Consider the following 53685-nt stretch of genomic DNA (forward strand, 5'->3'; position numbering starts at 1 on the left):
CACGCGAGATCGAGGTGCACCCGATCGAGTCGAACACCCCGGAGATAGGCGGTCGGCGACATCCCGACCACCTCACGGAAGCCCGCCTGCAGGGCGCGTTCGCTCACGCCGGCCATCGACGCGAGATCGGCCGTGGTGATGTCGTCTTCCGGATGCCGGTCGACATAGTCCACGATCTCGCGGATCTTGGACCGCCGGGTGTGAGGGGGCTTTCCGTGCAGTTCCGGGGTGAGCTGACTCGGCACCGTCATGAGCAGTTGAGTCATGAGGGCCGATTCGAGTTCGTGGCAGGCAGCGGGCATCGTGGAGATGCCGTCCGGCCGGGAGAGTTCTGCGTACAGGAACCCGGCGGTCGCGACGAGCGCCTGCGCGGCGCTGGACCTCAGATCGAACGTCAGATCGAAGCGGATCTCCTCCCCGATCGGGCGGCCCGTCAGTTTCGCCGCGTGCGCCTCGAGCGGGTCTTTCGGCAACTTGATGTGGTACTGCCACGAATCCGCACTCCACTGCACCAGCACGGGCGCCTGCGGCCCGAACGCCACACCCGCCTCCCCCGCGACGAAGCTTCGGCGCACACCGCCCTGCTCGACCGTGCTCGCACCGGTGACGGGCAGATTCACGTGGTAGCAGAGTCGCATCGGCGGCCCGTGCAGGGTCACCGCTGCCCCGTACGACATCCGGCCGATCGTCAAGCGCGGGGCCGGCGCGAGATCCAGCCGGAAGTCCACTTCTCGATCGTCCGGCACGTGCACGTCGTGACCCGCGAACGCCTTCGTGACCTGGGCGTGCGCGGCATCGAGATCCGCCGTGCGGAAGTTCAGCTGTCGGTCGCTCACGCGCCGCCACCTCCTGAGACCCGGCGTGGCCGGTTTCACCCACGCCGCCGTAGTGCCGGTGAGAATAATACATCATATTGGGACGAACCTGCAGGTAGCCGCGGATGAGCACCGCGTGCGGCGTTCGGAAAGTGGATGCCGGCCTTCGCCAGAAGGATTGTGACGCAGATCCCACCCCCATAGCGTCGTGACGACCAGCGCACCTGCGCTCCCGTCTCCGAGAGCACCTGGAGTTGTGCCCACCATGTCCGAAGAACACGACAGCCCACCCACCCCGGTTCTCGAACGAACCCCCGTCGACGGCCACTGCCCGCGATGCGGCGCTGAAGAACTCCGCCGCTACCCCGTGGTATCCGAAGGCGGCTGGTTCCAGGTCGTCAAATGCCAGCAGTGCCTGCTGTCCCTGGACCGCTCCCCGTGGTCCCGGCTCGGGCCCATCCAACTTCTCACCGACCTGCTCTGACGAAGGATTCCACGATGATTGCAGTCGATGTCGGCGGAACATTCACCGACGTAGTCGCCCTGCGCGACGGCAAGATCCAGACCGCGAAGGTCACCACCGACTACACCGAGGTGTTCGGACCCGTCCTCGAGGGCGCCGCGGCACTCGGCGTCGAGGACGCGAGCGTGTTCAACCACGCGAGCACGCACGGCCTGAACGCGGTGATCACCCGGCGGTTGCCCAAGATCGGTTTTCTCACGACCGAGGGTCATCGCGACATCCTCGACATGGGGCGGGTGTGGCGCCCGGCGCACGCCATCCTGGACTCGCGCTGGCGTCGCAGCTTCGGTGACGCCTCCCGGCCGCTCGTCCAGCGGTACCTGCGGCGCGGCATCCACGAGCGGATCACGGCCGACGGCGGCGTGCTCTTCGAACTGGACGAAGCGCAGGCCCGCGCCGAACTGGACGTGCTCCGGCGCTGCGGCGTCACCGGTGTCGCGATCTGTCTGATCAACGCGTACGTGAACCCGGCGCACGAGGTCCGGCTGCGCGAACTGGTCCGCGAGGTCCTCGGCGACGTGCCCTGCTCGATCTCCAGTGATGTCTCCCCGCTCGCCAAGGAGTACGCACGGGCCTCGACCACGGTGATCGACACGCTGATGAAGATCATCTACACCGACTACACCGCCAAATTGGAGAAGGGACTCGCGGACCTCGGCTTCAGCGGGGAACTCAACTTCGCCGACTGCGCCGCCACCCTCGTCCCGTCCGGACGTGCGATGGAACTGCCCTTCCGCATCGTCTTCTCCGGGCCCGCCGCCGGCACCGTCGGATGTGCACACTTCGGCGGGCTGATCGGCGAGAACAACCTGCTCTGCGCGGACGTCGGCGGCACGTCCATCGACATCAGCGTCGTCACGGCGGGCGAACCGTTCGTCAACACCAGCTTCGAACTCGAGCACGACCTCGTCGTCAACGCCCTGGCGAACGACATCTCCAGCATCGGCGCCGGCGGCGGCAGCATCGTCGCGATCGGCCCCGCAGGCGAGATCCAGGTGGGCCCGGACAGCGCGGGATCCTCCCCCGGACCGGCCTGCTACGGGCGCGGCGGCACCCAGCCGACCACCACCGACACGTGCCTGATGATCGGCATCATCGATCCCAGCCGGTTCGCCGGTGGCGCGGTGGACCTCGATCCGGCGCTGTCCCGGCAGGCGTTCGAGGACCTCGATTCGGAGTTCACGCTGGCGCAGAAGGTTCGCTACGCCTATGAAATGGCCGTCAACAACATGGCGGAGGGCGTGTTCAACGTCGCGATCAAGAACGGTGTGGACCCGCGCGACTACAGCCTCGTCGCGTTCGGCGCCGCCGGGCCGATGCTGTTGCCCGCGGTGCTCGACACGGTGCACTGCAAGCAGGTGATCGTGCCACCGTATCCCGGCCTGTTCTCCGCACTGGGTCTGCTGTCCGCGGACCAGGTGTTCACCGCCAACCGCAGCGCGTACATGATCCTCACCCCCGATGCGGCACCGACCATCGACGCGCTGTTCGGCGAGATGGAATCGCAACTGCGCGAGGGCCTCGACGAGGGCACCGGCGTGACGTTCCATCGCAGCATGGACGCCCACCTCGCCGGGCAGAGCTGGGAGACACCGTTCGTGCCGGTTCCCGACGGCACCATCGACGCCGACGCGATCACCACCATCGTCCAGTCGTTCCACGACACGTACGAGAACCGTTCGGGCAACCGATTCGAGGCGATGCCCGTCGAGGGCGTGACGTTCCGGGTGCGGGCGGTCCTGGACACCCCGAAGGTCGACTACCCCGAAGCTCCGCAGCGCGGCGACGAACCCCTTCAGCCGGTCCGGACGACGGTACTGCGCTACCTCGGCGACATCGACGCCGACGGCGAGGGCGCACAGCAGGCCGACGTCTACGACCGCGAAAACCTCTGCGCCGGAGATATTCTGGAAGGGCCCGCCATCGTCGACGAAGGACTCTCGACGACGCACATCGGAGCCGGGCAGCGCGCCACCGTCGGCCGCTACGGCGAACTGATCATCCGGAGGAAGTGAATCCCATGACCACTCTCGAAGCGACACCCGCCTCTGCGGGCGCCGAACCGACTCGACTGCGCGACATCTCCGACTCCACGTTCACCGACGCCTACGGCTGCGATCGCTTCACCGCGGCCGTGATCCTCAACCGGCTGCGGTACACCGTGGAGCACATGTCCACCGGTTTCATGCGCGAGGCGTTCTCGCCGATCATCCGCGACTGGTACGACTTCGCGTGCACCATCAGCGGTCCACCCGATCACAACTATCCGATGGCCGTGGTCAGCAACAGCCTCGTGGTCTTCCTCGGCACACTCGGCGACGCCGTACGGAACGTCGTCGAAGAGTTCGGGCCCGAAAACCTCTCCCCCGGTGACGTGCTCATCTGCAACGACCCGTACCGCGGCGGAACCCACGTCAACGACGTGTGCTTCATCCGCCCGGTCTTCGTCGACGGCAGGATCGTCTCGTTCGTGAACATGCGCGCCCACCAACTCGACATGGGCGGCACCGTGCCCGGCGGATTCTCGGCCACGAAGGCGAACGTGTACGAGAACGGTCTCGTCATTCCGCCGATGCTGTTGTGGTCCAAGGACGAACCGGTGCGCTCGACGTTCAGCCTGATCTTCGACAACACCCGGTGGGGCGGGATGCTGCTGCCCGACTTCAAGAGCATCTACCAGCAACTCGCACTCGGCGAGCGACTCGTGCTCGAGAACATCGAACGCTACGGTCTGGACGCCTATCTGGGGACGTTGACGTACGCCTGCGACACGTCCGCCGAGCGCATGCGCGACGCCATCGCACTCGTGCCGGACGGCGAGTACACCGGCTCTTCGCTGATCGACGCAGACGGCCTCGACGACAGCGTCGACTACACGGTGCAGGTGACGCTGCGCAAGCACGGCCAGGACATCGAGGTCGACCTGTCCGGCACCTCGCCGCAGGCTCGCACGTGCATCAACTGTGGGGTGCTCGACGCCAAAACCGCTGTCGGCGTGGCATTGACAATGCTGCTGGACCCCGAGGTGCCGTTCACCTCGGGCACCTGGCGCAACATCGACCTCGCCACCCCGCCGGGCACGCTGGTGTCGTCCCTGCCGCCCGACGGCGGGATCATGATGTTCTGGGAAGCGTCGGGCGCCGTCGTCTCCGCCGTCTTCGACGCGCTCAACCCGGCCCTCGGCGAGAAGGGTGTCGCGGGCGACTACGGTTCCACGAACACCCACAACGCGTCCGGCGTGACCGCCGACGGAACCCCGTGGACGAGCGCCACCCAGTGCGGCGGCGAGCACGGGCCGTGGGGGGCCACGAAGGAAGGCGACGGCGACAGCTACACCGTCCTGTTCTTCCTCAACAACCTCGACCCCGCCACCGAGACGATCGAGCACGACTCCCCGGTCGTCATGCTGCGCAAGGAACACGCGATCGACACCGGCGGTCCCGGCACGTTCCGCGGTGGTGCCGCGAACCTCAAGGACACGCTCTGGCTGAGCGAGGGCAGCCACTACCTGTCGCCGTTCCGCACCAAGGTCCCGAGTGGAGTCGGCGCGAACGGCGGTGAACCCGGACCCAACGGCGCCATCTGGATCTTCCCGCCGCGTGACGGCGCGGACAGCCCGGGCATGCTGGGCACCACACCCGACGTCTACGCGGACAGCGTCCCCGTCGCCGGAGTGCTCGACCCCGAGACGAAGACACTGGACCCGGTCGACGGCGAGTACCACTATTTCGCCAGTCGGCAAGTGTGGCAGACGAAGACCGGCTCTATCCTGCGGTGCCTGACCAACGGCGGCGGCGGCTGGGGCGACCCGTTCGCCCGCGACCCCGAACGCGTGCTCGCCGACGTGCGCAACGAATACGTCAGCGTCGCCGGTGCCGCCCGCGATTACGGCGTCGTCGTGATCGGCGACCCGAAGTCCGATCCCGAAGGGCTGCGCGTCGATGTGCAGGCCACCGCAGCGCTCCGCAACGAGGAAGAAGGTCGATGATGCAGGGAATCACTTTTCCGGGGGATGGCAGCGTCGTTCTCAAGGACTTCCCGGCACCGCAACCGGGGCCGGGAGAAGTGGTCGTCCGGATGCGGGCGTCCGGAATGTGCGGCAGCGACCTCCATTTCTACCGGAGCGCGGTGTCCTTCGGCGGGAGCGCCGACACCATCCAGGGTCACGAGCCCTGCGGTGACGTACACGCTGTCGGAGAAGGGGTGTCGCCCGACACGGCCTCCGTCGGCGACCGCGTCATGATCCACCACTACTGGGGTTGCGACGTGTGCGAGCAGTGTCGCTCCGGATGGCCGCAGATGTGCGACCGTGGGAACGCCCAGACGATGAGCATCACCACCCACGGCGGTCATGCACCGTATGCCGTCGTGCCTGCCCGGACTCTGCTGCCGCTCCCCGACGGCCTCAGCTACAAGGCGGGCGCCGCGATCGGCTGCGGCACCGGGACGGCGTGGGGAGGTCTCATGCGGCTCGGCGACGTCGGCGGGAAATCGCTGGTCGTGTTCGGGCAGGGCCCGGTCGGGCTGTCCGGGACCATGCTCGCCTCGGCGCTCGGCGCCCGGGTCATCGCGGTGGACGTCAACGATTCGCGGCTGGAACGCGCACGGAAGTTCGGCGCGAGCGCGGTCGTGAACTCGGCCGACGTCGACCTGTCCGCGACGATCGCCGATCTCGCGGGCCGCAAGGGCGTGGAGATGATCCTGGAAACATCCGGGGTGGCGGGCGCCGACGCGCTGAGCGTCCTCGGCAAGTGGGGACGGGCGTGCTTCATCGGACTCCCCGGCGAGGTGCACTTCCGGACGGAGGAGCAGTACAAGAAGCAGTGGACGATCATGACGTCCTGGACGATGTCCACGATCCAGCAGCGGCGCTGCGCCGAATTCATCGTCGAGCAAGGGCTTCCCATCGACGACCTGTACACCCACAGCTGGTCGCTGAACCAGGCCACCGAGGCGTACGAGTGGTTCGACAAGCAATCCGACGGCAAGGGAGTCTTCGAATTCTGACACCCGCACAGGTCACCGCATCGACGAAGCCCGCGGCCGGACCGGCCGACCACGACTGTTTCGGCCCGCCGCCGAGACGGGAGGAGGAGAACGAGTTGCTCACCCAAGACGAAACATCGCTCACCGTCCCCGCTTTCATCCAGGGATCGAAGAAGAATCTGATCGGCGGGAAGTGGGTCGACGCCACTTCCGGCCGGCAGATCGACACCGTCAATCCGGCGACGGGGCAGGTACTCTGCCGCATCGCCGGCGGCGACGCGACGGACATCGACCTCGCCGTCTCGGCCGCCCGCCGCGCCTTCGAGGGCGAATGGAGTCGGTGGACTCCGCATCAGCGCCGCAAGCTGATCCTGAAGATCCACGACGTCATCCTCGACAATTTCGACGAATTGGCGATGATTGAGACGCTGGACATGGGGGCGCCGCTGAAGCGGACCACCGGACTCGCCGAGTGGACCTCGCAGGTGCTGCAATTCTTCGCGTCCCAATGCGACGCCGCGACCGTCGCGACACCCCCGAATTCGCTGCCCGGGGATTTCCTCACCCTCAAGTCCCTCGCCCCCGTCGGAGTGGTCGGCGGCATCATCCCCTGGAACGGGCCCCTGATCGGCCTGTGGTGGATCTTCGGCCCGGCACTCGCCACCGGATGCACCGCCGTCCTCAAACCCGCCGAGGACGCCTCCCTGTCGGTGCTGCGGGTGGCCGAACTGATGATGGAAGCCGGCGTGCCCGAGGGCGTCATCAACGTCGTGACCGGGTACGGCGCCGACGCGGGCCAGGCCCTGGCCGAACACCGGGACGTCGACCGGATCGCGTTCACCGGATCGATCGGCACCGCGCAGACCATCGTCCGCGCATCGGCCGGCAACCTCAAACGCCTGCAACTGGAGTTGGGTGGCAAATCGCCCGACATCGTCTTCGCCGACGCCGATCTGGACAAGGCCGTGCCCGGCGCCGCGATGGGCGTGTTCACCAACAGCGGCCAGGTCTGCGTCGCCGGCACACGGATCTTCGTGCAGCGTTCGATCCACGACGAGTTCGTCGAACGGATGCAGGAGTTCACCAAGACCATCCGCGTGGGAGACGGTCTCGACCCGAATACCCAGTTGGGTCCGCTGATTTCGAAACGGCAGCTCGATCGGGTCATGCACTACATCGACGTCGGCGGCGGCGAAGGCGCGCACCTGGCGAGCGGCGGCAAACGCCTCGGCGGCGAACTGGCATCGGGCTTCTTCGTCGAGCCGACCGTGTTCTCCGGCGCGTCGAACGACATGACGATCGCCAGGGAAGAGATCTTCGGACCCGTCGCGTCGGTCATCCCGTTCGACGACATGGACGACGCACTGCGGCTCGCGAACGACACCCCGTTCGGCCTGGCAGGCGGTGTCTGGACCCGCAGCCTGTCCACGGCACACAAGGTCTCGCAGAACATCAAGGCCGGAACGATCTGGGTCAACTGCTACGGCGTCCTCGACCCGGCCATCGGATTCGGCGGCACCAAGATGAGCGGGTACGGCTGGAAGGGAGCGAAAGAACACGTGGAAGGCTATCTCTACCCGAAGGCCGTCTACATCAACCTCGACTAGCGCCCTGAGGCAGGTGCCATGGAGGAGGACCGATGCCCCCGCGGAATGAATCGATGATCGAGCGGGTCGTGCAGGTGCTCGAGTCGTTCAAGGGGGCAGGCGGTTCACTGACGGCGTCGGAGATCGCGCGGAGGACCGCGATCCCGATGCCGTCGGCGCATCGGATCGTGGCCGAACTCGTCGACGTGGGTTTCCTCGAACGCGACCCCGACCGCAGGCTGCGGATCGGCACACGCCTGTGGGAGGTGGTGGCCCGGTCGTCGAGTGCGCTCACGCTCCGGGAGGTCGCCCTGCCGTACATGGAGGACCTGCGGTCGGCGGTGCAGGCCCCCACCCTGCTGTCGGTACTCGACCGCAACGACGTCCTCAACCTGGAAACGCTGTCGACCCGGCAACCGAGTGTCACCAACGTGACTCAGCCGGGTGTGCGGCTTCCCGCACTGGCGTCGTCCCCGGGCATCGTTCTGGTCGCGTTCTCTCCGCCGGAGGTGCGGGAGCACATCCTGGCGACCGGCAAGATCACCCGATTCACCGAGCACACCGTCGTCGACCGGGCCGAACTGCTGCGGATCGTGAACGAGACCCTGCGCACCGGTTACGTCGTCGCCCGCCGCTGGATCTCCCCCGACTCGACGGCGGTCGCCGTGCCGATTCTCGCCGACGACGGCACCGCGATCGGCGCACTGTCGGTCACGACCGCGTTCGGCGCCGACGCGCCGTCGACCCTGCTGCCCGCGCTGCACGCCACCGCTCTCGGTATCTCCCGCGCGACGCGCACCGCCGACGGCCCACGGTTGACGCTGCTGAAGCAGCAGATCCGGCACGCGACGGAAGTGCCCTGACCGGACTCGTCTTCTCGGTAGGCGAGAATCCCCCTATCCCCGAGCCGGGACATGCGCGACCTTCTGACATGAACCGGGACGCCGACTTGCGTTGCCGGCAGCGACATCTCGACGCGGAAGAGGGACGACATGACGAAGTTCGCGATCCAGAACTCGGAAGATCCGATGAGCACCCTGTGCCGGATGGCGGTGCAGACCGACTACGACGATCTCCCCGCCGAGGTCGTCCGGCATGCCAAGCACACCCTGCTGGACTGCATGGCCGTGATGATCGGCGGCTCCGGGATGGACGGGATCCCGGCGATCGTGGATCTGGTCAAGGACAAGGGCGGCGCACCGCAGTCGGTGCTGCCGTTCTACGGTGGCCGCGTTCCCGCGGCCGAGGCGGCACTGGCGATCGGCCCGATGCCCCGGGCGATGGACTGCGGCGATCTTCACGAGGAAGCAGGGCACATCAGCGAATACATCGTGGCCAGTCTGCTGGCGGCCACCGGGCTGCGGCCGGACGTCACGGGGAAGGAATTCCTGACGGCGCTGGTCGTCGGCCAGGAGACGCTCATCCGCGTGGGCTCGGCCTACAAGGTCATCAGTACCGCCGTGAAGTCCCACGATTGCGGCGGCCACTACATCTTCGGCGCTGTCGCCGCCATCGGCAAACTCCTCGGCTTCTCCCAGGAACTACTGGAGAATGCCCAGGGCATCGCCCGCACGATGACCCAGCCTCACACGATGGCGATCTACGCACCGGCCACCCTGATGGTCCGGGTGCACCACGGCCTCGTCTGCCAATCGGCGATCACCGCCTGCCTCCTCGCGGAGAAGGGCATCACCGGCCCCCGCCGGGAGGTGCTGACGGGACCCAACGGATACCTGCGCACCGCTCGCTGGGAGACGGACGCGGAGCCACTCACCCGGGATCTGGGCGAACGCTGGGAGTCGACGAACATCACGACCAAGGGGTACAGCGCCTGCTACTTCTCGCACTCCTCCATCGACGGCATCCTGGATCAGATGCGCACGCACGGCTTCGGCCCCGACGACATCGCCACCGTCCACATCGACGTCTCCACCTCCGGCTGGCGCGCCGTGTGCGAGCCGACCAACGTGAAGTGGCACCCGCGGACCGTCCCCGAATGTCAGTTCAGCCTCCCGTACGCCGTCGCGACCGCCGCGATCGACAAGAGCGTCTTCGTGCAGTCCTACACCGACGAAGCACGGCAACGTCAGGACGTCCGAGAGCTGATGTCGAGGATCTCCGTCGCCGAGGACCCGTCCGTGTCGGACTGGGGCGCACGGCTCACGACCACGCTGCGCGACGGCCGCACGATCACCACCGAACACGTCTACGTCAAGGGGCACCCGAACAACCCGTTCAGCGAGCAGGACTTCGTCGACAAGTTCCGCAAGTGTGTGCCGTACTCGGTATATCCGCTGGACGAGCAGGTGGTCGACACGATGATTCACGACGTGCTGTACCTCGACAAGGTGGACGACGTCGTCGCCTCCCTGCTCCTGCCGCTGACGCCGGGTAACTGACCCTTCCCGGCGCCCGGTCCTGTTCCTACTGTGGATCCATGGACATCGCCCAGGACGTCAAAGAGTTCTTGATGACCCGGCGGGCGAAGATCACCCCGGAGCGAGTGGGCCTGCCACCCGGCCGGCGACGTCGGGTACCGGGCCTGCGGCGTGAAGAGGTCGCGCAGTTGGCCGGTGTCAGCATCGAGTACTACACCCAGATCGAACGCGGGAACGTCGCCGGAGTCTCCGACGACGTTCTCCACGCCGTCGCCCGGGCACTGCGGCTCACCGAGGAAGAAACGGCGCACCTGTTCGACCTCGTGCGGGCCGCCGGCACCACGACGGGTGCCGCGCGGGCCCCGCGGCGGGCCGACCGGAAGATCCCCGACGGCGTGTTCCCGGAGTGGAACACCGCGGCCGACGACGCCGTGGCCCTGCTGCGGGTGGAGGCCGCACACTCGCCCCACTCGACAGTCGTCACCGGACTCGTCGGCGAACTCGCCTCTCGGAGCGAAGAATTCCGCACCCGATGGGCCGCCCACAACGTGAAGGCTCATCGGCACGGTGTCAAACAGTTCCGGCATCCGGACGTCGGCGACCTGTCGCTGACCTACAACGTCTTCGACATCACCGGTGCGGACGGATTGTCCCTCGTCGGGTACACCGCAGAACCGCAGTCACCGTCCGAGCAGGCTCTGCAACTGCTTGCGATCATGACCGCAACCGATACACCCTCCACGGCAACCGAATAGGGCGCTATCGGTCCTGCCAGGTGACGACCTCGTCGAGCGACGCGCGTGCCGTCCGGTAGCTGTTCGCCGGGTGGTCCAGGTCGGCGTAGCCGAAGGAGATCCCCACCAGAATCTTGCGGTCGTCCGCGATACCGAAATGCTCACGGATGAAGGGAGACTGGCTCGCCAGGGCGGCCTGCGGGATCGTGGCGATCCCCAGGCTCCGCGCCGCGAGCAGGAGGGTGCCGAGGTAGAGCCCGGAATCCACCGCGCCGTACACGCCCTGCTCGGCATCGGTCGTGATGATCGCGACGTGCGGGGCGCCGAACAGGCGGAAGTTCTCGAACGACTGGCGTGCGGACGCGGCACGGTCACCGCGTTCGACTCCCACGGCCTGATACAGCTGCCACCCGCTCGCCCGGCGCCGGTCGCGGTAGACCCCGCGGTACTCCGCAGGCGGATCGAATTCGAAGGCGGCACCGTGCCCACTCGCGTACTCCGCGAGACCGTCCCGGAATCGCTCGGTTCCCGCACCGCTGGTCACGATGACCTGCCAGGGCTGCGTGTTGCACCACGACGCGGACCTCTGCGCCAGCGTGAACATGCGCTCGATGAGCGGGCGCGGAACCTCGCGCGGCTCGAACGCGCGGCAACTCCACCGTGTCGCCAGCAGGTTCTCCAGCACGGCGGACTCATCGTCGACGGGACCCACCGCGATGCCGTCGGTCGATACATCGGCAGTCATCGATCACTCACCCATCGTTGTTCGAATACGGAATATGCGCGTCCCGGGTCGGGGCACCGGTCAGGCTCAGGGTTCGACGAACAGAACGTCCGCCTGCACCAGGTCGTCGATCTGCTCGGCGGAGTACACCTCCGAGGCGACGTCGCGGCTGTCGGCGCCGACCCGCGGCGCGGTGCCCGCCCGATCGGGGCGTTCGCCCGCGAACCGCCACGGCGGCCGGATGAGCGCCAGCCCGTCCTGCTGCCGTTCGACCAGTTCGAGCCATTCCACCTGCTCGTGCTCGACGAATCCGGTCATCGACAACACTGGGGCGAACGGCACGTCCGCAGCGGAGAGGGCATCCTCCCAGTGCTGCAGCGACTGCTGCTCGAACTCGGCTTCGACGATCTTGGCCAGCTCGTGGTAGTTCGACTCCCGGGGGCGGTACTCGGCGAAGCGGGGATCCTCGGTGAGATCCATCCGGTTCATCGCCGTGCACAGCGAGCGCCAGAATTTCTGCGAGGACGACAGGTGGACCGCCAGATACTCGCCGGTGGCGGTCTTGACGCAGAAGTTCTGCGCCTGCGGATGCCTGCTCTGCCTGCTCGGATCGTATCCCAGTTCGAAGGACTGCGTGATCCCGTCGGTCGCCAGAACGCTGACGGCCTCCATGATCGACGTCTCCATGTGTTGCGGCGCGCCGGTGCGCAGCCGTCCGACGAGCGCCGCGAGGACGCCGGTGGCCGTACTCAGTCCGGTGATCAGGTCCGCACTGAGCCCGCCGGCCAGCTGGGGCCGGGCGTCGTCGCCGAACAGGGAGTAGAGACCGCCGAACGCATGCCCGATCGTGTCGTAGGCGGGGCGGCTCGCCAGCGGACCACCCGAGCCGAACCCGGTCACCGACCCGTAGACGAGGTCGGATCGCAGCGCGCGGCACTCGTCGGGTCCGAGGCCCAGCGCCGCCAACTTGCCCGGCCGCAGGTTCTCGAGGACCACGTCGAAGTGCGGCACGAGGGCCTTGACCAGCGCGATGCCTTCGGGATGCTTCAGGTCGATCGACAGGCTCCGCTTTCCGGTGTTGTACTGGCGGAAGTAGGGGCTGCCGTCGTTCTGGTGGCGACGGAAGTCCTCCCCGACGACGGGCTTCTCCACCTTCACGACCTCTGCGCCGAGAGCGCACAGGATCGACGTGGCGAACGGAAGGGCGATGTAACCCCCGATCTCCAGGATGCGGATCCCGTCGAGCGGCTTGTGCTGCATGGGTATGCCTCCGTGAGTTCAAGTGACAATATAATACATTATCTGTGGATCGGGTTCTGTCAAGGCCGGACCCACCTCACCCTGCCGGCCGCCGCAGTCTCGTGGGAGACCCTGGCTACAGGGGTACCCACAGCCTCTCCTTCCCGCGCCGCAACCGCCTTGACCTCTGATCACGGATCGCCGACATCAGGAGATGACGACATGGCATGGCACAGCGAGCAACTCGACGCGATCGGCCACACCGAGGAACTGCACATCAGCAGCTATCGGCGCGACGGCTCCCTGCGCCGCTGGATACCGATCTGTGTCGTGCGCGTCGCCGACGACCTCTACGTCCGGTCCGCGTTCGGCCCGGACGGCGGCTGGTACCGCAACGCGATGCGGAACAACACCGCGCCAAGTACCGCAGCCGGCCCGCCGCGCTGGAACCGATGGTCGCCGACACCGCCGCCGAAACGACCTTTCGCCTCGACGCCGCCGGATAGGATTCGGGCGCCGAGGAGGAATCCATGATGGCCAGGAACGCGCGCAGCACCCACCGTGAGGTCTCGCCGCTCGAGCTGTTCTTCGACCTGGTGTTCGTGTTGGCGATCGGTCAGCTCACGCACCATCTCGTCGACCACCTGACCTGGCACGGCGCCGCCGAAGCTCTCGTGGCACTCGTTGCGGTGTGCGGGGTCTGGGCGTTCACCACGTTCGAGGTCACGCTCCTCGACATCGAACGCACGGCCACCCGGGCCGTGACGGTCACGGTGATGGGACTCGGCCTGTTCATGAACGCGGGCATCGGGCACGCATTCGACGAAAGCCCTTGGCTCTTCGTCGTTCCCATGCTACTGGCGCTGATCGGCCCCACCATCTACGCGGCGGCCACCGCCCCGACGCCCAGCCTCCGCCTGCACTTCCTGCACGTGCTGATCTGGTTCGCGGTCTCGGCGCCGTTCTGGGTGGCCGGCGCCGCACTCGACCCGGAATGGCGCCTGTGGCTGTGGGCGGTGGCCGCGCTCGTCGATCTCGTCGGCACCTGGAGCGCTCACCCGCTGCCGGGCGGACGCACGCAGACGCAGCAACTTCCGTTCGACGCGGAGCACATGCTCGAGCGGATGCGACTGTTCCTCATCATCCTGCTGGGCGAGACGGTCCTGACCCTGGGACGTGTGATTGCCGCCCATCATTCCGACGCACTGACGCTTGCGCTGGCGGCGGGGTGCTTCGTCGCGCTCGTCTGCCTGTGGGCCGTCTACTTCGGGCGCGCCGAACAGCTCGTGGAAAGTCATATCGCCGCCACCGGGAACCCCATCCGATCCGTGCACATCGGGATCAACGTGATCTACGGCGTGGTCACCGGACTCGTCATGTTCGCCGCGGGCAGCGAGTTGGTGCTCGCCCATGCCGGCGACGACCGGGCGGGGGTCGGCGGCGTGCTGATGCTCGCGGGTCCGGCGATCTACCTGCTCTCGCACGCAATCTACTTCCGGCTCACCACCCACACCGGCTGGGTTCTGCGCGCCGTCGGCGCCGCCGTGCTCGGATCGGCCTCCGCCGCGGCGTACTGGCTGCCGTCCTACGCCGTCGTCCTCGCACTGGTCCTCATACTCCTCGCGGTGGCCGTGACCCTCACCAGGGACGCGTCGCCGAGCGAATCCTGAACTCGCCGTTGCCGTCCTTCACGAATGTCATGAATGCTGATGTGCCGAGCTTTCGGTGGCGATCCAACTGGACAGCAGGCGGAGAGCCTCCTCGGAGGAGGAACCCGGCGCCGCGGTGAATCCGTACAGGGTGAGGCCGGCCGCGCTGGCCACCTCAAGCGCCTCGAAACGCAGCGTCAGGTCGCCGACGACCGGATGATGGAACCGCTTCGTTCCGCGCCGGTGCGCCTTGATGTCGTGAACCGCCCAGCGAGTGCGGAACTCGTCGCTACGGGTGGCGAGCTCGCCGACGAGACCGGTGACCGCCGCCGAATACGGCGACCGCGCCGCCTCCACCCGCAGCATCGCGACGGCGTCGTCGGCCGCGTTGTTCCAGTCGGGGAACGTTTCGTCGGCGCGGCGGTCGAGGAAGATGAACCGGGCCAGATTGGGCGCGCCGTCCACGCGGTCGTACACGTCGGCGTACAGCGCGCGACCGAGCGCATTGGCGCCGACGATATCGAGGTGACCGTTCTGCACGACGGCGGGGGCGGTGATCATCGCATCGACGAGCGCCTGGACCGGCTCCGGCATCTCGACGCGCGCGCGGGCGGGCTTACGCTTGCGGGGCTTCGTGGCCGCGGCGCGGGCGAGGGTGAACAGGTGCTTCGTCTCCTCGTCGTCGAGTCGCAGCGCGGTCGCGATGGCGTCCAGCACCTCGTCGGACACGCCCGACACGCCGCCGCGTTCGATCTGTACGTAGTATTCCGCGCTCACTCCGGCGAGCAGTGCGACCTCTTCGCGACGTAGCCCGGCGACCCGACGCCGGCCACCGGCGGGCAGGCCCACCTGGTCGGGCGTGATGCGTGCGCGACGGGTCGTCAGGAAGTCCTTGATCTCCTTGGCGATCTCCATACCTGCAGCCTAGGGACCTCCGACGGCCCGTGGGAGAGGCTGCCGGTACCCCCGATAACCGGCCTCTGGTACGGCCCCGCGGATCGCAGCAGAGTGGTGATTGCGGGTCGAGGAAATCGTCCATGACGCAGTGACATTCAGGATGCAGTGAGATTCAGACCGTCGGGCTCCGGCGGACGACGAAGGGAAATCAGTTCATGACCACGGAGAGGATCGAGACCGTCAGCGTCACGACCCCGTACTGGGACATCGCGGCGGACATCTACTTCCCGCCAGGATTCGACAACACGAACAAATACCCGGCCATCATCAGCGCACACCCCATCGGCAGCTGCAAGGAGCAGACGTCCGGCAACGTGTACGGCACCGCCCTCGCCGACGCCGGCTACGTCGTCATCGCATTCGACGCCAGCTACCAGGGCGCCAGCGGCGGCGAACCCCGATTCATCGAAGACCCGGCGCAACGAGTCGAGGACTTCGGCTACGTCGTCGACCACCTCGTCACCCTCCCCTACGTCGACGCCGACCGCATCGGCGTACTCGGCATCTGCGGCGGCGGCGGATACTCCGTCAGCGCCGCGAAGACCGACCGCCGCATCAAGGTCGTCGGCAGCGTCGTCGGCGTCAACTTCGGCCACCTGCTGCACGAGGCCTTCAGTGCCTACGACCCGATCGCCACATTGGACGCGATCGCCGCGCAGCGCACCGCCGAGGCCCGCGGCGCCGAACCGAACGTCGAGAACCTGCTGCCGCCCACCGTGGACGCGGCGGCCGGGATGGGCCTCGACGTCGTCGAGGCCACCGAGTACTACAAGACGTCCCGCGGGGAGAAGCCGAACGGCGCCACCCGCAGCCTGATCTCGCGTCGGGCAGCGGGATACGGATGGGACGCCTTCACCCACGCGGAAGTGCTTCTCACCCAACCGCTGTGCGTCGTCGTCGGCGACAAGCCCGGCGCCTTCGGCTCCTACCGCCACGGCCTCGAGATCTACCGCCGCGCCCGCTCCGAGAAGAAGCAACTCGTCGTGGCCGAAGGCTTCTCGCACTACGACCTGTACGACCAGCCCGAGCCCGTCAAGATCGCCCTCGACGCCCTGATCCCGTTCTACGACACCAACCTCTGACCACGCGCGACAACACCCCATCCAGAAGGAGACACAGCAATGGACAGCATCACTTTCCCCAACGGCCCGATCGCCATGGCAGGCAACCTGTTTCTGCCCGACAACTTCGATCCGCAGAGCAGCTACGCGGCGGTCGTCACCGTGCACCCAGGTGGCGGTGTGAAGGAGCAGACCGCGGGTCTGTACGCCGCGAAGCTCGCCGAAGAAGGCTTCGTGGCACTCGCCTACGACGCCTCGTTCCAGGGTGAGAGCGGCGGCGAACCTCACCACCTCGAGGACCCGGCAGCGCGAGTGGAGGACGTGCGCGCGGCCGTCGACTTCCTGCAGAGCCTGGACTACGTGGACGCCGAGCAGATCGGTGTTCTCGGTGTCTGCGCCGGCGGTGGATACGCCGTGAACGCGGCCCTGACCGACTACCGGATCAAGGCCGTCACCACCGTCAGCGCCGTGAACATCGGCACCTCGTTCCGGCGCGGATGGTACGGAACCGACTCCGACGCGGCCGCGGTGCCGACACTGCAGGCAGTCGCGCAGCAGCGGACCGCCGAGGCCCAGGGCGCCGACCCGGCGTACATCCCGTACGTTCCGGAACAGCCGGACGAGAGCACTCCGCGCGACCTGGTCGAGGCGCACGACTACTATCTCACCCCGCGTGCGCAGCACCCGAACGCGAAGAACAAGCAGCTGTTCACCAAGAGCATCTCGCGGATCTTCACGTTCGACGCGTTCCACCTGGTCGAGGACCTGTTCACGGCACCGCTGCTGATCGTCGCCGGCAGTGAAACCGGTTCGCTGTGGATGTCCACCGAACTGCACAGCCGGGTCCGCAGCCCCAAGAAGCTGGTGGTCGTCGACGGCGGCGCCCACATGGACTTCTACGACGTGCCGAAGTACGTCGACCGGGCCGTGGCCGAGGCGACCCCGTTCTTCCGGGAGAACCTCGCAGCACGCCCAGTCGAGAACTGACACCACGACGAAAGCCCCGCATCCTGCCGGATGCGGGGCTCTTCGGTCGATCCGCTCAGGCGTGGGCCATGACGGCTTCGGCCTGCGCGATGATGCCCTCGGCGGTCTTCACGTGGGCGATGTCGATGTGCTGGCCCTCGAAGTCGACGGCCGCGCTACCGGCGGCCTCGGCGACCTTGAACGCCTCGATCATGCGGCGGTAGAAGTCGACCTGCTCGGGGGACGGCGTGAACACGTCGTTGGCGATGGCGATGTGCGACGGGTGGATGCACACCATGCCGCGGTAGCCGAGCTGCTTGTTGTCCAGGCAGAATTGGCGGGCACCGTCGAGGTCCTTGATGTCCTGCCACACGCCGGCGACGGGATGGTGCAGGCCCGCTGCGCGGGCGGCGAGGACGAGTCGACTCCGCAGGTACAGCGTTTCCAGGCCGGCCGGGGTGAATTCGAAGCCTAGTTCGCGGCCGACGTCCGCGCTCGGGCCGGTGGCGCCCAGCAGGCTGGAGATGCGCGGGGTGGCGGTGGCGATCTCTTCGCAATGCGCCATCGAGACCGCGGTCTCGTAGCTCACGATGAGTCCCACGCTGCCCGCCTCGAGCCCCTGCCGGGCCTCGATGTGCGACACCACGGCGTCGATCCGCACGAGTTCCTCGGCGTCGAAGACCTTGGGCAGGAACAGACCGGTCAGCCCCGGCCGGATCACCGCCTCGAGGTCACTGCCCTGGATCCCGGTCACGAACGCATTGGGCCGCACCCACACGTCGGCGCGAACACCCTCGGCGTCCAAACGGTCGATGGTGGCGGCGGTGACGCCACGCGCCTCGTCCTTGTCCGCGACGGGAACCGAGTCCTCCAGGTCGAGGATCAGGGCGTCGGCGCCGGAGGCCAGCCCCTTGTCGGCCCAGGAAGGCTTGTGACCGGGCACGAACAGCATGGAACGGTACGGATTCATGAACTCTCCTCAGTAGTGAGTACGGGAAGTAGCGGGTATGGGAAGTAGCGGGTCAGGACTCGTCGGCGTAGAGGACGCCGGACGCGAGCAGCTCGTCGATCTTCTCGGCGGGGAGCACCTCGCCCGCGACGGAACGGGTGTCGGCGCCGACCTTGGGAGCACGGTCACCGCGGTCCGGGCGCTCGCCGTCGAACGTCCACGGCGGCCGGATCAGGGCCAGGCCGTCGGGTTGCCACTCGACGAGGTCCAGGTGCTCGACCTGCTCGTGCTCGAGGTAACCGGTCATCGACAGGACCGGGGCGAACGGCACGTCGGCCTCGGTGAGGACCTTCTCCCAGTGGTCCTTCGACTTCGTGGCGAACTCCGCCTCGACGATCGGCACCAGCTCGAAGTAGTTCGACTCCCGCGGGCGGTATTCGGCGAACCGGGGGTCCTCGGCCAGGTCCATGCGGTCCATCGCGCGGCACAGCGACTGCCAGAACTTCTGCGAGGACGACAGGTGGACGGCCAGGTACTCGCCGGTCGACGTCGGGACGCAGAAGTTCTGCGCCTGCGGGTGGCGGCTCGTGCGGGCCGGGTTTTTGCCGAGTTCGAAGGACTGCGTGATGCCGTCGATGGTCAGTGCGCTGACGGCCTCCATGATCGACGTCTCCATCCGCTGCGGCTGACCCGTCTTCAGCCGCCCGACGAGGGCCGCGAGGACGCCGGTTGCGGTGCTCAGACCGGTGACGAGGTCCGCGCTCAGGCCACCGGCCAGCTGCGGGTGGTCGCCGTCGCTGAACAGCGAGTACAGACCGCCGAAGGCGTGGCCGATCGTGTCGTAGGCGGGACGGTTGGCCAGCGGACCACCGGCGCCGAATCCGGTGACGGACCCGTACACGATGTCGGGACGCAGGGCGCGGCAGTCGTCGGGGCCGAGCCCCATGGCGGCCACCTTGCCCGGGCGCAGGTTCTCGAGCACCACGTCGAAGTGCGGCACCAGCGCCTTGACCAGCGCGACGCCCTCCTCCGACTTCAGGTCGACCGACAGACTGCGCTTGCCGGTGTTGTACTGCCGGAAGTAGGGGCTGGCGTCGTTCTGATGGCGCCGGAAATCTTCTCCGACCACAGGGCGCTCGACTTTGACCACTTCGGCGCCGAGGGCGCACAGCATCGACGTCCCGAACGGGAGCGCGATGTATCCCCCGATCTCGAGGATCCGGATACCGTCGAGCGGCTTGTGCTGCATGTTGCCTCGCCTTCGTCTCAGCAAAATATTATATATCGTTTACAGTGGGGTCAAGCCCCGCCGGATCGGGGTACCCCACCGAGGCGACTCCCAGTCGGCTGGATCACGGCAAGGCACTTCCATGGAGCTATGCAACATTATATACTTTGCATGGTGCAGCTCACATATCGAGCAGAAGGCTCCGCCCACCAGGCCGGACACCTCGGTCCCGCCTGCGATCCGGACCACTTCCACCCCTTATCGACCAGCGAAGGAGCGGCACCATGAGTGTGCAGACAGAAATTTGGCAGGGGCAGTACGACAAGCTGTTCATCGGCGGACAGTGGGTACTGCCGGCCTCCGAGCGCACCTTCGACGTGATCTCGCCGGCCACCGAAGAGCTCGTCGCGCGCGTCCCGGAAGGCGTCGAGGAAGACATCGACGCGGCAGTGAACGCGGCACGCGAGGCGTTCGACAAGGGGCCCTGGCCCAGGATGGCACTCGACGAGCGGATCGCGGTCCTCCGGAAGCTCAGCGCGGAACTCGCCGCGCGCGAGGCCGACGCCGCCAGACTCGTCAGCGCCGAGATGGGTTGCCCGATCACCCTGTCCACGAAGATGCAGTCCATCGGACCGCGCCTGCTCCTGGACTCCTTCCTGGACCTCGCCCCCGCCTACCCATGGGCCGACACGCGGTCGTCCGCAACCGGCAGCGCGCTGGTGACCCGCGAACCGGTCGGGGTCGTCGCAGGCATCGTGCCGTGGAACGCCCCGCTGCTCATCACCATGATCAAGCTCGCGCCGGCGCTGCTGGCGGGCTGCACCATGGTCATCAAGCCCTCCCCCGAGACCCCGCTCGACGCCTACCTGCTCGCCGACATCCTCGACGAGATCGGTCTCCCCGCCGGCGTCRTGAACATCGTCCCCGCACGGCGCGAGGCCAGCGAATACCTCGTGCGCCACCGCGGCATCGACAAGGTCTCCTTCACCGGATCGACGGCCGCGGGCCGTCGGATCGCCTCACTCTGCGGCCAGGACCTGCGCCGCGTGACCCTCGAACTCGGCGGCAAGTCCGCCGCCGTCCTGCTCGACGACTCCGACCTCGACACCGCAGTCGCCGCCATCCGCGCGGTCTCGCTGCGCAACAGCGGCCAGGTCTGCAGCAACAAGACCCGGATCGTGGTGGCGCGCTCGCGCCGCGACGAACTCCACGACCGGCTGGTGGACCTGATCAAGTCGATGCCCGTCGGCGACCCGTTCGACCCCGCCACCGAAATCGGCCCGATGGTCAGCGCCAATCAGCGGTCCCGAGTCGAGGGCTACATCGACGACGCGAAGGGATCCGGCGCCTCCCTGCTGGTGGGCGGCGGACGTCCCGACGGTCTCGACCGCGGCTGGTACGTCGAGCCCACGATCTTCACCGACGTCGACCCTGCCGCGAAGATCGCGCAGGAGGAGATCTTCGGCCCGGTTCTCACGGTGCACACGTTCGACACCGAGGCCGAGGCGATCGACATCGCCAACAATTCGGAATACGGCCTCAACGGATCGGTGTTCGCCGCCGACCCCGAACATGCGCTGGCTGTGGCACGCCACATCCGCACCGGCACAATCGAAGTCAACGGGAACCCGGCGGGCTTCAGCGCCCCGATGGGCGGTTTCAAGAACAGCGGCATCGGCCGCGAGGCGGGCCTCGAGGGCTTCGACGCCTACGTCGAGCTCAAGTCCTACGGAATCCCGGGCGGCCTGCTCGGTTCGCTCTCCTGACCCAGATCTACCGAAAGGCAACACACATGGGCAACATTCCCCCCGTCGAAGAAGCTGCCGCCCGGCTCGTCACGGATCTGACCTTCGACTCCATCCCCGCCGACGCGCTCGCCGGTGCGCGCCGCCTGATGCAGGACCAGCTCGCCCTTCAGGTCGGCAGTGCCTCGCTGCCGTGGAGCAAGGCACTGCTCGAGCTGACGCGCGCGGCGCACGTTCCGGGCAAGTCACACGTCGCCGCGACAGGCGACGAGATGAGCGCCGCGGACGCGGCATTCGTCAACGCCTCCTTCGGCCACGGCTTCGAATACGACGACGCCCACCGGGCCAGCTCGTCGCACCCGGGCAGCACCGTCGTGTCCGCCGCACTCGCGGTCGGCGAGGAACTCGGCGCGACGATGCGCGAGGTGATCACCGGCATCGTCGCCGGCTACGAGGTGTACACCCGCATCGGCAACCTGGCCGCACCCGAACTACTCGAGCGCGGCTTCCACCCGCACGGGTTGCTGTCGAACTTCGGTGCGGCCGCCGTCGTCGCAAAGATGCGCGGCTTCGACATCGAGACGACCGTGCACGCCCTCGCCATCGCCCTCAGTCACGCGTCGGGCACCACCGAGTACACGTCGTCCGGTGGCTCCATCAAACGCATCCACTCCGGCATCGGCACCCGCAACGGGATCCGCGCCGCCGAGATGGCGGCCGCGGGCATCACCGGTCCGACGACGTTCCTCACCGGCGGTAAGGGCTTCTACCGCACATTCGTCGGACGCCCGGTCGCCGACGACGCCGCGGCCACGTTCGGCCTCGACAAGACGTTCGAGATCACGCGCGTGTGGATCAAGCCGTACTGCTGCTGCGGCATCAACCACGCCTACATCGACGGCGCCCGCCARCTCTCGGCCCGGGCCGCGGACGTCGACTCGGTGCTGCTGGGCATTCAAACCGGCGGCGACGTGGTGATCGGCAACAAGAACGCCAACGCGTACGCACCGAAGATCATCGAGCACCTGCAGTACAGCCTGCCGTTCCAGTTCTCGCTGTCGTTGCTCGGCAAGGGCAACGGATTCTCGACCCACAACGCTTACATGGCCGGACGGCTCGACCTCGGCGCCGGCAGCGACGTCGCCGCCCTCGCCCAGAAGGTGAAGATCGAGGTGAAGCCCCAACTGGACACCGCCTACCCCGGCCGCTGGGTCGGCGACATCACCGTCACCTACACCGACGGCACCAGCGAGAGCCTGTTCGTCGACAACCCCACCGGCACCGCCGAGAACCCGATGTCGCAGGAGGACCTCGATGCGAAATTCCGCGACGTGACCTCGGCATCGCTGGGCCCCGAGCGCGGCGAGACCCTGCTGCAGGCCATCAAGGGCGGCGACCTCGACCAGCCCGCCTCCGACTTCGCAGCCCTGCTGAAGGTCTGATTCCCTCCGACCGCCGGCCCCAACCGGGCCGGCGGCCGATGACGAGAAAGAGAGCTGATGGACGCCCAGACCACAGCCCGGCCGATCCCCGTCGAGTTCACAGGATCCGGTGGGGTCCGTCTTGCCGGTGATCGGTGGGAGACCGACGATCGGTTGACCGATTCGACCGAGGGAACCGTTCTCCTCCGCCACGGCGGCGGCCAGACCAGGCACTCGTGGGATCGCACGGCGGCACGATTGGCCGAGAACAGATAGCGCGCAGTCACTTTCGACGCGCGCGGGCACGGCGACAGCGGATGGGCACMCGAGTACTCGGCCGAACTTTTCGCGGCCGACCTCGAAGCGGTACTCGCCGAACTCGGCGGCCGTGTCGTCGTCGTAGGAGCGTCGCTGGGCGGCCGGACGGGCATCGTCGTCGCGGGCGGACGCCCCCGTTCCGTCGCCGGGTTGGTGCGGGTCGACATCACGCATCGAACCGACCACACCGGCCAGCGGAGGGTCCGCGACTTCCTGGGCGCGGCGCCCGACGGGTTCGCCTCGCTCGACGACGCGTCCGCGGCCATCGACGCCTTCCGCGGCACGCCACCCCGTCGTCGCCGCAGCGACGGGTTACGAAAGAACCTGCGTCTCAAGGGCAACGGCCGCTGGTACTGGCACTGGGATCCAGCCTTCGTCGGCTACGCGGACAACCGCGGCAATTCCGACGAGCGGCGGCTCGCCGACCTGACCGCCCGGATCACGGTTCCCACCTTGATAGTTCACGGATCGAGGTCGGAGATCGTCTCGCGGGAGGCGGTCGACGAGATACTCGCCCTGGTGCCGAACTCCGAGGCCGTCGAGGTGGACGCGGGGCACATGATCGCYGGCGACGACAACGAGGCATTCGCCCTGCACCTCGAGGGCTTCCTCGATCGGGCTCTCCCGTCACGCTGAGCGGAGTCAGCCCGTCGTGCCGGCGACCATCACGGCGACCATTGTCACGGGCTTGTCCGTGCGGTTGCTCCACGCGTGCTTGATGCCCCGGTTGATCACCGTGTCACCCGGCCTGAGCAGGGTCTCACCCGTCTCGTAGATCGCATAGATCTCACCGTCGATGATCGTCGCGATATCGACGGTCTCGGTGGCGTGCAAACCGACGATCTCCTCGCTGTCCGCCTTGGCATCCTCGCCGTGCAGGTTTCCGATCGATGCCGCATAGACAGCCGGATCAATTTCGCTGTCGGGTGGAAATGTCGCCAGGCGGACGACGAGCCCACTGGCCGGCGGCGCGAGTTCCACCTCGGATTCGAGGGTGTCATCGTCGGTGAAGACGGCGGGGAGTGCATCGACCCTCCACACGTCGTTCACGGAGAAGGCAGGCAGTGCGACCCGAGTGCCGGTTGTCTCGTCCACGACGATCGTCGACTTGCCGTCGGCATCGACTCCGGCGATCACGCGCCGTGCGGTCTTCTTCAGGTGCTCACCACTCATCACTGTCCCTTTCCGCTCGAATGCGCCGCCCACGACATGACGGACGTCTCAGTTCGTACAGTATCATATATAATGTTGGCAATGTATGGACCGGCGCGCGTGCAGCGGAGTGTCCAGATAATTGGACACCTTCACCCCGGCTTCCCGGCCTACGTTCAGCGTGGCGAACCCGCCGAATCGAGGAACCACGGAGGTTGCATTGACGACTCGGAATCCATCGGCCGCCGAAAGAAAGTGGTCGACCTGGAAGATGCTGCGAGCGCGAATACCTACGACCGTCATGGCGATCGGCGTTGCCGCAGGCGTGTCCGTCGGTACGGTCATCTCTCCCTCGGCAGGCGCAGCCCTGGCTGATGATGCGGCGGGACCGAGTTACCTTCTGGTCGGTGGCACAGGTTCGTCGAACATCGGGGTGTTGCGCGAATCCGGCGGTCGGCTGACTCCCGTCGGGCAGCCCGTGCCCACCGATACCGGCACGCTGTCGATCGCGGTCACGCCGAATGGCCGATTCGCGTATGTCGCACATACTGTCTCGGGAACACTCCAGGGATTCCGCGTCGGCGACGACGGTGCACTCGAGCGCCTCGAGGACGCCCGCCTCGCCCCCGGCCGACCGATCGTGGGTGCAGTCGTGAGCCCGGACGGGAAGTGGCTCTTCGCCACCGTCGGCTCGATGACCAACGACGTGCAGACGTATGCCATCGCGCCGTCCGGCGCTCTGACACTCGTCGATTCGGTGACTATTCCCGGCGCGACGAGCGGCCTGTCCATTCCGGTGGTGTCTCCGGACGGTCGATTCCTGTTCGCCCCGAGCTTCATCGGGGCGACTATGGATTCCTTCGCGATCGGATCCGACGGCAGGTTGACACCGACCGGCTCGCAGGTGCCGACCGGTGATCGTCCGGCGTTGCCGTCGGTGACGCCCAACGGCAAGTTCCTGTTCATCACCAACGAGGGGACCAACGACGTCTCCGGCTACCGCATCGCGCCCGACGGTGCACTGACCCCGATCGGGCGCTTCCCGACGAAGGCGATTCCGCACGGTATGGCCATCACACCGGACGGCAGGTATCTCTACCTTCCCCAGACCGGCGGTCAGAGTGTGAACGGATTCGAGATCCGAGACGACGGCGCCCTGGTTCCCGTGCCCGGCGCGGATGCGCCCAGCGCACCGGGACACTTCCCCGGCCGTGTCGTGCTGAGCCCGGATGCCCAGCGGCTCTATGTCATCGACACGCTGACCACGACCGGCATCGAGAAGGTGTTCACCTACCGGGTGAAGCCGGACGGGGCACTCGAGGCCACGGGAGAACCGCCGGTCGATACGGGTGTGACGTTCTCCGACGGCGCCACCGGAGTGTTCGCATCCGTCGGACCTGCGTGAACTACCCACCCACCCCGCACTACCGAATGAAATGTGGAAAGGACATCGACAATGGGACTACTGGACGGCAAGGTCGTCTTCATCACCGGCGCCGCACGAGGGCAGGGTCGAGCACATGCGGTGACCGCTGCGAAGGAGGGAGCCGATGTCATCATCACCGACATCTGCTCACCCGTCGACGGGATTCGATACGCGCTGGCGAGCAAGGAAGATCTCGACAAGACACAGGCTCTCGTCGAGAAGGAAGGCCGACGGGCGGTCAGTGCAGTCGCCGACGTCCGTGATCAGGCCGCGCTCGACGCGGCAGTCTCTCTCGGGCTCGACGCATTCGGCCGGCTCGACGCGGTCATCGCCAACGCCGGACTGTGGGATCTCGGGCCCAAGTCCTGGGAAATCACCGAGCAGATGTGGACGACGGTCACCGATGTGGTGCTCGGCGGTACCTTCCGGACGATCAAGGCCACCGCGCCGCATCTCGTCGAGCAGCGTGGCGGTGCGATCGTATGTATTGCGTCGGTAGGCGGGCTGGAGGCAACGGCCGGATACACCCACTACATCACGGCCAAGCACGGCGTCCTCGGCCTGATGAAGAACACCGCTCTGGAGATCGCGGAGTACAACGTGCGGTGCAACGCGGTCTGCCCCGGCGCGGTGGACGCGAAGATCTGGGACAACCCGATGGGCCACCAACTGTTCGTCGCCCCCGGCGAGACAGCGAACCGCGATGTGGCGATAGCCGCCACGTACGGCTATGCGCCGCTGGCCGGCAGGCCCGCGCTTCCGCCGAACGCCACCAGTAATGCCGCATGCTGGCTGCTGTCCGACTACGCCGAGCACATCACCGGTGTCGCCCTGCCGGTCGACGCCGGCCACCTCCTGCTCCCCGGCGTGAATTTCGCGCCGCAAACCGAGGGACCGGAAGCCGATCGTTACCGCTCACCTGCCCAGTCGCCCGACGATCTGTGACAGCCTGACGACACCGGCCCCGACCGCTGCACGCGGCCGGGGCCGGTGTCTGAGCGTCCCCCTCGGCCGACCCTTGTTCGAAGCGCGCATATATTATATTGTGTTCTCGCTCACATGTGATGCGAGTCCGTTCTCATCGCGCCTGGCCGGAAGGTGGTGTCGGAGTGCTCAGTAGCTCAGCGCATTCCACGGTCGACGCTCGGCCGGAAATCGCGTCGTCGTGGATGCGTTCGCAATTGTCGGGTCTCGACTCCGATACGACGCCGAGGCTGGACAGGATCGACGTCTCCTCGGACGGGTGTCTCCGACGGGCCGCGGCGCCCGTTCTGGATCACATCTGCCGCGAGTTCGACGGTGCGCCACTGGTGTTCGTTCTCGCCGACCACGACGCCCGGATCCTGGATATCCGACACGCCAGTCCTGCCGTCCGCGACGCGGTCGCCTGGATGGGAATCGAGCCCGGAATCCGGCTGGCCGAGGATGAAGTGGGAACCAACGCGGTGGGCACTGTCCTGGAGGCCCGGCAACCGCTGCTCGTCCACGGCCCCGAACACTTCATGTCCGCCTTTCACGAGTTCAGCTGCTTCGGCCAGCCGATCATTCATCCAATAACGCGACGACTCGAAGGCGTTCTCGACGTCGGAGGCGGCGCAGGCGAGGATCACCGGTACTTCGCGCCGATCGCCCAGCGGTTGGTCGGGGAGATCGAGGACCGGCTGGCGCTGAGCACACCTGTCGCGCAACGAAATCTGCTGGCGGCCTTCCATTCTGCGGCACGGCGGAAGGAACGGCCGGTGATGGTGCTCGGCGAGGGGATGGTGCTCGCGACCCCGGCGGCCCTCGACCTCCTCGATCCCGCCGACCATGCGGCCGTCCGAGCCGGCGCCGACACCGCTCACACAACGGCCGTCACCAATCGCTTGACGCTCGAATCCGGTCGCGAAGTGGAGTTCACCTGCACTCCGGTCGATGGCGGGAACGGCGTCCTGGTGGATTTCGCTATGGCGAGAACGAGCCCGAAGCCGCAACCACGACCATCGGTCGAGGAGTGGCCGCTCCTCGTCGTCGGAGAAACCGGCACCGGCCGGACAACCGAGGCGGTGCGTGCGGCCGGACCGGGCGGGGCGATCGTCGACGCCGCGGACGTCGTGCACACGGGTGAGCAGGCCTGGGCGGTCGGACTCGGCCGGCAGCTCGAGCAGGATGGTGCCGTCGTGATCATCGAGAACGTCCACTTCCTCACCGATTCGATGGCCACACTGGTTGCCCGCCTCATCCGGGGCACGCGGCGACACGTCGTTCTGACCTCGACGAGTGCGAACGACGACGCGGGGATCCACCCCTCCCTGGTGGGGCTCTGCGCCGCGCGACGTGAACTCGCTCCGCTCCGTCGGCGCCGCCACGAGATTCCGGGGCTGGCCCGTCGGATGCTGGCGGAGGAGGCCGTGACGTCCGACCTGCGCCTCACCCCGGCGACACTGCAGGTCCTGGCGGCACATCCGTGGCCGGGCAACCTCGCCGAAATCCGGCGGGTGATCCACGCGCTGGCCCGGACCCGCTCGGCCGGAGACATCATTCCGACCGACCTTCCCGCACCGTACCGGGAAGTCGGCACACCCCTGTCGCCCATTCGACATGCCGAACGGGAAGTGATCGTCGCGGCGATCGAAGCTGCCGGCGGGAACAAACTCAAGGCCGCGCAGTCACTCGGGGTGAGCCGGTCGACTCTCTACAACCGGCTCCGGGTTCTCAAGATCGCCTGACCTCTCCGGTTCACATCCGGCCCAGCCGTGCCAGTCGCTCCTGGGTCGGCGAACCGTCCTCGGCGGAGTTCAGCACCAATTGCTGCTCGGGCGCGCCGGAGTAGCGGAAGATCTCCCAGTCGAGGGTCAGCTCACCGACGACCGGATGATTGAGCACCTTGACGCCGAAGTCCTGGCGCGCCACGTTTCGCGCCGCCCACCATTGTCCGAACTGACGATCGGCGATCGTGAGTTCGCCGACGAGCGCGGACAGGGCCGGATCGGCCGGGTTGATGGCCGCCTCGCGGCGCAGGATCGCCACACAGGACCGCGCGACCGCCGTCCAGTCGTCGAACAGCTCCCGCATCCGAGGGTCGGTGAAGATGAGCCGCACATAGTTCAGCTCGTGCGGAGCCATCGCATCGAAATCGGCATATACCTTGGTGGCCAAGGGATTCCACGCCAAGATATCGGTCCGAGGACCCAGCACGATGGCCGGGGTGTCGGTGAGCTGGTCCAATAGCCGTCGCACCTGCGGGCGTACCCTGCTGCCACCGGTGCGTGACTGCGCCGCCGGACGGGGCGTGGACCGGTGGGTGGCGTGATCGGCCAGACTGTCGAGGTACTCGGATTGATCCGAGTCGAGTTGCAGCGCTCGCACCAGCGCGGCGAGCACCTGCTCGGACGGGACGAGCCGGCCCTGCTCGATCCGGGTGTAGTAGTCGGTGCTGATCGCGGCGAGCTGCGCCACCTCCTCGCGCCGCAGCCCGCTCACCCGGCGGCGCTGGTCGAGGTCGGGTAGGCCGACGTCGGACGGTGACAGCTCGCTGCGGCGGGTTTTGAGGAACGCGCCGAGCTCACGTAGGTGTGGTGCCTGGTGTATCGGACTGGGCATACAGCCAGGGTAGGTCGGGGGCGCCAGATTATCCTGGGAAGGATTGTTCCCAGGATAAATGTCGCCCTTCCCCGGTTTCCCCGGAGCTCCGAGACTAGGTATCGAGCGATTCGGAATGCGGATCGGAATTCTCGAAACACCACGGAGGCACCATGACCACCAAGACCGATGTTCGGTTCAACAGCAGCGGCTTTCAGCTCGCCGGCCACCTCTACACCCCGGCCGAGGCCGCCGGGCGGCTGCCCGCGATCGTCGTCGGGCATCCCATGACCGGTGTCAAGGAGCAGACTGCGGCACTGTACGCGCAGCGCCTCGCCGATCAGGGTTTCATCACCCTGGCGTTCGATGCCGCGTACCAGGGTGAGAGCGAGGGCGAACCGCGCGGACTGGAGGATCCGTTCCAGCGCGCGGAGGACTTCCGGAACGCGGTGACCTACGTGAGCACCCGCGACGACGTGGACCCGGAGCGGATCGGTGTCCTCGGCATCTGCGCCTCGGGCGGCTACGTGCCGTTCGCCGCACAGACCGACCACCGGATGAAGGCCGTCGCCACCGTCAGCGGCGCGGACGCCACCTGCTTCTTCCGGGTGCCGGACCCCGAGGCCTTCGCGAAGCTGGTGGATCAGGCGGGCGCCGCGCGGACCGCGGAGGCGAAGGGCGAGGACATCCCCATGGTTCCGGTGCTGCCGGACTCGGTGGACGCGTCGACGCCGAAGGCCGTCGCGGAATTCTTCGACTACTACAAGACTCCGCGCGCACAGCACCCGCGATCGATCGGGAAGTTCGCGCTGCGCAGCGTCGACCATCTCGACCAGTTCGACGCCTACGCCGGTGTCGCGAAGATCGCGCCCAGGCCGCTGCTGATGATCGCGGGAACCGAGGCCGAGACCAAGGGCTTCAGTGAGGGCGCGGTGGCGGCCGGCGGCGAGACCGCCGAGCTGTTCGAGATCGACGGCGCCACCCACGTCGACCTGTACGACGTCGACCAGTACGTCTCGCAGGCAGCGGACAAGCTCACCGAGTTCTTCACGAAGAACCTGGCCGGATAGCCGGATCGGCTGCCGGTCGGTGTGACCGTGCCCCGGCCCCCGACCGGGGCACGGTCACGTCAATAGTCCTTTGGTCGTATCGGAATACGACCGGTGACGGATTCCCAGACGCCGCGTCGGCAGCCACACTGAACGCAAAGTATGGCCACCGTCACATTTATCCGACCGCGTGATCCGCAAGCGGATCCTGCCGATCCAGAAGGCCGCAGATGACACTCATCAGGGAACGCACCTCCGTCTCACCGGTGGTGCGCGCATGAAGACGCGAGGGGCAGTCCTGCTCGAGGTCCCGGGACGATACGAGATCGTCGAACTGGACCTCGACGAACTGCGCCAGAACGAGATTCGCGTCCGGATGGTCGCCGCCGGCCTCTGCCATTCGGACGACCACTTCGCCACCGGCGACCAGACGCCCGGGATCCTTCCCATCGCCGGCGGTCACGAAGGTGCAGGCATCGTCGAGGCCGTCGGCCCCCACACGCCCGGCTACGAGGTCGGCGACCACGTCGTCTTCTCCTTCCTGCCGATATGCGGCCGATGCAAGTGGTGCGCCCGGGGGCTGCAGAATCTCTGCGATCTGGGTGCTCTTCTGACCACGGGCTGCCGTTTCGACGATCCCGGTTCGTACCGGCTCTCTCGGGGCGGCAGGCCGGTGGGTCAGCTCGCCGGACTCGGCACGTTCTGCGAACGCATCATCGTCTCGACCGCATCGGCGGTGAAGATCGACAAGGCAGTCCCCCTCGAGGTTGCGTGCCTCACCGGGTGCGGCGTCGGAACGGGCTGGGGCGCCGCGGTCAACTCGGCCGATGTGCGCGTCGGCGACGTCGTCATCGTGGTCGGGGTCGGCGGCATCGGAATCAACGCCGTCCAGGGTGCGGCCCACGCCGGTGCCAGTGCCGTCATCGCGGTCGATCCCGTTGCGTTCAAACGAGACACCGCACTGAAGTTCGGTGCCACGCACGCGGTCGCGACGATCGAGGAAGCGAACGCGATCACAGCCCCGCTGACCAACGGCCAGGGCGCCGACTCGGCGATCGTCACCGTGGGAGTGATCACCGGGAAGATTGTCGGCGAGGCACTCGCTGCGGTCCGCAAGGGCGGCACGTGTGTTCCGGTCGGAATCGGCGACACCTTCACCAAGGACGGGGACATCAATCTGCACGACCTCACGCTGAGCCAGAAACGGCTGCAGGGTTCGCTCTTCGGTGCGAGTCGGCCGACGTCCGACATTCCCGCGCAACTCGAGCTCTACCGGCAGGGGAATCTGCTGCTCGACGAACTCGTGACGAACCGGTACACCCTCGACGAGATCAATCAGGGATACGAGGACATGAAGGCGGGAAGGAACATCCGGGGGATCGTCGTCTTCGATCACGAATGACCGCCTCACGACACTCGACAGCACGCCGATTCCAGGAGTCCTCATGACATGCGACCACGACCACCATTTCATCAACGGACGCCGGGAGCGCACCCACTCGGCGGACCGCATCTCGGTGATCAATCCGGCCACCGAGGAGCAGTTCGCGTCCATCGCCGACGGCGACGCGTCCGACGTCGACGCCGCGGTGACCGCGGCTGCGGAGGCCGGCGAGAAGTGGGCAGCGCGCACACCGGCCGAGCGTGCCGGTTACCTGCGCGGTCTGGCCGATGCCTTCGAAGCGCGCAGCGACGAGATGTCGGCGCTGGTCACGCGTCAGAACGGAACACCGATCAGCATCTCCCGCGCCATGCAGAGCCAGGTTCCGGTCGCCTACCGGTACTTCGCGTCGTTGGCCGACGATCTCGAGACCGAGAAGCTGGTCGAGACCGCGAGTGGTGACGCGGTGCTGCGCCGTGAGCCCGTCGGCGTGGTGGGCGCCATCACGCCGTGGAACGGACCGCAACCGTTGATCGCCTGGAAGCTGGGGCCGGCGTTGGCCGCCGGCTGTACCGCCGTGATCAAGCCCGCACCGGAGACCTCTCTGGATGCGCTCGTCTTCGCCGAGATCCTCGATGCCGCAGGAATTCCGGATGGCGTGGTCAACATCGTCACCGGCGGCCGGGAAACCGGTGCTGCCCTCGTCTCACACCCGGGCGTGCACAAGGTCGCATTCACCGGCTCGACGGTCGCGGGCAAGGCGATCGCGGCCGAATGCGGCAGGCAACTCAAGCACGTCACGCTCGAGCTCGGCGGCAAGTCGGCGGGAATTCTGCTCGACGACGTCGACCTGGACGCGTTCACACCCCTGGTGATGTCCGCGTGCGCGCCGAACACCGGCCAGACGTGCCGAGCGTTGACCAGAGTGCTGGCGCCCTCGTCGCGGTACGACGAGATCGTCGAGATGCTCGGCGCGACACTGAGCGCCATACCGCAGGGTGATCCGACCGACCCGGCCAACTTCTTCGGACCGCTCGTGAACGCGACGCAACGCGACCGAGTCGAGTCGTACATCGAACTCGGCCGCACCGAAGGCGCCGAGGTCGTCATCGGCGGCGGGCGCCCCGAGAAGCTCGATCGCGGTTACTACGTGGAGCCGACGATCTTCCGTAATGTCACAAACGACATGCGCATTGCTCGCGAGGAGATCTTCGGGCCGGTGCTCGTCGTGATGCCGTACGACACGATCGACGAGGCGATCGCCATCGCAAACGACTCCGACTACGGATTGGGCGGCGGAGTGTTCTCACCCGATCGCRATCGGGCAACCGAGGTTGCCCGCCGCATCGTGACCGGCAGCGTCGGGGTGAACACGTCGACCCTCCCGATCGAGACGCCGTTCGGAGGTCTGAAGAACAGCGGTATCGGACGCGAACTGGGCCCCCAGAGCCTGGATGCCTATCTGGAATACAAGACCATCTTCCGCGGCAGGTGACGCCGAGGCGGTGATCGAACGTCATCGCCTCAGCCAATAGGCCACGGCTTCAGCACGATTCGATGCATCGAGCTTACGCAGGATGTGGGTGATATGGGTCTTGACGGTCCCCTCGGAGATCGACAGTTTTCGTGCAATCGATCGATTGGCGTCGCCTGCCGCCATGAGCTCGATGACATCCACCTCGCGGGTCGACAGCACGGGATGGCGTAGATCGCTCATCGTGATCTGCGGTGGGGCAGCGATCTTCACGTCACTCACCAACCGGGCCATCCCTTCGCTGAGCGAGGTCAGTCCCTCCAGAACCGAGACTCGCGCCAACGTGTGACTCAACCCCTCGGCATAAAGGTTGAGCACCGCGCGGTCGGTGGTATCGACGTCGCGAGCCGGATAGTGGCTGTCGGCGTGGACGAGCCCGATGACCTTGCCGTGCGAACGCAACGGAGCCACGATGTACGACGTGCATCCGGACATCGAGACCAGTTGCCGATTCACCCGCGGATTGTTCTGAACGTCGAACACCAACCCGGAGCGAGCTCGATCGACCACGTCCGACTCGATGATGGAGCCGTCGAGCTTCGGTGGATCCTGGCGGCCGGCCGCAACCATGTCCCGGGCAAGTCGGGGGTCCCGCTCGATGAACATCGAATGCAGGTTCCATGTCGCATCACCGATGGTGGAGACGAGCGCGCGATCGAACCCGATGGTGCACGCCTCGGCCGCGGCCTGTGACAGAAGCTCGTTCGCGGTCGTCGCGACCTGCAAGCGGCCGAGTGCCCGGYGAATCCGCCGCATGGTCTCGACACCMTCGGCGACGCGGGCGTCCTCGACCCGCGACTCCAGGTCGCGGACACGGCCGAGGAGGCCGGTCAGCTCGGCGAGACGAGGCGGCGTGGGGCCCGCCGCGGGCTGGTTCATCTCAGCTATCACGCAGTCCCACACATGCGCCAGGAGCCGCTTCGCTGACGACACGCGCGAGCACTCGGCGACGGAGATGCTGCAGTCCAGGACGTCGCCGGCAGCGATACCCAGCTCGCGAATCTGCGCGGTGACGTCTGCGTCGAGCTCCACATCACTGCGTCGTGTATCTGGGGAAGTCATACTCATGGCACCACTCCAAGACGGGGTGTCTACATCATATACAAATATGATGCGTGACACACGTCCTCAGGACGGCCGAATGCCGGGCGCGCAGTCCACGCCCCCGGCAGACGGTCGCCGATCAGGCGACTGTCCGTCGGGGTACTGCGATTTCAGGGCTGGATACCCATCTCCGGGCCGATGTACTCCCGGACTCGAACAGCCTTACCGTCACGCGCCTCGACGATCTGCACGAGGTGCAACTTGACCTCCTGGCCGCCCATCTCCAGTTCGACGGACGCCTCGTTGAAAAAGCCGTTTTCGGTGAACGTGATGCCCTCGGGGCGGAAGTCCGGCACGGGCCCGCCCCCGGCGCGTTCGTACACGGCGGCGACGGCCTCGGACACCGAGACCCACTTGTCGTCGGCGCTGTGCCACACGGGGCAGTCCTCGACGCAGATCTCGAGGAACAGGTCGATGTTCGCCAACGCTTTGACCCAGTTCTCCGAAAGTTCGATGGTTGCCTGGTCTGGGGTGCTGCTCATCTGTGGTCGGACCTTCCTGTCGGATTTACTGCAGGTGATCTGCGTCACCCATGCTGCCCGCGCGTGAACCGATCGAGTGTCCAGATATCTGGACACTGCTCGAAAGATGGGGATCGTCCATAAGTCGTAGTGAGAATCCGACCGCAGGCAGATGCACGCGCACTATGCCATTCGCCACACTGGCTCGACGCATATGACGCAGATCACCAACTCGATATGTCCACCTCCGCCTCGTTGCGGTCGACACCCATATCCGAACCGACACAGGAGTCCCATGACTACGGCAACAGTGGCGGCCGAGCCGAGCCGAGTAACGCTCCGCGGCCGCCTGGGCGGCTTCGACCAGGCGTACCTGGTCCTCGGCATCACCGTGCTAATGGCACTGGTCGGCGGCGCGACGACGACGAACTTCCTCACCACCGGAAACCTCACCAGCATCCTCAGTCTGTCCGCAGCGTTCGGCATCCTCGCCGTCGGCGAGGCGATCGTGATCCTGGGCAAGGGTCTGGACCTGTCCGTTGCGRGAATCGGCCTCGGCTGCGCGCAGGCCACGTTGGCACTGATGAGCACGGGTATGCCCGAGTGGCAGGCAATCGGCCTGATGGTCGCCCTGGCCGTCGTCGTCGGCCTCGCCAACGGAGTGATCATCGCCTTCCTCAACGTGCCCGCACTGTTCGTGACGCTCGCGACCGGCATGCTGGTGATCGGTGGCATCGACATCCTCGTCCTCACCCAGAACGTCTACAGCGTTCCCGGTTCGTCGCTACTCGCAGCGATCGCCAACGGTTCCGTGCTCGGGGTCCCGCGTCCCGTGATCATCGCGGGGTCAGTCTTCCTCATTGCCTGGCTGTTCATTTCGTACACGTCCCCGGGACGCCTGATCCGCGCGATGGGAGACAACTTCGACACCGCGCGAGCGTCGGGCGCCCCGGTCCGGCCGCTGCAGATCCTCACCTACGCGATCTCGGCACTGCTCGCCGCCGTGGCCGGCTACGTCGCGGTGTCCATCCAGGGAAGCGTGCAGACGACCATCACGTCATTCGACCCGATCCTGTTCACCGCCCTCACGGTGGTGGTGATCGGCGGTGTGTCGCTGTCCGGCGGCCGGGGAACCATCCTCGGTGTCCTCGCCGGTGCGATATTCGTCGGAATCCTCAACAACCTGTTGGTACTTCACGGGCTGAGCACCGCCGTCCAGGACCTCATCCGGGGAGCGGTACTCATCTCGGCGATCGCGTTCGACGCATGGCTGCACCCGCGGAACGAGGAGACCGAGAAATCCGGCGAACTGTGACACCCGATCGGAAATACATCACTCACACAGGCTCTTCCGGCCAGCAGAAGGAATCGAGAACCATGAAGACGATGAAGAAGATCGCCGCGTGCATCATGGCGGTGGCGGCCACAGTCGCCGTCGCGGGGTGCACGGTCAACAGCGGTACTGCCGCGACCCGATCCGAGGGAGGCGAAAAGGCGTTCGGTACCAACGTCGAACTGCTCCCGGCGCGACAGACGGCACTCGACGCGATGCAGGGCAAGAAGATCGCATTCGTGCCGATCCTCTACAAGGGCTACCAGTTGACCGAGAACTGGGGCACGACGATGCAGCGAACGTTCGACAACCTGGGAGCGGACTTCACGGTCTACGACTCGAACTTCAGTAGCGACCGAATGCTCAGCACCATCAACGATCTGATCGCGCGCAAGGCGGCCGACGTGCTGATCCTCCAGAACCAGGATCAGGGCCTACTCGACAGCGTCATCGACCAGGCGGCGAAGGCCGGCATCTACACGGTGGTGCTCAACATGATGTCCAACCGGCTCGGAGACGCCTTCGTCGGAGTCGACGTCTACGGTGCCGCGCAGTCGATCGCGGGCCGTGCCGTCGAAGACTGCGACAAGCGCAACGCCCCCAAAACCATCTCGATCATCGACGGTCCCGGCAACGACCCGGCGTCGATCCTCTGGAATCAGGGCATCAAGGACGCGGTGGAGCCGCTGGGCTACAAGGTTCTCGTCAACCACTCGCAGTTCCAGAATGCGCAGGCTCAAGCGGCCGCCGAGTCGGTGATCCAACAGCAGCAGGGTGAGCTGTGCGGCTTCATGGTGACGTTCGACCTCAATTCGATCACCGTCGGGCAGACGGTCAAGGCCGCGGAGTCACGGGGACAGGTGCAGCCCGGATCGATCGGCGTCTACACCCTCGACGCGGACAGCAACTGGTGCGATGCGCTGAGGCAGGGACTGGTGACCGCGTCGGCGGCCTACGACGTCCAGGGCATCGGCGCCGCCGGCGCCGCGGCGGCCCAGAACTTGATCTTCGACGGCGCACAGCCCGGTGCCGGCAACTCGGTCGCCTACGTCTCGAGCACAGTGGTCGACAGAAGCAACGTCGACCAGACCACGATCGCCTGCTACACGAGCCGGTAGGGACCGATACCTGATGACAACATCGACTACTTTGCGCCGCAGCGGCTTCGGTCCACTTCGCCGCGGCATCGATGCCTTCCCCCTGACCGGAGGTCGGCCGGCCGAACGTATCCCGCGGTTCCGCACCATCTCCGACCTGTTCGAGAAGCGGTGGATGGAGGGTGCCGTCCCACTCGTGCTGGCACTCGCACTGTGCGTGTATGTCCTGGCGACGACCAACGTCGGCGCGGCCAACGCACCGCTGATACTCGACGAGGTAGCCGAGTGGGGCCTGCTCGCAGTCGGCCTGACGGTCGTCCTCGTCGGCGGCGGCATCGACCTGTCGATCGGATCGATGGTGGGCGTCTGCGCGCTCGGCGCGATGGTCGCCGACCGGGTCTGGATGTGGCCGACCGCGGTCGTCGTCCCGGCGGGGATAGTGCTCGGGGCGTTACTCGGGTCGGTCAACGGGTACCTCATCGCCCATCGGCGGATGCGCCCGTTCATCACCACCCTCGTCACACTCATCGCGTTCGGCGGGGCGGCAGCCGCACTGCAGAACGCGTACAGCACCCAGATCGGCATCGGCAAGCAGTCTCTCGTATGGGACTTCTTCAGCAACGGCACGATCATCGGGATCCCCACCGAGTGGTTCGTCTTCGCGGTGGCGCTGATCGTCGTGCACCTGGCACTGACGCGCTCACGTTGGGGCTGGTGGGTGACGGCGACCGGATCCGACCGGCGCTCGGCGCGTCGTAACGGCATTCCGGTTACCGCCGTGACCTTCTGGACGTATGTGCTGTCCGGCGCGTTGGCCGGCACAGCTGCGATCCTGACGTCGGCACGGCTCAGTCGTACCGATCCCAATATCGGACGGGGTTGGGAGATCATCGTGCTGACCGCGGTCGTCCTCGGTGGGGTGAGCCTGAAGGGCGGGCGTGGTTCGGTGCTCCGCGCGACGGTCGGCGTCGTCGTGGTTGCCATCATCCAGCAGGCCACCGTCGCCGACGGCGCGCAGGGGTCCTACTACACTGTCATTCTCGCGGCCGTGCTGCTGATGTTCACGATCCTCGATCTGCAGTGGGGGAAGTACCGGCAGCGGGCGGTCGAGAAGCTGAAGATCGATCCGGCCCGCCTGTCCCTCGGCCCGCTGGTCGACGTCACCGAACCGGGCACCGTGTGGTCGCTGAACCGGCGGCTCACCGATGCGCCGCCGGTCGGCCTCGGCAAGATCCGGGGAGCGGAGGACTGTGCGGTCGACTCGGACGGCAACGTGTACTGCGGGGACCAGCGCGGCTGGGTGTGGCGGTTCCGCGGCATCGACGACACCGAGGGCGAGATCTTCTCCCGCACCGGCGGATTCCCGTGCGGACACGTCTGGGATGCGGAGGGTCGCCTCGTCGTCGCGGTGGGTGGCATGGGTATCTACCGCATCGGGAGCGACGGCGAACCGGAACTCGTCGCCAACAAGGTCACGCGCAGTCCCCTGTCACTCATCGACGATTCGGGCCTGCGAGCCATCGACGATCTCGACATCGCTCCCGACGGCTCGATCTACGCCTCCGACTTCTCCACACGGACCAACACAGCCGACTTCCTGCTCGAGCTCGTCGAGTTCCGGCCCAACGGCCGGGTCATCCGAGTCACTCCCGACGGCAAGACCGAGGTGGTCGTGTCCAACTACGTCTTCCCCAACGGCATCTGCACCGCACACGACGGCGAGTCGATCCTCATCGCGAGCACCGGCTTGTGTCGCATCGATCGGCTGTGGATCTCCGGGCCGAAGACGGGGCAGCTCGAACCGGTACTGGAGAACCTGCCCGGCTACCCGGACAACATCAACAGGTCGTCTGATGGCAACTACTGGATGCCGTTGTGCGCCATGCGCACCCAGATGTCCGATCTACTCGGGAAGTACCCCGCGGTCCGCCGCAGGATGACCCGCGAGGTGTCCGTGGACAACTGGGTGGTGCCACAGCTCAACGTCTCGTGCGTGATCAAGTTCAGTGACCGCGGCGAGATCCTGTCGGTGCTCTGGGACGAGTCGATGGAGAACTATCCGATGGTCACCGCGGCGAAGGAACGCGACGGTGCGCTGTACCTGTGCGGCGTCAGCAACAACCGTATCGGCCGGCTGGTACTCGACCCGAGTGAAGTCGGCACCATCGATCCCTCGGCGGTGCCGGGGACCGCTCGCACGCGCACTCCCGAGGAGGTCACCCGATGAGTTCGACCCTGAGCACCCTCAGAGAATGGATCAACCCGAATCGGGGCAGGCACCGCACCGTGCCGCCGATGGACACCGGGCTGCGCCCCAATCTCCGGTTGGACGAGGCAACGGAACTCTTGCCTCCCGGGCGGTACGAGCCCGACGACGTGGTAATCACCCGGTCCGGCGCTGCGGCTTTCAGCAGTGGCAACGTCGTGTTCGACTACCACGACGGTGAGGTTGTTCTCCGCGCCGAGTTCTCCGGCAGGGTCGCGGCCCTCGCGGCCGTCGGCGACGAGGTCGTCGCTGCGGTCGAGGGTCGCGGGCTCTGTGCGATCTCACCGTCCGGTGCGGTCGCGGAGATCTGCACGGACCCGTCGGTCACCTCGTGCGTGACCGCGCTGACGGGGACTCCCGACGCCGCCCTGCTCGTGGCCGTCGGCTCGACCACCGGGCAGTCCGCGGAGTGGGCACGGGCCCTGGTCACCGGCGACCGGTCCGGACAGATCGTGCGGGTGGACGGGGCCCGGGCACGGGTGGTTGCCGAAGGCCTGGCATGGCCGTCGGGGATCGGTATGGCCTCCGACCGCGACGTGCTCGTGTCGATCAGCCTGGAGCACCGCGTCGAACTGCGCGAACTCACGGCACTCGGCGACCGGGGGCGCACGATGACGGCGAACCTTCCGATCTACCCCGGTCGGGTGAGCGCCGACGACGGCGGCTACTGGTTCGCCGCGCCGTATGTACGCAACCGGGTCACGGAGATGCTGCTCGACGAACCCGAGGTGCTTGCCGAGATGATCGGCACGATCAGCCGCGACGAATGGTTCGTCCCGCGCCTGCACAGCGAGGACCCCTTCACGGAGACGATGCAGATGGGACAGCTGCGGGTGCTCGGGGTCGTGAAGAGCTGGGCGCCCGCCCGCTCCTGCGGGCTCGTGTTCCGCATGGACCGCACGGGCAGAGTCGTCGAGAGCGCCCATGCCCGCGTCGACAGCAACCGTCACGGCGTCACCGGTGTCGCCGTCCGGGACGGACAGGTGATCGCCGCGGCGTGCGGGTACGGGAATCTGCTGAACCTACAAGAGCACAACAGATGAGGATGGCAACGATGCCAAAGGTAGCGAGTGGCTCATCCGCCGCGCCGGTGATCCGGTTGACGAACGTCGGCAAGAGCTACAACGGAACCCACGCGCTCGCCGGAGTCGACTTCGATGTCCGCCCGGGCGAGGTCCACGCCGTACTGGGTGAGAACGGTGCCGGGAAGTCGACGATGGTGAAGATCATCTCGGGCGCGGTCGCGCACGACACCGGCACTCTCGAGATCTCCGGACGGGAGCGAACGTTCGCGACACCGCGCGAATCGGTGGAAGCCGGTGTGGCGATGGTCTACCAAGAAGGGTCCCTCGTCGAGTCGATGACGGTCGCGCAGAATCTATTCATGGGCGACGAGAAAGTGTTCAACAACCTCGGTCACCTCAATGTCATTGCCCGAGAACTACTCGAATCGCACAACTTCCACATCCGCCCCGACGTGGCGGCCGGTTCACTCGGTGTGGGCCAGAAGCAGATGGTGGAGATTGCCCGCGCGGTCCATCGGAATGCGGACCTGGTGATCCTCGACGAACCGACCGCATCGGTGACACCCGAAGAACGGTTGCAGTTGTTCATGTCGATGCGGAGTCTCGCGCGGCGCGGGATCGGCGTCATCTTCATCACCCACATGCTCGACGAGGCGTTCGAGCAGGCGGATCGCATCACCGTCCTGCGCGACGGCGTGGTCCAGGGGACCCTGGCGAAGCCGGAGTTCACCCACGACCGGGTAGTCAAGATGATGGTGGGCCGCACCGTCGAAATGGGACGCGTGCTGCCGGGCCGCACACCGGAACCGACGCCGACGCTGCAGGTCGAGGACCTGACACTGCTGCCCGCTGTGCGTAACATGGCGTTCTCCGCCTACGCGGGTGAGATCGTCGGCCTCTACGGGCTGGTCGGTGCGGGGCGCAGCGAGGTCGCGATGATCATCAGCGGCATCACGAAGCGTCGTCGCCTCCGCGGTGGCACGGTGCAGCTCAACGGAAAACCGGTCCGCTTCCGAACACCGCGGCACGCGCGGCGGGCCGGCATCGTCTACATCACCGAGGACCGCAAGGCGTCCGGCTTCTTCAGCCATCTGACGATCGCGGACAACATCTATCTCGGCCACCTGTGCAGCGCACTCCGCCTGCCGTTCCTGTTCCGCCCCCGTGTCCGGAAGACGGTGGCGCAGCGGTTCGTCGACCAGTTCGAGGTTCGCACCCTCGCACCCGACAAGGCCACCCTCGAGGAGCTGAGCGGCGGAAATCAGCAGAAGGTCGTACTCGCCAAGGGACTGACCCGCAAGCCGCTGGTCGCGATCATCGACGAGCCGACCCGCGGTGTGGATCTGGGCACGATTCCGGAGCTTCACGCGATGATTCGCGCTCTCGCCGACGACGGAGTCGCGGTGGTGGTCATCTCGTCCTACCTGCCCGAGATCCAGGCGCTGTCCGATCGGGTCCTGGTAGCACGCGCGGGCAGCATCGCAGCCGAGTTCTCGCCGGAGGAAGCCGACGAGGAGAGCCTCATGTTCGCGGCGGTCCACTGACGCGCGGCGTCACGGCCTCCGTCACGACACCCGTTCGATGAGATTCACCTTGACGTGGTCCGGTCGCGCGAGGGTGCGCTCGGGCACGAGCTCGACCGCCGCCTTGACGCCCAGCGCCGACCGGACCCGCTGCTCGATCGACGACCGCAGGTCGTCCTGCTGCTCGGTACCGAGTCCGTCGGAATACTCCACGACCAGCATGAGCGGCTTCTGGGTCGAATGCCCCTCGAAGTCGACGCGGATCCGCATCTCGCCGGTGGTGGCCGGCGTCAGCTCCGACACCAATTGCTTGACCGCGGACGGAAAGAGGTTGATGCCGCGCACGATCAGCATGTCGTCGGTCCGGCCGACGCACCGCACCTTGTACCCGGTGCGGCCGCATGCGCAGTCGGTGCCGGTGACGACCACGTGGTCGCGGGTGCGGAACCGCAGCAGCGGCGACGCCTGCCTGCGGAGCGCCGTGTACACCAACTCACCCTGCGCGCCGGGCACGGGCGCGACGATCTCGTCGGTCTCCGGATCGATCAGCTCGGCCACCATCAGGTCCGGGGAGAGGAAGTGCATTCCGTCGCCGGCCTCGCACTCGCCCCAGTAGATGCAGGCGATATCGGTGCCGCCCAGCATCTCCCGTGATGTGGCACCCCACAACGACTCGAGCTTGCAGCGCACGGCGGGCAGGCCGCCACCGGGTTCGCCGCCCACACTGATCGCGCGCACACCCAGATCGCGGGCCCGCAGGCCGAGGATCGCCGGCGCCTGCTCGGCCAGATACGCCAGAAAGTTCGGCGTGCCGATCAGCGCACCGGGCCGCTGGTCCGCCTGCACCCGCAGGAGTCGCTCCGCGCCCGCCTCCGCGCCGATCGGAATGTCGACGATGCCCATGTACTGCGCCATCTGCACGACGGGGATCCCGCCGACGAAGCCCTTGCTCATACCGAACCCGTGAAGCAACCGGTCACCGGGACGAAAACCGTTGGCGTACAGTGCCCGCGCTCCGAGCTCGGACCAGACGTCGATGTCGCGCCGCGTCAACCCGACGTAGGATGGGCTGCCGGTAGTGCCCGACGACGCCTGGATCTGCACGATGTCGGCGGCCTCCGCCGCGACGTGGTTGCCCAGCGGCGGCGTGGCCGCCAGGCTGTCCCGCAGTTCCTGCTTCTCGGTGAACGGCAGCCCCGCGAGGTCCTCCACCGTCCGCACACGGGTGACGTCGACGGAATGCTCGGCGAACTTCGCCTTGTAGAAGTCGCTGCGGGCGGCCAGATAGTCGAGTTGCTCGCGCAGCCGACGGTTCTGCAGATCCGCAGCGTCGCCGGGAGTGAGCGATTCGACCGCGCTCCAGTGCCGTGACGAATGAGGAACAGCCATGGTGCGATCCCTCTTCCTACTCGAATTCGGCCCTGATGGCGTCGGTGTGCGCGCCGAGGGCGGGCACCGCGCCGCTGCGCACCGGCCACCCGTCGGCCACCGCGGGCGGCAGCAGCGCAGGCACCGGGCCGGACGGGGTACCCACCTCGCGCCACCGTCCGCGCTCGACGAGCTGCGGGTGCTCGGCCAGGTCGCGCACGCTGTTGAGCCGGGCGTTGCCGATCCCCGCGGCGTCCGCCGTCTTCTGGATCTCCGCAAGCGTGTGCTCGGCGCACCACGCCCCCACGACCGCGTCCAGCTCGTCACGCGCCTCGACGCGAGTGTCGTTGTGCGCGTATCGGGGTTCGTCGGCGAGTTCCGGCCGGCCGATCATCTCGGCGAGGCGTCCCCACTCGCGGTCGTTTGTGGTCCCGAGCACCGCGGTCTGCCCGTCGGAGGTGGGGTACGCGCCGTAGGGCGCGATCATCGGTGAGCCCATACCGACGGGCACCGGCTCGGTGCCGGCGTGGATCACCTGATTGAGGGCGAACCCCATCATCTCGGCTACGGTGTCGAGCATGGCGATCGGGATGACCGCTCCCCTGCCGGTCCGCTCCCGGTCGTAGAGCGCGGCGAGCACGGCGGAGTACGCGTACAGCGCCGTGCCGACGTCGGCCACCGGGATGCCCGGCTTGGCCGGCTGCCCCTGTGCGCCGGTGATGCTGCAGGAGCCGCCCTCCGCCTGGATGAGCAGGTCGTAGGCCCGCTTGTGGTCGAGGGGGCCACCCTTGCCGTAGCCGGAGATGTCCACGACGATCAGCCGCGGGTAGTCACGCGAGAGGTCCCGGGTACCGATTCCCAACCGGTCGAGCGCGCCGGGCGCGAGGTTGCTGACCACGACGTCGGCGGTGGCGAGAATGTTCAGGAAGGTGCCCAGGTCGGTTGCGGACTTGAGGTCCAGCGCCGCCGACTCCTTGCCGTGGTTCAGCCACGTGAAGTGCGCCGACATCCCGCCGACGACGGAGTCGTAGGCGCGCGTCGAGTCGCCGAAGCCAGGGGCCTCCACCTTGATCACCCGGGCCCCGAGGTCCGCGAGGTGGCGCGTGCACAGCGGCGCCGAGATCGCCTGCTCCAGCCCGACCACGGTGATGCCGGCCAGCGGACCCTGCGTTCGTTGTTCGGTTGCGGTCACGTGAACTTCGGCTCCCTCTTCTCGCGGAACGAGGACACGCCCTCGACCACGTCCGGACCACCGAAACCGAAGAACTCCAAGCCCAGCGAGGCGTCGAAGATCGGCATGGCCTGTCGGTACCAGCCGTTGAGCGCCATCTTGGTGCCCTGGATCCCGGTCCGGGAGCCGGCGGCCAGCTTCCGCGCGATCTCCATCGCCCGGTCCTGCACCTGGTCGTCGTCGACGCACAGCGACACCATGCCGATCCGCTCCGCCTCCTCGCCGGTGAGCACCTCGTTGGTGAGCAGGTGGTACTTGGCCTTCGCCATGCTCGTCAGCAGCGGCCAGCAAATGGCCGCGTGATCCCCGGCGGCGACACCCAGCCGGACGTGGCCGTCGACGATCTTCGCGCGGCGGCCCGCCACCGAGATGTCGGCGAGCAGCGCGGCCACGAGGCCGGCACCGGCGGCCGGTCCGTTGATTGCGGAGACGATCGGCTGCGGGACCTCGATGATGTTGCGCACCAGGTCGCGTGCCTCACGCATCACCCGGGTCCGCGACGAGTAGTCGCCGATCATGGCCTCGACGAGATCGAAGCTGCCTCCCGCCGAGAACGCCCGGTCGCCGGCGCCGCGGATGACCACGACGCGCACCGACTGGTCGAGACCGATCACCGGCCAGATGTCGGCCAGCTCGCGGTGCGCGTCCGGGCCCACCGCGTTGAGGTTCGGCCCGTCCAGCATGATGCGGAGAATGCCTTCTTCCGGGCGGTCTACCTTCACGGACGTGAAGTCCTCGTAGCTGGTCACTGTTGCTTCCTTCCTGGGAAATTCTCGGGTCGATCGGTGCGCCGGCAGCTCGGTCAGGCGCCGACGTCCCACCGCGACGCGACATCCGCGGTCGCGACCGTGCCCACCCGCGGCGTCTCGGGTTCGCGAGCGGGTGTGCCGCTGAAACGCGGCGCGGGCATCGGATGCAGGACACCGCCGACGGTCCGGTACACGCCGCGCTGGGTGTTGTGGGGATCCACGGCGGCCTCGTCGAACGTGAGCACCGGGGTGACGCAGGCATCGGTACCCGCGAATACCTTCTCCCATTCGTCGCGGGTGCGGCGCTCGACAGCGTCGCCGATGAGCTTGCGCAGATGCGGCCACGCGGCGCGGTCGTTCTGGTCGGGCCAGTCGTCGGTATCGGGGCCGAGCCGCGAGGTGAACTCCCGGTAGAAGTCGGGTTCGAGCGCGCCGACGGCGATGTAGCCGCCTTCCGCGCACCGGTAGGTGTCGTAGAACGGTGCTCCGGAGTCGAGAAAGTTCGTCCCCGGATCGTCCGAGTAGAGGCCCGCGGCGCGCAGACCCTGCAGCTTGGCGGTCAGGGCCGCGACGCCGTCGACCATCGCCGCGTCGATCACCTGCCCCCGCCCCGTTCGGGCGGCGGAGACCAGGGCGCACGCAATGCCGTACGCGCCCATGGCGCCGCCCGCCGCGTAGTCACCGAGCAGGTTGATCGGCGGCCGCGGCGCACTGTCGGACCGTGCCATGGCGTGCAACGCGCCGGACTGCGCCACGTAGTTGATGTCGTGTCCGGCGTCCCGCGACCGCGGACCGGTCTGTCCGTAGCCGGTCAAGCGCACGTAGACGAGGCGATCGTTGCGTGCCATCACCTCGTCCGGTCCGAGCCCGAGCCGTTCGGTCACGCCGGGCCGGTATCCCTCGATGAAGACGTCCGCGGCTTCGGCCAGGCGCAGCACACTCTCACGTCCGGCCGGGTCCTTGAGGTCGACGGCCACCGCGTCGACGCCGCGGTTGACGACGTCGACTTCCTCGGTGAGACCGTCCGTCTGGCTGAGGGCGCGGGCCGACCGGTTCGGGGGCCGCACCACCCGCACCACATCGGCTCCCATGTCGGCGAGCAGCATCGAGACATACGGCACCGGACCCATTCCCGCGAGCACCAGCGCCCGGACTCCAGCCAGCGGACCGGTCATCGTCACACTCCTTCGTAAGTGGGGCTCAGTACGACCGCGGCAGGCCGAGCACCTGCTGCGAGACGTAGTTGCGCACCATCTCCTGCGAGAACGGCGCGTTGCGCAGGAGTCGCACCTCCCGCCACAGCCGCTCGATGTGGTACTCCTTCGCGTACGCGTAACCGCCCAGTGTCGAGAACACCCGGTCGCACGCTTCGAAGCCGGCCTCGGCGCCGAGGTACTTCGCCGCCGCGGCCTCGTGCCCGCACTCCTGCTTGTCGTCGAACAGCTTCGCGGCGTGCATCGCCATCCGCTCGGCGGCCTCGAGACGGATCCACGAGTCCGCGAGCGGATGGGCGACGGCCTGGTTCTGGCCGATCGGGCGATCGAACACCACCCGGTTCTTCGCGTACTCGGTGCCGATCTCGAGCGCCGCGCGACCGAGGCCGATGCCCTCCATCGCGACGACGATGCGTTCGGGGTTGAGTCCGTCGATGATGTAGTAGAAGCCCTTGTCGACCTCGCCGACCACGTCCTCGTCGGCCACGAACAGATTGTCGATGAACAGTTCGTTGGTGTCGATGGCCGCGCGCCCGAGCTTGTCGATCTCGCGGATCGTGACGTGCTTGGGGTCGAGTTCGGCGAAGAAGATCGTCATCCCGTGCAGCGGCTTGTCGTCACGCCGCGGCGACGTGCGGGCAAGCAGCAGGATGCGGTGCGCGTTCTGAGCGTTGGTGATGAACACCTTCTGGCCGTTGATGACCCAGCCGCCGTCGACCTTGGTCGCCTTGGTCTTGATACGGGACGTGTCCACGCCGGCGGTCGGCTCGGTGATGCCGAACGCGGTGAGCATCTCACCCGAGGCCAGCTTTGGGAGATACTTCTTCTTCATCTCCTCCGAGCCGTACCGGACTATCGGCGCCGGCGGGAAGACGTAGAAGTGGATCGCCGAGCCACCGCTCATACCGCCGCCGGAGGAGGCGATCTCGCCCATCATCACCGCGGCCTCCTGGAGACCCAGGCCGATTCCGCCGTACTCCTCCGGGATCATCGCGCCGAGCCAGCCCCCGTCCGCGAACGCCTTGATGAAATCCCAGGGGTATTCGTGCTTGTTGTCCTTGTCGAGCCAGTAGTTGTTGTCGAACTTCCGTGCCAGCTCGCGAGTCGCCTTGCGGACGATCTCGATGTTGCTTTCGGTGTCGAAATCTGCCATCTCAGTACTCCTAGTCTTCGCCCGCGTACACGGGAATGTCCTCGAGCGGCGTCGCCGGGTCGAGCGACGACATGTCGCCGATCGGGGCACCGATGAACCGCGACCGGATGGCGCGGCGCATGATCTTTCCGTTCTTCGTCTTCGGCAGCGTCGGCACCGCATAGACTTCGGGCGCAAAGGATTTCCCCGCATTCGCCAGCGCCGTCGCCTGCAGGTCGTCGTTGTCGACACCGTCGGCACGCAGAACCGCGAACGCCACCGCACGCTGACCGCGCATCTCGTCCGGCACGCCGATCACCGCGACCTCCGTGATCCGGTTGTCACGCAGCAGCGCCGCCTCGATCTCGGCCGGCCCCACGCGGCGCCCGGAGAGCTTGATCGTGTCGTCCGAGCGGCCGTGGATCCGCCACATGCCGGCAGCATCGACGCTCGCGAGATCGCCGTGCACCCAGACGCCGTCCCAGCGACTCCAATAGGTGTCCAGGTAGCGGTCCCGGTCCTGCCAGAAGGCGTGCGTCATTCCAGGGAACGTGTTGAGCACCGCGAGTTCGCCGATCCGGCCGACGACGGGCGTGCCGTCGTCGTCGAGCACGGCGGCATCGACGCCGGGCAGTGGTCCAGTGAACGCCGCCGGTGCGGCGGGCAGGAACGGGTAGCCGACGAGGATGCCGCCGCCGACCTCGGTGCCGCCGCTGTAGTTGACGATCGCGCGCTCTCGCCCGCCGACCTCGTCGAACAGCCAGAACCAGGTCGGCTCGTCCCATGCCTCTCCGGTGGAGACGAACGTCTTCAGGGTCGGCATCGCCGGAGCGCTGCCGTCGCCCGCCGCCTTGAGTGCGCGTGCCGCCGTCGGTGCGATGCCCTGCACGGTGACACCGTTGCGGTTCACGATCTCCCACATACGATTCGGTGTGGGATGGGTGGGCAGGCCCTCGATCATCACGATGGTCGCGCCGAGCTGCAGCGGGCCGGTCATGAGCATCGGGCCCACGAGCCAGCCGAGGTCGGTGATCCAGGAGACCACGTCGTCGGCGTGCACGTCGAAGCCGTAGGCGAAGTCGACCGCGGTCTTGGCCGCGAAACCGCCGTGCGAGTGCACGATTCCCTTCGGCCTGCCCGTGGTGCCGGACGTGTAGACGATCGTCAGCGCGTCGTTCGACTCGGTGTCCGCCACGTCGACAGGGTCCGGATCCGCGGGCAGTTCGTCGTAATAGACGTCGCGGCCGGCCTGCATCGGCACGTCGGTGCCCAAATGCCGGATCACCACGACGGAGCGGACCGACGGCGCCTGCGCCAGTGCGGCGTCCGCGGTCGCCTTCATCTCGACGACCTTGTCGCGACGGGTCGTGCCGTCGGCGGTCACCAGGAGCACGGCGTCCGAATCCTGCAGTCGCGTGACCAGGGCGTCGGGCGCGYAACCACTGAACGTGGGTACCGCGACCGCGCCGATCATCGCGATGGCGAGGAAGGCCACGGCCGCCTCGGGCACGACCGGCATGAACAGCACCACCCGATCCCCGCGGCGCACTCCCAGGCCCGCGAGGTGCGCCGCGAACCGGCTCACCTCCGACCCGAGCTCCGCGAAGGTCAGCGTGCGCCGCTGTCCCCCGTCGCCCTCGTAGACCACCGCGGTCTTGCCGGCGAGGTCACCACGGGCGTGCCGGAGGGCCGCCAGTTCGGCGACGTTGATCCGGCCACCCGGGAACCATCTCGGGAATTCCTTGCCGTCGGACTCGTCGAGAACACGGTCGAACGGAACCGAGAACTCGACGTCGAGGTCGGCGAGCGCCTCGCGCCAGAACCAGTCGGGGTCGGCGACGGCGCGACGGCCCAACTCGGCGACGGCGGCGGCATCGGCGCCGAATCCCCAGCTCTTCATCGCGGCGAGCAGCCTCGAGCGCTCACGTACCGCGGGGCCGGGAATCCAGGCCATCTCCTCGGGCCGGCTACTGTCGCCCATGTCTGTGTTCTCCTCGTCTGGGGCTGTCGGTGGTCGGGTCGGGGTGAGCGATCAGGCCTGCGCGTCGGCCGACTTCTTGAGCATCAGGCCGACGCGGGTGGCGTCGCACACGATCTCGTCGCGCTGGTTGATGCCGTAATGGCGGAACGTGACGATGCCGGAGTCGTTGCGACTCTTCGATTCCCGGGCCGACACGATCTCGGTGCGCACGTGGATGGTGTCACCGTGGAACACCGGCTTGGGGAACTTGATCGAGTCGAAGCCGAGGTTGCCAAGGGTTGTCCCGTAGGTGGTGTCGTGCATCGAGATACCGGCAACGAGGCCGAGGAGGAACAGGCTGTTCACCAAACGCTGCCCGTGGATGGAGTCTTTGCTGTACTCCGCATCCAGGTGGAGCGGCGCCATGTTCAAGGTCATCGTGCTGAACAGGACGTTGTCGGTTTCGGTCACGGTGCGGCGCACCTCGTGATCGATGACCATTCCCGGTGCGAATTCCTCGAAGTACAGACCCGGCATGTGACGTCCTTTCTCTCGAGCGACGACGAGTACGACCGTCGATCGCTGCAGTGCGTAGCCTCACTGTAGAAGAAATATATTATGCACGCAAGGCTGCAATGTTTAGTGCCTGATGCATTGCGCAAGTCCATCTATTGGTGAATAGTATATGATGCATAACACACAGCGTCGACGGTGTGATCCCGCAGACAAGACTGAAGGACGCCCTTACGTGAACAACACCGAAGAAGACCTCATGACCGACCTCGCGCCCAAGCAAGTCCCCAAGTCCGAACCGACACCAGAACCGCGCAAACTCACAGCCTGGGGCATCACAGGAATGCTCGTGGTGCTGTACCTCATGAATGCGTCCGACAAGGCGGTGTTCGGCCTCATAGCGCAACCGCTCAGTGAAGACCTCGGACTGAGCGCGTCGCAGATCGGCTTCACCGGCAGCATGTTCTTCCTCGCCTTCAGCTTCGGCGGCTTCTTCGCCGGGCCGATCAACAAGGTTCTCGCGCTCCGGTGGTCCATCGCGATCATCGCCGTGCTGTGGGGCGTCGTCATGCTGCCGCTGGTCGTGTGGTCGACATTCGCCGTGCTGCTGGCGAGCCGGATGCTCCTCGGCCTCACCGAAGGGCCGACATCCGCGCTGCTGCACACCGCCGCCTATTCATGGCATGCGCCCGCGAAGCGGGGTCTGCCGAGCGCACTCATCATCAGCGGAAGCATGCTGGCCAAAATGCTCGTCGTCCCGATCCTCGCGCTCGTGGTGGCCGAGTACGGGTGGCGAGCAGCCATCCTCGTGCTCGCTTTCGCAACCACGCTGTGGTGCATCCCGTGGCTGCTGACCTGGCGGCCCGGCCCGTACACCGTCGGCGGCAAGCACACGCCGACGGACGACACCGACAGCGAGCCGGCGGTCGCGTGGCGGCGGCTGCTCACATCGAAGACCTTCGTATCCGCCGTCCTCGTCGCGATGAGCGCCTACGCACTCATGACCGTCGTGCTCACCTGGTTGCCGTCGTACTTCGAGCAGGGTCTGGGGTACTCGCGGCTCGAGTCGGGCACGTTGTTCGCGGCACCGAGCTTCGTCGGGCTCGCGACGCTCGTCGGCGGATCCTGGCTGAGCGACCGCGGCATCAGCCGCGGCCTGTCGATCCGCCTGGTCCGCGTGGTCGTGCCGTGCGTCGGCGTCATCGTCGCCGGGGTGCTCCTGCTCAGCCTGCCGGCCCTGGGGACCCCGATCCTCGCGGTCTGCGCGGTCTCGGTGGCGTACGGGCTGGTCGTTGCGGTGTTCCCGCTGCTCAATGCCGCGGTGATCGCGACGTGCCCGCCGCGCCAGACAGCAGGCGTGATCGGCGCCTTCTTCGCGTTGCAAGCGATCGGCGGGATCATCGGACCGTGGTCGATGGGGATCGTCGTCGACGCCTCGGCAAGCAAGATCGACGGGTACCAGGCGGCGTTCCAGTGCCTGGGCATCGTGGGTGCCGTCGTCGCGGTTCTCGCGCTGATTCTCGCCGACCCGGCGCGTGATCGCGAGCGCCTCCGCGTCACCCGCTGACCCACAGGCGATCCGATGTGCGCAGTACTTCCGGCAGCAGCCAGGAGTACTGCGCACAAACGTCTGTCCCGTCGGAGTTATCTCGAGCCGCTGCCCCTTTCCGGCATTCAATATATTATGTTTTAACTGTACTCGTCGAACGATCGGAGCGCGTCCCGTGACAGCATCGCACGCCGCACTGGAAGCCACCCCGGAGGAATGGCGGCTGCGTGCGCGGTGCCGCGGCATGGATATCGCCGTCTTCTACCTCGACGAGGACAATAGGAATTCGCAACTTCAGCGCGAGAGTATCGCGAAGAACATCTGCCGACGCTGCCCGGTGATCAACGAATGCCGTCAGTACGCCATCCGTTTCGGCGAACAACACGGCGTGTGGGGCGGATTGACCCCGAGGGAACTCGGCGCTGCAAGAAAGTGGAGCCGCTGGCAGCGGTAGACACATCGGCGCCGCCCTCGCCAGTCTCCGGCAAGGGCGGCGCTGTGTACCGATCCGATCAGTCAGCGGTATTGGGCTGCAACCGATTCAGGATTGTCGAGATGTCGTCGACGTTCTCGAGGTCGTACACGGCCTCGATGACGGCGTCCGCGTCCGCGTCGCCCACTACTCCTACTCCGTCGATGTTGTGGCGGAACTTGGCGATCAGTTCGTCGTCGGTCATGTAGGTGACCGGGTCGGGGGATGGACTGCCCTTGGGGTAGCCGCGTTCGCCGGAGAACCGGGTGCCGCGCGCATGGACCTCGATGCGCGATCGGCGTGCGGCCGGGTTGCTCGCCAGTGCCGCGGTGTAGTCGGGGTGTTCCTGAAAAGTCGTCTTCGTGGTGAGCTCGAGGACGGACGGGTCGAGGACCGCTTCCGGCGTCTGCCAGTCCTTGCCGGGGGGAATCCGGTGGGCGGCGAGGGCAAGGCCGTGGGTCATGCTGAACTGCGCGTCACGCGGATTGCGGATGGTCTCGTTGACCCACACCGGCTGCATCACGAAGCTCTCGCCCCAGGCGTTGATGGCCTCGATCTCGTCGGGCTTGATGTCGTTGACCTCGATGATCTCGGTGAGGGCATCGAACAGCGCGTGCATCACCCGGCAGTGGGGATACGGCTTGAACGACTGGAACGGGGTGAAGGTCCACTCCGTCCCGAGACCCGCGGTGATGGGCGCCGGCTCCCAGCGCGAGGTCCCGATGAATCGGGGAAAACCGTACTCGCGGTCGTCGAGCATCTGGTGGTCACCGGTGTGCCCGAGTTCGGCCAGGCTCGCGGCCGTCACGGCCGACAGGGCCATACCCCCGGCGAGCTGGTATTTGATCGTGGTCGACGGCGCGTGCATCATCCATGCCCGCTGGGTGTTGGTCGGCATCGTCGAGCCCATGATCCCGAGCGCATCGGCCAGCGTCTCATTGCCGAACCCCTTGACGACGCCGATCGCGGCCGCCGCACCGAACAGCGTGCTGCTGTAGCCGATGACCTTCGGAATGGTCACCACACCGTCTTTGATGTCGCGCAGATAGTCGGTGGCCTTGCCGATGCGGTACGACATCTCGTGCGCCACCGCTATCGCCGTGAGCAGTCGCTCACCCGAGGAGTGCAGGGCCTCGGCGGTCGCCAACGCACCGGGCACCACGTAGGGGGTCACGTGACCGGGCGGCAGGACCGCGTCCTGGTCGAGCGCGTTGACCAATTCGGCGTTGGCGAAAGCCGCACCGGGTACCGACGTCTTCGTGCCCGTCCCGATGATCGACGCCGAACCGCCCGCACCACCGAGGAA

46 protein-coding genes and 1 pseudogene (1 of these 47 cut by a window edge) are annotated in these 53685 nt (G+C 67.0%); 29 read left to right on the forward strand and 18 right to left on the reverse strand.

Translation table 11 applies throughout. From position 1 onward, the window contains the following. A protein-coding gene (locus tag AC1DWT_RS11175; protein WP_206013761.1) for an AraC family transcriptional regulator crosses the window boundary here: on the reverse strand, nt 1-836 show its 5' portion. It extends 130 nt beyond the left edge of the window; 836 of the gene's 966 nt are visible here — the first part of the coding sequence; its start codon is at nt 834-836; its stop codon lies off the left edge, out of view. Between the two features lie 244 nt (nt 837-1080). Between AC1DWT_RS11175 and AC1DWT_RS11180 the strand changes: the two genes are divergently transcribed. From AC1DWT_RS11180 to AC1DWT_RS11215, 8 genes are all read left to right on the forward strand, one after another. Continuing rightward, nucleotides 1081-1299, forward strand: coding sequence for a hypothetical protein (locus AC1DWT_RS11180; RefSeq protein WP_206013762.1), 219 nt, complete (start codon nt 1081-1083; stop codon nt 1297-1299). A 14-nt stretch (nt 1300-1313) separates the two neighbouring features. Further along, a complete protein-coding gene (locus tag AC1DWT_RS11185; protein ID WP_206013763.1) occupies nt 1314-3353 on the forward strand; it encodes a hydantoinase/oxoprolinase family protein in 2040 nt (679 codons plus the stop codon). A 5-nt stretch (nt 3354-3358) separates the two neighbouring features. Continuing rightward, a complete protein-coding gene (locus tag AC1DWT_RS11190; RefSeq protein ID WP_206013764.1) occupies nt 3359-5326 on the forward strand; it encodes a hydantoinase B/oxoprolinase family protein in 1968 nt (655 codons plus the stop codon). Next, nucleotides 5323-6345, forward strand: a complete 1023-nt coding sequence (locus AC1DWT_RS11195) for a zinc-dependent alcohol dehydrogenase family protein (protein WP_338051166.1) — start codon at nt 5323-5325, stop codon at nt 6343-6345. The genes AC1DWT_RS11190 and AC1DWT_RS11195 overlap by 4 nt, the downstream gene beginning before the upstream one ends. Before the next feature lie 95 nt (nt 6346-6440). Then, nucleotides 6441-7931, forward strand: coding sequence for an aldehyde dehydrogenase family protein (locus AC1DWT_RS11200; RefSeq protein ID WP_206013765.1), 1491 nt, complete (start codon nt 6441-6443; stop codon nt 7929-7931). 32 nt (nt 7932-7963) lie between these two features. Continuing rightward, nucleotides 7964-8773, forward strand: a complete 810-nt coding sequence (locus AC1DWT_RS11205; RefSeq protein WP_241031363.1) for an IclR family transcriptional regulator — start codon at nt 7964-7966, stop codon at nt 8771-8773. A 129-nt stretch (nt 8774-8902) separates the two neighbouring features. Beyond that, entirely contained in the window at nt 8903-10309 is a 1407-nt protein-coding gene (locus AC1DWT_RS11210) for an MmgE/PrpD family protein (RefSeq protein WP_206013766.1), read from the forward strand. A 38-nt stretch (nt 10310-10347) separates the two neighbouring features. Then, nucleotides 10348-11043, forward strand: coding sequence for a helix-turn-helix transcriptional regulator (locus tag AC1DWT_RS11215; protein ID WP_206013767.1), 696 nt, complete (start codon nt 10348-10350; stop codon nt 11041-11043). Nucleotides 11044-11047: 4 nt separating this feature from the next. Here AC1DWT_RS11215 and AC1DWT_RS11220 read toward each other — a convergent pair whose 3' ends face one another. Next, complete coding sequence (locus tag AC1DWT_RS11220) at nt 11048-11767, reverse strand: nitroreductase (protein ID WP_206013768.1); 720 nt, start codon at nt 11765-11767, stop codon at nt 11048-11050. A 66-nt stretch (nt 11768-11833) separates the two neighbouring features. Continuing rightward, nucleotides 11834-13006, reverse strand: a complete 1173-nt coding sequence (locus AC1DWT_RS11225; RefSeq protein ID WP_072944537.1) for a CaiB/BaiF CoA transferase family protein — start codon at nt 13004-13006, stop codon at nt 11834-11836. A 201-nt stretch (nt 13007-13207) separates the two neighbouring features. Between AC1DWT_RS11225 and AC1DWT_RS11230 the strand changes: the two genes are divergently transcribed. After that, entirely contained in the window at nt 13208-13519 is a 312-nt protein-coding gene (locus AC1DWT_RS11230; protein WP_072944535.1) for a DUF2255 family protein, read from the forward strand. Further along, nucleotides 13516-14655 (forward strand): low temperature requirement protein A, encoded by a 1140-nt coding sequence (locus AC1DWT_RS11235; RefSeq protein WP_206013769.1) that lies wholly within the window; start codon nt 13516-13518, stop codon nt 14653-14655. Before AC1DWT_RS11230 ends, AC1DWT_RS11235 begins: the two co-directional genes overlap by 4 nt. 27 nt (nt 14656-14682) lie before the next feature. On the opposite strand, the gene AC1DWT_RS11240 is transcribed toward AC1DWT_RS11235, so the two are convergent. Then, nucleotides 14683-15549, reverse strand: a complete 867-nt coding sequence (locus AC1DWT_RS11240) for a helix-turn-helix domain-containing protein (RefSeq protein ID WP_072944533.1) — start codon at nt 15547-15549, stop codon at nt 14683-14685. Between the two features lie 197 nt (nt 15550-15746). On the opposite strand from AC1DWT_RS11240, the gene AC1DWT_RS11245 reads away from it, so the two are divergent. Both AC1DWT_RS11245 and AC1DWT_RS11250 read left to right on the forward strand, forming a co-directional pair. Then, on the forward strand, nt 15747-16673 hold the full coding sequence (locus AC1DWT_RS11245; protein ID WP_143051442.1) for an alpha/beta hydrolase: 927 nt from the start codon (nt 15747-15749) through the stop codon (nt 16671-16673). Nucleotides 16674-16712: 39 nt separating this feature from the next. After that, nucleotides 16713-17639, forward strand: a complete 927-nt coding sequence (locus tag AC1DWT_RS11250) for an alpha/beta hydrolase (RefSeq protein ID WP_206013770.1) — start codon at nt 16713-16715, stop codon at nt 17637-17639. Nucleotides 17640-17694: 55 nt separating this feature from the next. On the opposite strand, the gene AC1DWT_RS11255 is transcribed toward AC1DWT_RS11250, so the two are convergent. Continuing rightward, on the reverse strand, nt 17695-18588 hold the full coding sequence (locus tag AC1DWT_RS11255; RefSeq protein WP_206013771.1) for an HpcH/HpaI aldolase/citrate lyase family protein: 894 nt from the start codon (nt 18586-18588) through the stop codon (nt 17695-17697). A gap of 52 nt (nt 18589-18640) precedes the next feature. Beyond that, nucleotides 18641-19816, reverse strand: a complete 1176-nt coding sequence (locus tag AC1DWT_RS11260) for a CaiB/BaiF CoA transferase family protein (RefSeq protein WP_072944527.1) — start codon at nt 19814-19816, stop codon at nt 18641-18643. Between the two features lie 263 nt (nt 19817-20079). Here AC1DWT_RS11260 and AC1DWT_RS11265 point away from each other — a divergent pair, with 263 nt between their 5' ends. The 4 genes and pseudogenes from AC1DWT_RS11265 to AC1DWT_RS11280 all read left to right on the forward strand — a co-directional run. Continuing rightward, entirely contained in the window at nt 20080-21561 is a 1482-nt protein-coding gene (locus tag AC1DWT_RS11265; RefSeq protein ID WP_477920608.1) for an aldehyde dehydrogenase, read from the forward strand. 26 nt (nt 21562-21587) lie between these two features. Continuing rightward, complete coding sequence (locus AC1DWT_RS11270) at nt 21588-22982, forward strand: MmgE/PrpD family protein (protein ID WP_206013773.1); 1395 nt, start codon at nt 21588-21590, stop codon at nt 22980-22982. A 57-nt stretch (nt 22983-23039) separates the two neighbouring features. Further along, complete coding sequence (locus AC1DWT_RS11275) at nt 23040-23237, forward strand: hypothetical protein (RefSeq protein ID WP_477920609.1); 198 nt, start codon at nt 23040-23042, stop codon at nt 23235-23237. 15 nt (nt 23238-23252) lie between these two features. Continuing rightward, nucleotides 23253-23915, forward strand: a pseudogene (locus AC1DWT_RS11280) (alpha/beta fold hydrolase); the annotation flags it as partial. Between the two features lie 6 nt (nt 23916-23921). On the opposite strand, the gene AC1DWT_RS11285 reads toward AC1DWT_RS11280, so the two are convergent. Then, nucleotides 23922-24452: a cupin domain-containing protein gene (locus tag AC1DWT_RS11285; protein WP_072944522.1), complete on the reverse strand. Its 531-nt coding sequence runs from the start codon at nt 24450-24452 to the stop codon at nt 23922-23924. 280 nt (nt 24453-24732) lie between these two features. On the opposite strand from AC1DWT_RS11285, the gene AC1DWT_RS11290 reads away from it, so the two are divergent. From AC1DWT_RS11290 to AC1DWT_RS11300, 3 genes are all read left to right on the forward strand, one after another. Continuing rightward, entirely contained in the window at nt 24733-25836 is a 1104-nt protein-coding gene (locus AC1DWT_RS11290; RefSeq protein ID WP_206013774.1) for a lactonase family protein, read from the forward strand. Between the two features lie 51 nt (nt 25837-25887). Further along, nucleotides 25888-26802 carry a mycofactocin-coupled SDR family oxidoreductase gene (locus AC1DWT_RS11295; protein ID WP_206013775.1) on the forward strand — a complete coding sequence of 305 codons (915 nt, stop codon included), beginning with the start codon at nt 25888-25890 and terminating at the stop codon, nt 26800-26802. Nucleotides 26803-26966: 164 nt separating this feature from the next. Beyond that, on the forward strand, nt 26967-28565 hold the full coding sequence (locus AC1DWT_RS11300) for a sigma-54-dependent Fis family transcriptional regulator (protein WP_206013776.1): 1599 nt from the start codon (nt 26967-26969) through the stop codon (nt 28563-28565). A 10-nt stretch (nt 28566-28575) separates the two neighbouring features. Here the strand turns inward: AC1DWT_RS11300 and AC1DWT_RS11305 are convergent, their stop codons facing one another. Beyond that, a complete protein-coding gene (locus AC1DWT_RS11305; protein ID WP_072944515.1) occupies nt 28576-29439 on the reverse strand; it encodes a helix-turn-helix domain-containing protein in 864 nt (287 codons plus the stop codon). 152 nt (nt 29440-29591) lie between these two features. Between AC1DWT_RS11305 and AC1DWT_RS11310 the strand changes: the two genes are divergently transcribed. From AC1DWT_RS11310 to AC1DWT_RS11320, 3 genes are all read left to right on the forward strand, one after another. Beyond that, on the forward strand, nt 29592-30488 hold the full coding sequence (locus AC1DWT_RS11310; RefSeq protein ID WP_072944513.1) for an alpha/beta hydrolase: 897 nt from the start codon (nt 29592-29594) through the stop codon (nt 30486-30488). 256 nt (nt 30489-30744) lie between these two features. Further along, a complete protein-coding gene (locus tag AC1DWT_RS11315) occupies nt 30745-31869 on the forward strand; it encodes an NDMA-dependent alcohol dehydrogenase (protein WP_206013777.1) in 1125 nt (374 codons plus the stop codon). A 43-nt stretch (nt 31870-31912) separates the two neighbouring features. After that, nucleotides 31913-33343, forward strand: coding sequence for an aldehyde dehydrogenase (locus tag AC1DWT_RS11320; RefSeq protein WP_477920610.1), 1431 nt, complete (start codon nt 31913-31915; stop codon nt 33341-33343). 21 nt (nt 33344-33364) lie between these two features. On the opposite strand, the gene AC1DWT_RS11325 is transcribed toward AC1DWT_RS11320, so the two are convergent. Both AC1DWT_RS11325 and AC1DWT_RS11330 read right to left on the reverse strand, forming a co-directional pair. Next, nucleotides 33365-34444 (reverse strand): LuxR C-terminal-related transcriptional regulator, encoded by a 1080-nt coding sequence (locus tag AC1DWT_RS11325; RefSeq protein WP_477920611.1) that lies wholly within the window; start codon nt 34442-34444, stop codon nt 33365-33367. A gap of 152 nt (nt 34445-34596) precedes the next feature. Beyond that, the gene (locus AC1DWT_RS11330; protein ID WP_241031364.1) at nt 34597-34968 is read right to left on the reverse strand and encodes a nuclear transport factor 2 family protein; all 372 of its coding nucleotides are present in this window, start codon (nt 34966-34968) and stop codon (nt 34597-34599) included. Nucleotides 34969-35242: 274 nt separating this feature from the next. Between AC1DWT_RS11330 and AC1DWT_RS11335 the strand changes: the two genes are divergently transcribed. From AC1DWT_RS11335 to AC1DWT_RS11355, 5 genes are all read left to right on the forward strand, one after another. Further along, entirely contained in the window at nt 35243-36262 is a 1020-nt protein-coding gene (locus AC1DWT_RS11335) for an ABC transporter permease (RefSeq protein ID WP_477920612.1), read from the forward strand. A gap of 62 nt (nt 36263-36324) precedes the next feature. Then, nucleotides 36325-37398, forward strand: a complete 1074-nt coding sequence (locus AC1DWT_RS11340) for a sugar ABC transporter substrate-binding protein (protein WP_206013779.1) — start codon at nt 36325-36327, stop codon at nt 37396-37398. Between the two features lie 13 nt (nt 37399-37411). Beyond that, nucleotides 37412-39604, forward strand: coding sequence for an ABC transporter permease (locus tag AC1DWT_RS11345; protein WP_083395721.1), 2193 nt, complete (start codon nt 37412-37414; stop codon nt 39602-39604). Further along, nucleotides 39601-40686 carry a hypothetical protein gene (locus AC1DWT_RS11350; RefSeq protein ID WP_072944499.1) on the forward strand — a complete coding sequence of 362 codons (1086 nt, stop codon included), beginning with the start codon at nt 39601-39603 and terminating at the stop codon, nt 40684-40686. Before AC1DWT_RS11345 ends, AC1DWT_RS11350 begins: the two co-directional genes overlap by 4 nt. 11 nt (nt 40687-40697) lie before the next feature. Further along, nucleotides 40698-42212 carry a sugar ABC transporter ATP-binding protein gene (locus tag AC1DWT_RS11355; RefSeq protein ID WP_206013780.1) on the forward strand — a complete coding sequence of 505 codons (1515 nt, stop codon included), beginning with the start codon at nt 40698-40700 and terminating at the stop codon, nt 42210-42212. A gap of 21 nt (nt 42213-42233) precedes the next feature. Here the strand turns inward: AC1DWT_RS11355 and AC1DWT_RS11360 are convergent, their stop codons facing one another. From AC1DWT_RS11360 to AC1DWT_RS11390, 7 genes are read right to left on the reverse strand one after another with little or no spacing between them, the layout of a single operon-like run. Beyond that, a complete protein-coding gene (locus AC1DWT_RS11360; protein ID WP_206013781.1) occupies nt 42234-43580 on the reverse strand; it encodes a phenylacetate--CoA ligase family protein in 1347 nt (448 codons plus the stop codon). A gap of 16 nt (nt 43581-43596) precedes the next feature. Next, a complete protein-coding gene (locus tag AC1DWT_RS11365) occupies nt 43597-44751 on the reverse strand; it encodes a CaiB/BaiF CoA transferase family protein (protein ID WP_206013782.1) in 1155 nt (384 codons plus the stop codon). Next, nucleotides 44748-45539, reverse strand: coding sequence for an enoyl-CoA hydratase/isomerase family protein (locus AC1DWT_RS11370; protein ID WP_072944489.1), 792 nt, complete (start codon nt 45537-45539; stop codon nt 44748-44750). The genes AC1DWT_RS11365 and AC1DWT_RS11370 overlap by 4 nt, the downstream gene beginning before the upstream one ends. 53 nt (nt 45540-45592) lie before the next feature. Then, entirely contained in the window at nt 45593-46714 is a 1122-nt protein-coding gene (locus AC1DWT_RS11375; protein ID WP_206013783.1) for a CaiB/BaiF CoA transferase family protein, read from the reverse strand. A gap of 25 nt (nt 46715-46739) precedes the next feature. Continuing rightward, a complete protein-coding gene (locus AC1DWT_RS11380; protein WP_072944485.1) occupies nt 46740-47906 on the reverse strand; it encodes an acyl-CoA dehydrogenase family protein in 1167 nt (388 codons plus the stop codon). A gap of 10 nt (nt 47907-47916) precedes the next feature. After that, nucleotides 47917-49866 carry an AMP-binding protein gene (locus AC1DWT_RS11385; RefSeq protein ID WP_477920613.1) on the reverse strand — a complete coding sequence of 650 codons (1950 nt, stop codon included), beginning with the start codon at nt 49864-49866 and terminating at the stop codon, nt 47917-47919. Between the two features lie 51 nt (nt 49867-49917). Beyond that, a complete protein-coding gene (locus AC1DWT_RS11390) occupies nt 49918-50382 on the reverse strand; it encodes a MaoC family dehydratase (protein WP_037229976.1) in 465 nt (154 codons plus the stop codon). 211 nt (nt 50383-50593) lie between these two features. Between AC1DWT_RS11390 and AC1DWT_RS11395 the strand changes: the two genes are divergently transcribed. Then, on the forward strand, nt 50594-51925 hold the full coding sequence (locus tag AC1DWT_RS11395; RefSeq protein ID WP_241031365.1) for an MFS transporter: 1332 nt from the start codon (nt 50594-50596) through the stop codon (nt 51923-51925). A gap of 157 nt (nt 51926-52082) precedes the next feature. Beyond that, nucleotides 52083-52361 carry a WhiB family transcriptional regulator gene (locus tag AC1DWT_RS11400; protein WP_072944483.1) on the forward strand — a complete coding sequence of 93 codons (279 nt, stop codon included), beginning with the start codon at nt 52083-52085 and terminating at the stop codon, nt 52359-52361. A 58-nt stretch (nt 52362-52419) separates the two neighbouring features. Here the strand turns inward: AC1DWT_RS11400 and AC1DWT_RS11405 are convergent. Then, on the reverse strand, nt 52420-53685 hold a 1266-nt coding region (locus tag AC1DWT_RS11405), incomplete at its 5' end, for an MmgE/PrpD family protein (RefSeq protein WP_477920615.1).

It is taken from the genome of Rhodococcus sp. P4_B6, from assembly GCF_056402215.1.

What these genes read in the sequence shown, in the direction of transcription:
- AC1DWT_RS11330 (WP_241031364.1), bottom strand. Translation starts at nt 34,968, where the DNA reads ATGAGCAGCACCCCAGACCAGGCAACCATCGAACTTTCGGAGAACTGG.
- AC1DWT_RS11225 (WP_072944537.1), bottom strand. Translation starts at nt 13,006, where the DNA reads ATGCAGCACAAGCCGCTCGACGGGATCCGCATCCTGGAGATCGGGGGT.
- AC1DWT_RS11185 (WP_206013763.1), top strand. Translation starts at nt 1,314, where the DNA reads ATGATTGCAGTCGATGTCGGCGGAACATTCACCGACGTAGTCGCCCTG.
- AC1DWT_RS11295 (WP_206013775.1), top strand. Translation starts at nt 25,888, where the DNA reads ATGGGACTACTGGACGGCAAGGTCGTCTTCATCACCGGCGCCGCACGA.
- AC1DWT_RS11305 (WP_072944515.1), bottom strand. Translation starts at nt 29,439, where the DNA reads ATGCCCAGTCCGATACACCAGGCACCACACCTACGTGAGCTCGGCGCG.
- AC1DWT_RS11340 (WP_206013779.1), top strand. Translation starts at nt 36,325, where the DNA reads ATGAAGACGATGAAGAAGATCGCCGCGTGCATCATGGCGGTGGCGGCC.
- AC1DWT_RS11180 (WP_206013762.1), top strand. Translation starts at nt 1,081, where the DNA reads ATGTCCGAAGAACACGACAGCCCACCCACCCCGGTTCTCGAACGAACC.
- AC1DWT_RS11215 (WP_206013767.1), top strand. Translation starts at nt 10,348, where the DNA reads ATGGACATCGCCCAGGACGTCAAAGAGTTCTTGATGACCCGGCGGGCG.
- AC1DWT_RS11245 (WP_143051442.1), top strand. Translation starts at nt 15,747, where the DNA reads ATGACCACGGAGAGGATCGAGACCGTCAGCGTCACGACCCCGTACTGG.
- AC1DWT_RS11195 (WP_338051166.1), top strand. Translation starts at nt 5,323, where the DNA reads ATGATGCAGGGAATCACTTTTCCGGGGGATGGCAGCGTCGTTCTCAAG.
- AC1DWT_RS11190 (WP_206013764.1), top strand. Translation starts at nt 3,359, where the DNA reads ATGACCACTCTCGAAGCGACACCCGCCTCTGCGGGCGCCGAACCGACT.
- AC1DWT_RS11310 (WP_072944513.1), top strand. Translation starts at nt 29,592, where the DNA reads ATGACCACCAAGACCGATGTTCGGTTCAACAGCAGCGGCTTTCAGCTC.
- AC1DWT_RS11220 (WP_206013768.1), bottom strand. Translation starts at nt 11,767, where the DNA reads ATGACTGCCGATGTATCGACCGACGGCATCGCGGTGGGTCCCGTCGAC.
- AC1DWT_RS11380 (WP_072944485.1), bottom strand. Translation starts at nt 47,906, where the DNA reads ATGGCAGATTTCGACACCGAAAGCAACATCGAGATCGTCCGCAAGGCG.
- AC1DWT_RS11255 (WP_206013771.1), bottom strand. Translation starts at nt 18,588, where the DNA reads ATGAATCCGTACCGTTCCATGCTGTTCGTGCCCGGTCACAAGCCTTCC.
- AC1DWT_RS11355 (WP_206013780.1), top strand. Translation starts at nt 40,698, where the DNA reads ATGCCAAAGGTAGCGAGTGGCTCATCCGCCGCGCCGGTGATCCGGTTG.
- AC1DWT_RS11285 (WP_072944522.1), bottom strand. Translation starts at nt 24,452, where the DNA reads ATGAGTGGTGAGCACCTGAAGAAGACCGCACGGCGCGTGATCGCCGGA.
- AC1DWT_RS11390 (WP_037229976.1), bottom strand. Translation starts at nt 50,382, where the DNA reads ATGCCGGGTCTGTACTTCGAGGAATTCGCACCGGGAATGGTCATCGAT.
- AC1DWT_RS11360 (WP_206013781.1), bottom strand. Translation starts at nt 43,580, where the DNA reads ATGGCTGTTCCTCATTCGTCACGGCACTGGAGCGCGGTCGAATCGCTC.
- AC1DWT_RS11375 (WP_206013783.1), bottom strand. Translation starts at nt 46,714, where the DNA reads ATGACCGGTCCGCTGGCTGGAGTCCGGGCGCTGGTGCTCGCGGGAATG.
- AC1DWT_RS11350 (WP_072944499.1), top strand. Translation starts at nt 39,601, where the DNA reads ATGAGTTCGACCCTGAGCACCCTCAGAGAATGGATCAACCCGAATCGG.
- AC1DWT_RS11315 (WP_206013777.1), top strand. Translation starts at nt 30,745, where the DNA reads ATGAAGACGCGAGGGGCAGTCCTGCTCGAGGTCCCGGGACGATACGAG.
- AC1DWT_RS11260 (WP_072944527.1), bottom strand. Translation starts at nt 19,816, where the DNA reads ATGCAGCACAAGCCGCTCGACGGTATCCGGATCCTCGAGATCGGGGGA.
- AC1DWT_RS11240 (WP_072944533.1), bottom strand. Translation starts at nt 15,549, where the DNA reads ATGGAGATCGCCAAGGAGATCAAGGACTTCCTGACGACCCGTCGCGCA.
- AC1DWT_RS11290 (WP_206013774.1), top strand. Translation starts at nt 24,733, where the DNA reads ATGGCGATCGGCGTTGCCGCAGGCGTGTCCGTCGGTACGGTCATCTCT.
- AC1DWT_RS11205 (WP_241031363.1), top strand. Translation starts at nt 7,964, where the DNA reads ATGCCCCCGCGGAATGAATCGATGATCGAGCGGGTCGTGCAGGTGCTC.
- AC1DWT_RS11210 (WP_206013766.1), top strand. Translation starts at nt 8,903, where the DNA reads ATGACGAAGTTCGCGATCCAGAACTCGGAAGATCCGATGAGCACCCTG.
- AC1DWT_RS11235 (WP_206013769.1), top strand. Translation starts at nt 13,516, where the DNA reads ATGATGGCCAGGAACGCGCGCAGCACCCACCGTGAGGTCTCGCCGCTC.
- AC1DWT_RS11250 (WP_206013770.1), top strand. Translation starts at nt 16,713, where the DNA reads ATGGACAGCATCACTTTCCCCAACGGCCCGATCGCCATGGCAGGCAAC.
- AC1DWT_RS11345 (WP_083395721.1), top strand. Translation starts at nt 37,412, where the DNA reads ATGACAACATCGACTACTTTGCGCCGCAGCGGCTTCGGTCCACTTCGC.
- AC1DWT_RS11230 (WP_072944535.1), top strand. Translation starts at nt 13,208, where the DNA reads ATGGCATGGCACAGCGAGCAACTCGACGCGATCGGCCACACCGAGGAA.
- AC1DWT_RS11275 (WP_477920609.1), top strand. Translation starts at nt 23,040, where the DNA reads ATGGACGCCCAGACCACAGCCCGGCCGATCCCCGTCGAGTTCACAGGA.